The organism is Pseudomonas sp. Irchel s3h14, assembly GCF_900187425.1.
GTDB lineage: Bacteria > Pseudomonadota > Gammaproteobacteria > Pseudomonadales > Pseudomonadaceae > Aquipseudomonas.
Genome location: NZ_FYDJ01000012.1, coordinates 113,280 through 170,950, shown reverse-complemented (window position 1 = coordinate 170,950; position 57,671 = coordinate 113,280). Strand labels below are relative to the sequence as shown.

The window sequence follows — 57,671 nt, the reverse complement described above, 5'->3', positions numbered from 1 at the left end:
GTCAGACGGCGCCTACAAAAACGCCCCGGTCTTGCGACAGGGGCGTTTTGAGTGACCTGCAAAGTCAGGAGAAACCCTTGATCAACCGGCCCGGCGCAACAACCAGACCCCGGCCAAGGCACAAACACCCGCCGGAACAAGCACCGCAAACAGCGGCGAGAAACCGAAGACCAGGCTCGAAGGGCCGAGCAAATCCTGAACGATACGGAAGGTGAAGCCCACCAGCACGCCAGTGAACACTCGCTGACCGAGGGTCACCGAGCGCAATGGACCGAAGATGAAAGAAATCGCCATCAGTACCAGAGCGGCAGTGACCAGCGGCTGCAACACCTTGACCCAAAATGCCAGCCAGTAACGACCATTGCTCAGACCTTGGTCAGCCAGGTAGTGGATGTAACCCCACAGACCGCTGATCGACAGCGTGTCAGGCGACATGACCACCGTACTCAACAGCTGCGGACTCAAGGCGACATTCCAGCGCTCGACCGGGGTGGTGACCACTTCGGTGCTCTTTTCATGGAACAGCGTGGTGGTGACGTCGCTCAATTGCCAGTGATCCTGATCGAACTTCGCCCGTTTGGCGAAGCTGGAAGACAGCATATGACGCTCATTGTCGAAACGATAACGGGTGACGCCGTACAGCAGACCGTTGGGTTGCACCGAGTTGACGTGAATAAACTCATCACCCTGGCGATGCCACAAACCATGCTTGGCGCTCTGCGCATCACCGCCACCCTGAGCCAGGGAGCGATTGGCCTGAGCGGTGACTTCGGTGGCCGGCGCGACGTATTCGCCGATCAGCACACCCACCACCATCAGGATCAGCATTGGTTTCATGACCGCCCAGACGATTCGCCCGATCGATACGCCCGCAGCGCGCATGATGGTCAGCTCGCTGTGACTGGCCAGGCTGCCGAGGCCTATCAGGCAACCGATCAACGCCGCCATCGGCAACATGTCGTAAAGACGACGCGGCGCGGTCAGCAGGACATAACTCAACACGTCGACCAGGGTGTAGGTATCGCTGACATCACTCATTTCATCGATGAACGCGAACAGTGTGGCCAGACCGAGAATGATCCCCAGTACCGCCAGAATTGCCACGAACACGCTGCTACCAATGTAGCGATCGAGCTTATCCACGAGCCACCTCCAGCGCGCTACGGCGACTCGCCCGCTTCAACTGCAAGGGTTCCCAATAGAGCAAGCCCAGGCCGATGGCCAGGAAGATTGCATGCACCCACCACAACCCCAGAGCCGGCGGGATTTTGCCCTTTTCAAGGGCGCCGCGGGCGGCAATCAGGATGGACAGGTAAGCCATATATAGAAGAATCGCCGGCAGCAGCTTGAGGAAACGGCCCTGACGCGGATTGACCCGCGACAACGGCACCGCCATCAAGGTCACGATAAAGACCAGCAATGGCAGGGATAGACGCCATTGCAGTTCGGTGCGGGAGCGAATGTCATCGCTGCCGATCAGGGAACGGGTGGTCATCGCGTCACGGTCGGTCACTTCGTCGCTGACGTCCGGCTTGGGCAGCAATACGCCGTACTCCTCGTACTTGATCGCCCGGTAGTCGGCCTGCCCCGGATTGCCGTCATAGCGATAGCCATTGTCGAGAATCAGGTAACGGTTACCGTCTGGGCGAATTTCCTGACGCCCCCTCTCGGCCACCAGCACGGAAATCCCGCGATCCTTCTTATCGGATTCGACGTTCTTCTGCGAAATGAATACGCCACCGAGGTTGATGCGGTCATCCGACAGCGTTTCGGTGTAGGTCACCCGTGTTCCGTCGCGCAGCGCCTGGAAGCGACCCGGCTCGAGGGTGTCGAACTCGGTCAGGGCATCCTGCTTGTTCAACAGCAACTGGAACTGATTGGCACCTTGTGGCGCCAGGCTCAGGCTCAACCACGCCACCACCAGTGCGACCAGGGTGGCTGGGAAAAGGGTCATGGCAAACAGACGCTGCTGGCTCATGCCGGTGGCTGACAGCACGGTCATTTCACTTTCAAGGTACAAGCGACCGTAGGCCAGCAGGATCCCGAGAAACAGACCCAACGGCAGAATCAGTTGCAGGAAACCCGGCAGACGGAAGCCCATGATCAGGAATAGCGAGCCAGGATCCAGAAGGCCAGAGGCCGCCTGGGCGAGGTACTTGATGAAGCGACCGCTCATGATGATGACCAGCAGCACAGCGCTGACGGCGCTCAAGGTCAACAGGACTTCGCGGGATAGGTAACGGAAGACGATCAAACCAGACACTCCAGTGTTGTCAGGCTAAGGCGGCCAAACAAGCAAACGTATCAGACGGCCCGCAGGGCAGAGCCGCCGAAAAAGTTGGCGCATTATCCTGTGATTGGGTGCGCCTGTCACTGCGCATGCTCAAGCAGGCGGGTAAAGCGCTGAAGATCGTACGACCGAGGGTTGTCAGGCTCGGGGCACGAGGTTCAAACTGCGGCCTTTGTCGCGGGCCGTGACCTGCGTCTTTCTATTTATAAGCAAGCTCGCACACATGCCGTCGAGCTCTTGCGTGTTGACCATTAATTCAGGGACCCGGACATGGAACTGGTTGTAAAAAGCGTTAGCCCAGAAACGTTGAAAACCGCCACTCTGGTGGTCGCCGTCGGCGAAGGCCGCAAGCTCGGCGCCGTTGCCAAACAACTCGACGAACTGAGCGGTGGCGCCATCAGCGCTGTGCTCAAGCGCGGCGACCTGGCTGGCAAAGTCGGTCAGAGCCTGTTGCTGCACAGCCTGCCGAACCTCAAGGCCGAACGCGTGCTGCTGGTCGGCGTTGGCAAGGACGAAGAGCTGGGCGACCGCCCATTCCGCAAAATCATCGCCGGCATCCTCAATACCCTCAAAGGCCTCGGCGGCAGCGACGCAGCGCTGGCCCTGGACGAAGTCGTGGTCAAAGGCCGTGACAGCTATGGCAAGACCCGCCTGTTGGCCGAAACCCTGGTGGACGGCGAATACACGTTCGACCAGTTCAAAAGCCAGAAAGCCGAACCTCGCACCCTGAAGAAAATCACTTTGGTGACCATCAAGGCTGCACAGGCTGAAGTCGAGCGCGCCGTGGCCCACGCCACCGCCATCGCCAGCGGCATGGCGTTCACCCGCGACCTGGGCAACCTGCCGCCGAACATCTGCCACCCGACGTTCCTCGGTGAGCAAGCGAAGAACCTCGGCAAAGAATTCAAAAGCCTGAAAGTCGAAGTCCTTGATGAGAAGAAGATCAAGGACCTGGGCATGGGCTCGTTCTACGCCGTCGGCCAGGGCAGCGCCCAGCCACCGCGCCTGATCGTCATGCAATACAACGGCGGCAAGAAATCCGAGAAACCGTACGCACTGGTCGGCAAAGGCATCACCTTCGACACGGGTGGCATCAGCCTGAAACCGGGCGCCGGCATGGATGAAATGAAATACGACATGGGCGGCGCTGCCAGCGTATTCGGTACGCTGCGTGCCGTGCTCGAGCTGAAACTGCCGATCAACCTGGTGTGCATCCTGGCCTGCGCCGAGAACATGCCGAGCGGCAATGCTTCGCGCCCTGGCGACATCGTCACCACCATGAGCGGCCAGACTGTGGAAATCCTCAACACCGACGCCGAAGGCCGTCTGGTGCTGTGCGACGCCCTGACCTACTCCGAGCGCTTCAAGCCGCAAGCAGTGATCGACATCGCGACCCTGACCGGTGCTTGCGTCGTTGCGCTGGGCTCCCACACGTCGGGCCTGCTGGGCAACAACGACGAACTGATCGGCCAACTGCTGAGCGCCGGCCAATCGGCTGACGATCGCGCCTGGCAACTGCCGCTGTTCGATGAGTACCAGGAACAGCTGGACAGCCCGTTCGCCGACATCGCCAACATTGGTGGCCCGAAAGCCGGCACCATCACCGCTGCCTGCTTCCTGTCGCGCTTCACCAAGAACCTCAACTGGGCGCACCTGGACATCGCCGGCACGGCCTGGACCAGCGGCGGCAAGGACAAGGGCGCCACTGGCCGTCCGGTTCCATTGCTGACCCAATACCTGCTGGACCGCGCCAAAGCCTGAAACCGATGACCCTGGGCGGAGTCACTTCCGGGTGACGCCGCCCTTGGCTCAGGAACCGCAATGACCAAAGTCGACTTCTATATCCTGCCCAGCGCCGATCCTTCGGCGCGGCTGGACTTTGCCTGCAAGCTCACCGAAAAAGCCTGGCGCATGGGCCACCGCATCTACCTGCATTGCAGCGATGCCGCCCAGCGTGACGACCTCGATGCGCGCCTGTGGGCCTTCAAGGGCGAAAGCTTTTTGCCTCACGGCCCCGCTGAAAATGAGCCGGACGGTTTGATTGTGTTGGGCTTTGGTGATGACTGCGGTCCGCATCAGGACCTGTTGGTCAATCTCGCCCTGAAAGTCCCGGCATTCGCCAACAAGTTCGCCCGCGTGGCGGAAGTGGTGGTGGAAGATCCGACGATTCGTACGGCTGCGCGGGAGAGTTTCCGTTTCTACCGCGAACAGGGCTATCCTCTGCAAGATCACCGTTTACAGCGACTCTGAGCATTCCGATGGACACTCCAAAACCGCAGCAAAAGTCCGCGCATTTGCTGGATGACCTTGAGTCGATCCGCCAACTGCTCGGCGATGACAACCTGCAACCGCCCTTGCTCACCGACACGGTCGAGGAAGGTGACCAGGAACAGATTCCGATGCTGTTCGATACCGTCGGCGCCAGCCCGCCAATTCTCGAACCGGCGCCACCCGCCCCAGCTGCCCCAGCTGCCCAACCGGCACCCGCCGCCAGCAAGGGGCCCGACGACCTGCTGCACCTGGATGGCGAACTGCGCGCCGCCGCGCAATTGATCATGCAAGACGTGATCGACGACTTCGCCCCGCACATCGAAACCGAAATCAAACGCCGCCTCAGCGCGCGGATGGAACGTCTCCTCAGCCAATACGAATAACCCTAGCCTCCTGTGGGAGCGGGCTTGCTCGCGAAAGCGATGTATCAGCCAACATCAATGTTGAAGGTGATGGCCCCTTCGCGAGCAAGCCCGCTCCCACATTTGATCTGCGTCGTTTTTGATGATGCGCCCTGTCTGCACTCACTCGCCCTACGCCCCATGCCCCGCTATACTTGCCGGCTTTTCCTGAATAAATGCCAATAGGGTCCCGCCGCGCATGGATAAGACCTACCAGCCGCACGCCATTGAAACTTCCTGGTACAACACCTGGGAGTCAGAGAATTACTTCGCCCCGCAAGGCGCGGGCGAGTCCTACACCATCATGATCCCGCCGCCGAACGTCACCGGCAGCCTGCACATGGGTCACGGCTTCAACAACGCGATCATGGACGCCCTGATCCGTTTCCGCCGCATGCAGGGTCGTAACACCCTGTGGCAGCCGGGTACCGACCACGCCGGTATCGCCACGCAAATGCTGGTGGAGCGTCAACTCGAAGCTCAGGGCCAGAATCGTCACGACCTGGGCCGTGAGAAATTCCTCGAGAAAGTCTGGGAATGGAAGGATCAGTCCGGCGGCAACATCAGCCGTCAGATCCGCCGTCTCGGCTCGTCCGTGGATTGGGGCCGCGAGCGCTTCACCATGGACGACGGCCTATCGGAAGCCGTTAAAGAAGCCTTTGTGCGCCTGCACGAAGACGGCCTGATCTACCGCGGCAAGCGTCTGGTCAACTGGGACACCAAGTTGCACACGGCGATTTCCGACCTCGAAGTGGAAAACCACGACGAGAAAGGTTTCCTGTGGAACCTGAAATACCCGCTGGCCGACGGCGCCAAGACCGCTGAAGGCCAGGACTACCTGATCGTCGCGACCACTCGCCCGGAAACCATGCTCGGCGACGCCGCCGTAGCGGTTAACCCGAACGATGAACGCTACCAGGCCCTGATCGGCAAATTTGTCGAGCTGCCGCTGGTCGGCCGCCGCATCCCGATCATCGCCGACGATTACTGCGACCCTGAGTTCGGCACCGGCTGCGTGAAAATCACCCCGGCCCACGATTTCAACGACTACGAAGTCGGCAAGCGCCACAACCTGCCGCTGCTGAACATCTTCGACAAGAACGCCGCCGTATTGCCGGCCTGTCAGGTGTTTAACCTCGACGGCACCCTGAACGAAAGCATCGACGGCAAGATCCCGGCCGAATACGCCGGCCTCGACCGTTTCGAAGCGCGCAAGCAGATCGTTGCTGCGTTTGATGCTGCCGACCTGTTGGTCAGCGTCAACGACCACGCGCTGAAAGTGCCGAAAGGCGACCGCTCCGGCACCATCATCGAGCCGTGGCTGACCGACCAGTGGTACGTGTCGACCAAGCCATTGGCTGAGCCTGCCATCGCTGCTGTTGAAGATGGCCGTATCGCGTTCGTGCCAAAACAGTACGAAAACATGTACTTCTCGTGGATGCGCGACATCCAGGACTGGTGCATCAGCCGTCAGTTGTGGTGGGGCCACCGGATTCCGGCCTGGTACGACGAGTCGGGCAAGGTCTACGTCGGTCGCGACGAAGCCGAAGTACGTGCCAAGCACAACCTCGGCCCGGACGTGGCGCTGCAACAGGACAACGACGTTCTCGACACCTGGTTCAGTTCGGGTCTGTGGACATTCTCCACGCTCGGCTGGCCTGAGCAGACCGAATTCCTGAAGAAATTCCACTCCACCGACGTGCTGGTGACTGGCTTCGACATCATTTTCTTCTGGGTTGCCCGGATGATCATGCTCACCATGCACTTGGTGAAAAACGAAGACGGCACGCCGCAGGTTCCGTTCAAGACTGTTTATGTGCACGGTCTGGTGCGTGATGGCCAGGGCCAGAAGATGTCCAAGTCCAAGGGCAACGTCCTGGACCCGCTGGACATCATCGACGGCATCGAGCTCGAAGACCTGGTGCAGAAACGCACCTCGGGCATGATGCAGCCGAAACTGGCGAAGAAGATCGAGAAGCAGACCCGCGACGAGTTCGCCGACGGCATCGCCAGCTACGGCACCGACGCCCTGCGCTTCACCTTCTGCTCGCTGGCGTCCACCGGTCGCGACATCAAGTTCGACATGGGCCGCGTCGAGGGCTATCGCAACTTCTGCAACAAGATCTGGAACGCCGCGCGCTACGTGCTGGACAAGGGCGAAGACTGCGGTCAGAACGGCGAAGCTTACGAGCTGTCACTGGCGGATCGCTGGATCATTTCGCAGCTGCAACGCACCGAAGCCGAAGTGACCCGTCAACTCGATCAGTTCCGTTTCGACCTGGCTGCACAAGCCTTGTACGAGTTCATCTGGAACCAGTATTGCGACTGGTACCTGGAACTGTCCAAGCCTGTGCTGTGGGACGAAAACGCGCCGGTCGAACGTCAGCGCGGCACCCGCCGCACGCTGGTTCGGGTATTGGAAGTCGCGTTGCGTCTGGCGCATCCGTTCATGCCGTTCATCACCGAAGAAATCTGGCAGCGCATCGCGCCGCTGGCCGGTATCGAAGGCAAGACGATCATGCTGCAACCGTGGCCAGTGGCCAATGAAGAGCGCATCGATCCGGCCGCCGAGAACGATATCGAGTGGCTCAAGGAACTGATGCTCGGCACGCGCAACATCCGTGGCGAAATGAACATCGGTCCAGGCAAGCCGTTGAACCTGTTCCTGAAAAACGTCAGCGCCGAAGATCAGCGTCGTCTCACCGAGAACGAAGCCCTGCTGAAAAAGCTGGCTCGCCTCGAATCGATCACTGTATTGGCTGCCGGCGAAGAAGCTCCGCTGTCCGCCACCGCACTGGTTGGCGAGATGGAAGTGCTGGTGCCGATGGCCGGCCTGATCGACAAGGACGCCGAACTGGCGCGTCTGGACAAGGAAATCCTGCGTCTGCAGGGCGAAGTTCAGCGCGTGGGCGGCAAGCTGTCTAACGCCGGTTTCGTCGACAAGGCCCCGGCCGAAGTCATCGAGAAGGAACGCGCCAAACTGGCTGAAGCTGAACAGGCTTTGGGCAAGCTGGCCGAGCAGCATGCGCGGATTGCCAGCCTGTAACGGCAAATCGCAATGAAAACGGGAGGCCCGAAACGGCCTCCCTTTTTTGTGCCCGCCACTTTCTCCCAAACACCTCAAACCTAATGTGGGAGCGGGCTTGCTCGCGAAAGCGGAGTGTCAGCCAATATCCATGCTGAATGTTAAACCGTCTTCGCGAGCAAGCCCGCTCCCACATTGGCCCCTCATTGGTCATCAGATCGCAGGCAACACCGACCAAGTGTGGGACAATACCCGCCACTTTTAGCCATACCCGAATCGACCACGCCCATGAACGCCCCCCGCACACCAAGACCTGCGCGCAAAAAGCCTGATTCCGCGACCCCGGCCAAAGCCGTGGAGCCCCGTGAGAAGGCCAGCCTGCATCCGCGCAACCGCCATCAGGGTCGCTACGACTTCCCGGCGCTGATCAAAACCACGCCGGAACTGGCGAAGTTCGTGATCATCAATCCGTACGGCAAGGAAAGCATCGACTTCGCCAGCCCGGACGCAGTGCGGGTGTTCAACCGAGCGTTGCTCAAGTCGTTCTACGGCGTCGCCCATTGGGACATCCCGGCCGATTACCTCTGCCCTCCGGTTCCGGGCCGTGCCGATTACGTGCACTTCCTGGCCGACCTGCTGGCGAGCGTCAACGACGGCGAGATCCCTCGCGGCGCGCCGGTCAAGGTGCTCGATATCGGCATGGGCGCCAACTGCGTCTATCCGTTGATCGGCTACAGCGACTACCGCTGGCACTTCCTCGGCTCGGAAATCGACCCGACAGCTGTGGCCGCTGCCAAAGCCATCGTGCAGTCCAACGGGCTGAACAAAGCCATCCAGTTGCGCCAGCAAAGTAATCCCAAGCACATTCTGCTGGGCCTGCTCGAACCCGGCGAACGCTTTGACCTGACCATGTGCAACCCGCCGTTCCACGCCTCGATGGACGAAGCGACCAAGGGCAGCGAGCGTAAATGGCGTGCCCTGGGCCGCGCCGATCCAAAACGCAAACTGCCGGTGCTGAACTTTGGCGGTCAATCGGCTGAACTGTGGTGTGAAGGTGGCGAAGCGCGGTTTGTGACGCAATTGATCGCCGAGAGCGCGCACTTCCAACACAAAGTGCTTTGGTTCAGCACCCTGGTGTCGAAAGCCTCGAACCTGCCGGCGATCCAGACGGCGCTGAAAAAGGCCGGCGTACTGGAAAGCCAGGTTGTGGAAATGTCTCAGGGCCAGAAGCAAAGCCGCTTCGTCGCCTGGACCTTCCAGACCAAATCCGAGCAGCAGGTCTGGCGCGAACGTTGGGTTAAAAAAAGCTGAGTAACTGACCAACACAAATCAAATGTGGGAGCGGGCTTGCTCGCGAATGCGGTGTATCAGTACCATTTAAGTCGACTGACACACCGCATTCGCGAGCAAGCCCGCTCCCACACTGGTTTTGTGGTGTTTGTGGGCCAGTAATCAAATCGCAGGCACAAAAAAGCCGTGCCCGGATCACTCCGGAGCACGGCTTTTTTTAATGCGTCTTACTTGTTAACAGCGTCGGTCAGGCCTTTGGCCACAACCAGCTTGATAACTTTCTTGGCAGCGATTTCGATGGCAGCGCCAGTCGAAGGGTTGCGGCCGGTACGGGCAGGACGCTCAGTCACTTTCAGCTTGCCGATACCTGGCAGGGTGATTTCGCCGCCGTTTTCCAGCTGATCAGCAACGATTTGGCCCAGTTGGTCCAGAGCGTTACGCGCGGTAGTTTTTGGCGCGTCGATAGCTTCAGCGATGTCGGCGATCAGTTGGTCTTTAGTAAGAGCCATGTAATGTTCCTTCCCTATCAAATTCATATGGATTGCAGAGTGCAGTGTCAGCCATCGAGCCCGATCTTCTGGATCTGGCACCCTCGGCTATAACCACGACGAGTCGGGGTTATAGATACCGAAATCAGGGTTTGGTTCGACCTGACAAATGCTGAATGCACGCTTAACGCAGTGACTTCGCGTAAGACCGGGCAAAACTAGCACAGAGACGGGGAAATATCCGCCTCTAGCTACCCATTTGGTCAGCTTTATTGCTCTAAAACTGTAAAAAACAGCATAAGCGCCATCGGACACCTGCGAATTGCCCTTCGTGCCGCGCCAAAACCAGTGGTTGCGGTACACTTGGCACTTTTTGGGGGAGCACGCCCTCCTCTCTTCAATCAGCCGAGAAGCCCATGCCGATCCGTCATTGCATCGTCCACCTGATCGACAAAAAACCCGACGGCACGCCAGCAGTTCTCCACGCTCGCGATTCCGAACTGGCCGAGTCGAGCGCCATCGAGTACATGCTTGCCGACCTCAATGAGAGCTACAACGCCAAACAAGGCAAGGCTTGGGGTTTCTTCCATGCCGAGTCCGGAGCGCATCCGTTCAGCGGCTGGCTGAAGGAATACCTCGATGGCGGCAAGGATTTCACAGCGTTCAGCCGGGTGGCGGTGGAACATCTGCAAAAGCTGATGGAAGAATCGAACCTCTCTGTGGGCGGCCACGTGCTGTTTGCGCATTATCAGCAAGGCATGACCGACTACCTGGCGATCGCCCTGCTACACCACAGTGAAGGCGTTGCAGTGACCGATCAGCTGGACGTGACCCCGTCCCGACACCTGGATCTGGGCCAACTGCACCTGGCGGCGCGGATCAACGTGTCCGAGTGGCAGAACAACAAGCAGTCCAAGCAGTACATTTCGTTCATCAAAGGCAAGAACGGCAAAAAGGTTTCGGAGTATTTCCGCGACTTCATCGGCTGCCAGGAAGGCGTCGACGGCCCCGGCGAAACCCGCACCCTGCTCAAGGCCTTCAGTGACTTCGTCGAAAGCGAAGACCTGCCGGAAGAATCCGCCCGCGAGAAAACCAAAACCCTGGTGGATTACGCCAGCAGCCAGGCAAAACTGGGTGAACCCATGGGCCTGGAAGAACTCTCGGAGCTGATCGACGAAGAGCGCCCGAAAGCCTTCTACGACCACATCCGCAACAAGGACTACGGCCTGTCGCCGGAGATTCCGGCAGATAAGCGTACCCTCAACCAGTTCCGCCGCTTCACCGGTCGCGCCGAGGGCCTGTCCATCAGCTTCGAAGCGCACCTGCTGGGCTCAAAGATCGAATACGACGAAGAAGCCGGCACGCTGATCATCAAAGGTCTGCCGACCCAACTCACCGATCAGCTCAAGCGACGTAACTGATGCTCGGCGGCGTACTGAAAAAATTCCTGCTGATCCTGCTGGTGGTTGTGGTCTACCAGAACTGGGGCAAGATCGAGCGGGTGTTCCATCCGGCACAGGTGGTGTCAGAGCAGACTCAGGCCAAGGCCAACGTTGTGCTCTATGCCACCGAATGGTGTGGCTACTGCAAACTGACCCGGCGCTTTCTCGATCAGAAGGGCATTCCGTACAAGGAGTTCGATATCGAGAAGGATGCCGAGGCGCGCAAGGCCTACGAAGCGCTGGGTGGCGGCGGAATTCCGATCATCGATGTGAACGGGACGTTGATTCGCGGGTATGACCCGGATGAAATCCTGGCCGCACTGAAGTAAACACAAATCCCTGTAGGAGCATGGCTTGCCCGCGATGGCCGCGACTCGGTGTAACCGTCACACCGTGTAATCGTTCATCGCGGGCAAGCCATGCTCCTACAAAGGCGTGGGGCTCAGCGTTTTTCGATGCGGAACCCGAACCGCGGAAAGTGCACATGCACCACGCCGCCCCGCTCGTCTTCGCGACGCAGAATCAATTCTTCACTGCCTGCAAACAGCAATTCACCCGCCACCGGGTCAACGCCGTAATCGATGGCGGCAATGACCACCTGCTGGCCAGCCTCAAAACCATTCGGCTCGTCGAATTGCTCATCCGGCAATGCGGCCGGTGTGGCATTGCGCGCAACCTCCAGCGCCTCCTCGGAGCTCATCTCGCTGAACGCGCCATGACCGAAGCCCAACACGCGACCCAGCCACGCCGAAACCGCTGGATAAGCATCGACCAACGGTGAAGTGACGGGCGTAGCCTTGAGGAACCACAACGGATGGGCCAGGGCGAAGTCGGCAATCGACGGCTCGCCGAACAGGAAGTCGCCCTGCTCGCGCTGAAGCTGTTGTTCCAGACGCGCCATGATGGTCGGCCATTGATGCCGGGCCTGCTCTGCCGACAGCCGTGTGGCGCTGCCACCGCTGAACAACTCCGCGCGATCGGCAATGAACGCCTTGATCGCTTCCGGCGGCATATTGCCGAAGCGCACGGCAATCGATTCCGGTTGAAACACCAGGCTGACCGCGTGCTGGAACACCACCGAATCCGCCCATGCGGCGAACGTGGCGGCAATCATTTCCTGACCTTCCGGGAAGAACGCCGGCAAGGCTTTTTCCTGCTCCAGACGACGGGCGATCAGCGACGTGTCGCAATAGATATCCGCGCCAATCTGCAATACCGGCGTCTTGCGGTAGCCGCCGGTCAGCGCGGTCAGATCGGGTTTTGGCATCACCGGCGAGATCTTCACCGAGCGCCAGGACAGCCCCTTGAAGCCCAGCAGCAAGCGGGCCTTTTCGGCGAAAAGGGACGTCGGGTAATGATGAAGAATTAACTCTGACATGCTCGGCTCCGCCGCACGGATAGGGAATCCGCAGCTTAGCGCGCATTCCCTGAGCAGCCCAGCCATCTGCCTGATGGGCACTTATCAGTCAGATTGATAAGCCCGCAACAGCACTCGCCACCAGGCATTCCTTGGCGCTTTTCTTGAGTTTTTTGATCAGCCGTTCCTGCCGCAGCGCTTCGCTTTTGTCGCGGCAGGCTTCGGTGTAGACCAATGCCACGGCCGGGCTGGAGAGGAAAAAACGCGCGCCCTTGCCACTCTGGTGCGTGGCGAAGCGGCGCACGGGATCATCGCTGATCCCGCAGTAGAGCGAACCATTGGCCGCGCGAACGAGGTAGACGAACCAGGGTTTGCTGACTGGCAGCGCCGGTTCGGCGGTAATGACGGAAGATTCGCTCGGGGTGCTCACGTGACGATCAAGGCTTGAAAGGAAACAAGCCGCGATCTTATCAGCGACTGGCCTGGAATGCCTTCAGGCCCTTCAAGGCTTGCGCGTGCACGGCGTTTCTCACCACCGGCGTCCAGCCCAACAACAGCCCTTTGAAACCCAGCGCCTGTCGGGACCAGGCCCACAGATCGAAGCTGTCGTGATGCTCGCAAATCTTGCCATCGCGAAAAACAAACCGCGCCTGAATGTCGTTGACCACGGTGTTGCCGGTCTGGCTGAACAGATACGTTGCCACCCAATGGGCGCCACCCGTGCGCTCATCGCTGCGCACGTTATCGAACGTCAGGGAAAAATCCTTGGCCCGAGTGGTGAGCATCCGCCACATGTCGCCGGCATCGCGGCCACGCAGTTCGCCGAATGCCGGATCACTGAACACCACGTCGTCGGTATAGCAGGCGCTCATGGCCTCGGCATCCAGCCGCTGGAAGGCTTGGTAGAACTGGGTGATCAATGCGTTGTGGGCATCACTCATGGACAGGCTCCCTCTGGATGTGCAAATAGATGCGCAAAGTGGTTTCAAAAGATTGCCTGCACGATAGTCAACAAAGGCGCGGAACACTATCGGCATTCGTGAGCCGAATACCGACAGTGTGCGGGTGTCAGACCTTTTCGCTTTTGACCTGGACGTACAGCGAACGTCCGGCGCCCAGGCCGGCGATGATCGCTCCCAGGCCGATGATGCCGAAAATCCAGCCCAGGGCGTTCCAGCCGCCGGTCCAGTCATGCACGAGGCCGACCGCGAACGGGCCCATGGACGCCAGGGTGTAACCGAAGCCCTGGGCCATGCTCGACAGGTTCGCCGCGACATGAGCGTCCCGCGAACGCAGCACGATCAAGGTCAACGCCAGACTGAACGTACCGCCCTGCCCCAGCCCCAGCAGGATCGCCCAACCCCACAAGCCTTCGATCGGTGCGTAAAGACAACCGAACAAGCCGCCAAGGGTCAGCAGCATGACGATGACGATCGCCAGACGCTGATCCTTGCCACGCGTCGCCAGCCATGGCGCCGCCAGTGAACTCGCCAACTGAACGATGACCGAGCCTGACAGCACCAGGCCTGCCTGGGTCGGCGTCAGGCCGCGACCGATCAGGATCGACGGCAACCAGCCGAACACGATGTAGGCCAGAGAAGATTGCAGGCCCATGTAGAGCGTCACTTGCCAGGCCAGTGGATCACGCAGCAGACCGCGAACCCGATACGCGACGTTGTGCGCGCCGTGTTTCTGGCCGACTTGCGGCAACCAGAAAATCGCCGCGACCAATGCCGGAACCACCCAGAAGCCGAGGCCCAACGCCCAGCTCTTGTCGAAATGCTCGCTCAACGGCACGGTCGCCCCTGCTGCCATCGCCGCGCCCAGGCACAGGGCCATGGTGTAGACGCCGGTCATGGTGCCCGCGTGTTTCGCGAAGTCGCGTTTAACAATACCTGGCAGCAATACGCCGATCACACCAATGCTCGCGCCGGCCAGCACGCTTCCGGCAAACAGGCCGATCTCGCCGAACGAACTGCGCAGGATGATCCCGCCGGCCAACATCAAGAGAATGCCCAACACCACTCGCTCGGCACCGAAACGTCGTGCCAGCACGGGCGCCAGTGGTGCAAACAAGCCAAGGCACAGCACCGGCAACGTCGTCAGCAAACCGGCCTGGGCTGCCGACAAACCGAGGGTTTTCGAAACCTCACTGAGCATCGGCGCCATGCTCGACAGCGCCGGGCGCAGGTTCAGCGCCACCAGAATCAGGCCCAGCAACAACAGCCACGGGCGGCGCAGGATCGGGTGACTTTGCTGGACCTGTTCGTCATCCGCCTCGGCGTCGATCAGCAGCTCTTCGAGCTCCGCCGTGCGCTTGGCCTGGGGGATGCTGCTGTTGTTGACCTGCTGGCTGGACATGGGGTTCTCGGTTTCAAGGTTCATTGATCAACTGCCTCGACAGGGCTTTGGCCCGTTCCGGGTCACGTTGTTCGACGGCATCAAGCAGTGCGATATGAAGGTCGAACACCTCTTGGCGTCGGGGTGAAATGTTCAGGGTCTCGCGCAAATGCGCACCGACGACGCTGGAGAAATAGCGGTACAGCTCGCTGAGCGTCGGGTTGTGTGCGGCGTCAACCAGACGGCGGTGGAACACCAGATCGCAGGCGATATACGTGTCGAGATCGCCATGGTAGTGACTGCCACTGACGCCTAACGCCTCGCGCAATGCCACCAGGTCTTCGTCGGTGCGACGCAACGCGGCCAGGCCGATGGCCTCGACTTCCAGAATGTGCCGTGTTTCCCGGGCTTGTTCGTGGGAGCAGCGGGACAACGCCTTCAGGGTGTCGAGCGGATCGACCACCGCCCGCAAATAGCTGCCGTCGCCCTGACGGATTTCGATCAACCCGGAAAACGCCAATACGCGCATGGCTTCACGCACGGTGTTGCGGCTGATGCCCAGCTCGGCGGACAGCTCGGGCTCGGTGGGTAAACGCTGGCCGACCGTCCACACGCCTTCGGTGATGCGCAGGCGTAACTGGTCCAGTGCCTGGTCGACCAGGGACCGTTTAACTAGCGGAGAAATGTCTGACATAAGATTCGCCCTTTCATCCAATCATAGGATGAATTTTCTGACATGTTAGTCAGCTTCATGTAGGACGGCAACCGCCTACGGTCAGAGAGAGGGAATGGAGCGGGATTTTCGATTAGTCAAAATTACCCTTTAAGGGTAATTTCAGGGACAGGACTTACGGTTTCTTATGGAGAAGAACACACCCCATTACAATCTCTCGGTGATAAAGGCAGATGTCAGGCGGCTTGGCAAAGGCGCGTTTACCAAGACCGCACTGAAAAGCGGCATGGACCTCGGCTTCAGCATCAGGGAGATGCAAGAAGTCATTTTCGAATTGCACAGCAAGATGTTGTACAAATCGATGACCACCTATGACGATCATCGAATCTGGCAAGACGTCTACCACATCACTTCGCACGATCTGGAGATTTACATCAAGGTCACTTATTGCTCAGGCGGTGAACCTCCGGTGATCTCCTTCAAGGAGAAAAACCCATGATTACAAAACAATGCTTCAGCTGCGGCGCGCGCGAGGGAATGAGGCACTTCGAAGGTCGCGGCGAAACCTTGAGCGTCAAGGGAATGGAGCGCCGGGTCGATGACTTGTCTGGATGGGAGTGCCAGGCATGCGGGGAAGTGATATTCGACCCCGGTTGTGTGGAGCGCTATGCAGACGCAGGTGATGAACTGGTCATGGCCGGCAGACAAATGATCGGCAACGAGATGAAGCGCATCCGCCGCAAGCTGCATCTATCGCAAAAAGAAGCGGTGCTGCTGTTGTCCGGCGGCGGACACAATGCATTTTCGCGCTATGAGCGCGGCGAATTACTACCACCCAAGGCGCTGATGGTGCTGATGCGCTTGCTTGATCGCTACCCGCACTTGCTCGCGGATGCGAGAACCCTGGGTGAAGGAGCGGACTTGAGGGGTTTCAAGGATACGGTGCACAAGGAACATGAAACGCTCACCGTGTCCTGAGCATCAGAAGTACAAAAAACAAACCCGGCGCGAGGCCGGGTTTGTTTAACCAGTCATCCTGGCATCAATGCAGGATCTGGCTCAGGAACAGCTTGGTGCGCTCGTTCTGCGGATTATCGAAGAAGTCGTTAGGCGCAGCCTGCTCAACGATTTCCCCCTTGTCCATGAAGATCACACGGTTGGCCACGGTGCGGGCGAAGCCCATTTCGTGGGTCACGCAGAGCATGGTCATGCCGTCTTCAGCCAGGCCGATCATGGTGTCCAGCACCTCTTTCACCATTTCCGGGTCGAGTGCCGAGGTCGGTTCGTCGAACAGCATGATTTTCGGTTTCATGCACAGGGCACGGGCAATCGCCACACGCTGTTGCTGACCGCCGGACAGTTGCCCCGGGAATTTATGCGCCTGCTCCGGAATGCGGACGCGTTCCAGGTAATGCATGGCGATTTCTTCGGCCTTGCGCTTGGGCATCTTGCGCACCCACATCGGCGCCAGGGTGCAGTTCTGCAGGATGGTCAGGTGCGGGAACAGGTTGAAGTGCTGGAACACCATGCCGACTTCGCGGCGGACCGATTCGATCTGCTTGAGGTCGTTGGTCAGCTCCACGCCATCGACCACGATGCGGCCCTGCTGGTGTTCTTCCAGACGGTTGAGGCAACGGATGGTGGTGGATTTGCCGGAACCCGACGGGCCACACAGGACGATACGCTCGCCCTGTTTAACGTTCAGGTTGATGTCTTTCAACACGTGGAACTGGCCGTACCACTTGTTCACGCCCTGCATCTGAATAATGCCTTCAGGGCTCACAGGCTTTTTGATTGCTTCGCTCATTACAGAACTCCTAACGCTTGTGGCCAGTGTCGAGCTTGCGTTCCAGATGCATGGAATAGCGCGACATACCAAAACAGAAAATCCAGAACACCAGGGCCGCGAACACATAGCCTTCGGTGGCCATGCCCAACCATTTCGGGTCGGCGGCGGCTTGTTTGACGCTGTTGAGCAAGTCGAACAGGCCGATGATGATCACCAGGCTCGTGTCCTTGAACAGCGCAATGAAGGTGTTGACGATGCCAGGGATTACCAGCTTCAGGGCTTGCGGCAGAATTACCAGGCCCATGCTGCGCCAGTAACCGAGACCCATCGCTGCAGCCGCTTCGTACTGACCTTTGGGAATCGCTTGCAGACCGCCACGCACCACTTCGGCGACATAGGCCGACTGGAACAGGATCACGCCGATCAGTGCCCGCAACAGTTTGTCGAAGTTCATGCCTTCAGGCAGGAACAACGGCAGCATCACCGAGGACATGAACAGCACCGTGATCAACGGTACGCCGCGCCAGAATTCGATGAAGGTCACGCAGACCACGCGAATCGCCGGCATGTTCGAACGACGGCCCAGCGCCAGGACAATACCCAGCGGCAACGCACCGGCAATACCGACAGTGGCAATTACCAGGGTCAGCATCAGGCCGCCCCACTGGCTGGTCGCCACCTGAGTCAGGCCGAACACGCCGCCGTGCAGCAGGCACCAGGCAACAATCGGGTACAGCACCAGGAAGCTCAGGCCATACACCGCTTTATGGTGGAAGCGCGAGATGAACAACGGTGCCACGCCGATGACCGCCAGCCATACGGTCAGGTCAACGCGCCAGCGCAGGTCCACCGGGTAGTAGCCGTACATGAACTGGCCGAAGCGTTGCTGGATGAACACCCAGCAGGCGCCTTCCTTGGTGCAGTCAGCCTGGCTGGTGCCGACCCAGTTGGCATCGAGGATCGCCCATTCCAGAATCGGCGGGACCACCAGGTAAATAAGGTAGAACGCAAACAGGGTCAGCAAGGTGTTGAGCCAGCTGGAGAACATGTTCGCGCGCATCCACGCCACGACACCGATGCTTCTGCTCGGTGGAGGCATGTCAGGCTTGAAAGTATGAGTCGTCATGCGCTTTTCCTTACCGCTCGATCAGCGCAATGCGCTTGTTGTACCAGTTCATCAGCAGGGAAATGCTGATACTGATCGCCAGGTACACGCTCATGGTGATGGCAATCACCTCGATCGCCTGCCCGGTCTGGTTCAGCACCGTACCGGCAAACAACGAGACCATTTCCGGATAACCGATACCGGCCGCCAGCGAGGAGTTCTTCGCCAGGTTCAGGTATTGGCTGGTCAGCGGTGGAATGATCACGCGCAGGGCTTGCGGGATGATCACCTTGCGCAGGGTCGGACCGTTGCGCAAACCCAACGAGTGCGCCGCTTCCGTCTGGCCGTGGCTGACCGACTTGATGCCCGAACGCACGATCTCGGCGATGAACGCCGCGGTGTACACCGTCAGGGCCAAGGTCAGCGCCAGCAGTTCCGGGATCAGCACCCAGCCCCCGACGAAGTTGAAGCCTTGCAGCTTCGGCATTTCCCAGTGCACAGGCGCGCCGAAGATCAGCCCGCACAGCGCAGGGATGACCAGAAACAGCGCCAGGCTCGCCCAGAATTTGTGGAACGGGACACCGGTCGCTTCGAAGCGTTTGGTCGCCCAGCGGTTCATCAGCACGATGGCGACAATGGCCACGACAATGCTGACCACAAACGGCCAGAAACCATCCGCCGCCAACGCGGCCGGCATGTTCAGGCCACGGCTGCTGACGAAGAAGGTGTCACCGAAGTTATGGCTGTTGCGTGGCCCCGGCATGGTCAGGAACACCGCGAAGTACCAGAACAGGATTTGCAGCAGCGGCGGAATGTTACGGAAAACCTCTACATACACCGTCGCCAGCTTGGCAATGATCCAGTTCTTCGACAGCCGTGACACACCAACGATGAACCCGAGGATCGTCGCCAGGATCACGCCGATGAAGGTCACCAGCAGCGTGTTGAGCAGGCCGATGACAAACACCCGGGCATAGCTGTCCGATTCGGTGTAGTCGATCAGGTGTTGAGCGATGCCGAAACCGGCACTGCGCTCCAGAAAGTCGAAACCGGAGGTAATGCCCCGGTGTTGAAGGTTGGTCTGCGTATTGTCGAACAGATACCAGCCCATCGAGACCACCGCCACAATGGTGATGATCTGAAATAGCCACGCACGCACTTTTGGATCGCTGAGGCTGAGCCTCTGCTTTGGTGCGCCGATTGAATTTTGCATGAAGTGCCCCGCAAATAATGGAACAGAACATCACCCGGTGGTTGGCCCACCGGGTGATAGAACCATCAGCGCACTGGTGGTGCGTATTGAATGCCGCCGTTGTTCCACAGGCCGTTCAGCCCGCGGTCGATGGCCAGTGGAGTGCCTTTGCCGAGGTTTCTCTCGAACACTTCACCGTAGTTACCCACTTGCTTGACGATCTGCACGACCCAGTCTTTCTTCACTTTCAGGTCTTTGCCGTATTCACCGTCAGCGCCCAGCAGACGAGCGACGTCCGGGTTCTTGGTGGCTTTGGCTTCAGCTTCAACGTTTTTCTGGGTGATACCCATTTCTTCAGCGTTGAGCATCGCGAACAGAGTCCACTTGACGATGCTGAACCACTCTTCGTCGCCTTTACGCACGACCGGGCCCAGAGGCTCCTTGGAGATGGTTTCCGGCAGAACGACGTAGTCGGTCGGGGTCGCCAGCTTGCTGCGTTGTGCATAGAGCTGGGATTTGTCGGAGGTCAGCACGTCGCAACGACCGGATTCCAGCGACTTGGCGCTTTCATCGGAGGTGTCGAAGGTGATTGGGGTGTATTTCAGACCGTTACCGCGGAAGTAGTCGGAAACGTTCAGCTCGGTGGTGGTACCGGCTTGAATGCAGATGGTGGCGCCGTCGAGCTCTTTAGCGCTCTTCACGCCCAGCTTGTTGTTCACCAGGAAGCCGATGCCGTCGTAGTAAGTCACACCGGCAAACACCAGGCCCATGCCCGAATCGCGGGAGCTGGTCCAGGTGGTGTTACGCGACAGCACGTCGATTTCGCCGGACTGCAGCGCGGTGAAGCGCTCTTTGGCGTTCAACTGGCTGAATTTGACCTTGGTCGCGTCGCCGAATACGGCAGCGGCCACAGCGCGGCAGACATCAGCATCGATGCCGATGATCTTGCCAGTCGAGTCCGGTACCGAGAAGCCAGGCAGACCGTCACTGACGCCGCACTGTACGAAACCTTTCTTCTGCACTGCATCCAGGGTTGCACCCGCCTGAGCGAACCCACTGACACCGAGTACTGCGGCTGCAGTCACGATAGCCAGGGTGGATTTCAACATCTTCATTCAAACCTCCAGTTTTGCTCTTGTTGTGTCGGAGCTTGAGTCCAGTCGCACCCTTATGAGGCGTTGTTGACCCGTGTTGGCTTTTTTGGGGTCAACCGACGTAAGACCTGCGCTATGAGTCTAGTAGGAGAAAATCCACATCATGGACAACTCACTTCTCACCAATCGGCCGAACGGGCTGTAGCCCTTTCACGTTCGCGAAGCCCGTAGCGGCCACTGGCGAACATCCATCACCGGATTCTTTGCTATCCCACCGCCAGCAGTACACTGATAGTGTTACCGCAAGGCGCGAGATGGGTTGCACCGTTTCCCCATAGCAAACCCCGTACCAGACCGCTCGCCGAAGCGATTGCGCGACAGGTCAATAGCAAAACTTGTAGCCTTGCGACATCTTATTAACTGATCAACCAGACGTGCACTCGGGCCTTGCACCCAATGAGAGCGTCTGCACAAAATTGGAGCAACCATGACCGAGCCCTTGATTCTTCAGCCCGTCAAGCCCGCAGACGCCTGCGTTATCTGGCTGCACGGCCTGGGCGCCGATCGCTACGACTTCTTGCCGGTGGCCGAGGCGTTGCAGGAAAGCCTGCTGACCACCCGCTTCGTTCTCCCTCAGGCACCGACCTGCGCCGTGACCATCAATGGTGGTTACGAGATGCCGAGCTGGTACGACATATTGGCCATGAGCCCCGCGCGCGCGATCAACCGCGAGCAGCTGGAAGCGTCCGCGCAACGGGTCTTTGATTTGATCGAAGAGCAGAAGGCCAGCGGAATAGACGCCTCGCGCATCTTTCTTGCCGGTTTTTCCCAAGGTGGCGCGGTGGTATTGCACACAGCCTTTCTGAAATGGCAGGGGCCACTGGGTGGCGTACTTGCCCTCTCGACCTATGCACCGACCTTCAGCGATGAACTGGAGCTTTCCGCCAGCCAGCAACGCATTCCTGTGCTGTCTTTACACGGCCAGTACGATGACGTCGTTCAAAACTCCATGGGCCGCACCGCCTACGAGTATTTAAAGCAGCATGGTGTCACCGTGACATGGCAGGAATACCCAATGGGCCACGAAGTGTTACCCGAGGAAATTCGCGACATTGGTGTCTGGCTCGCCGAGCGCTTGCGTTAACTGTTTATGTGAAAAGCAGCCCATTGATCCATCCCACTACGCCGCGCCCGATTCTTGCATTACACTGGCCGGCGTATATTCCTTAACCAATCGATGAGATGACCGTGCTCAAAGCACTCAAGAAAATGTTCGGTAAAAGCGAGACTGAGCAGCTCGCGCCAGTCTCCAGCGCTCCGTCTCACCATCCCAGCCACCGCACCGACGGTAATCAGTCTGGCCGGACCGCAACCGTAGCGGTACCGAAGCACGAGCCGATGACCACACCGGCCGTCCAACCCGTTGAGGCTCAGGCCTCTGAAGAACCGAGCAGCGAAGCTGCGAAACCTGCCCGACCGCGTCGCGAACCGAAGCCAAAAGCACCGGTTATCCCCTGGAAACTCGAAGACTTCGCCGTCGAACCCCAGGAAGGCAAAACCCGATTCCACGATTTCAAACTCGCCCCCGAACTGATGCACGCCATCCAGGACCTGGGCTTCCCGTATTGCACGCCGATCCAGGCACAAGTCCTCGGCTTCACCCTGGCCGGCAAAGATGCCATTGGCCGCGCCCAGACCGGTACCGGCAAAACCGCAGCGTTCCTGATTTCGATCATCACCCAGTTGCTGGAAACTCCGCCGCCGAAAGAGCGTTATATGGGCGAGCCGCGGGCGCTGATCATTGCACCGACCCGTGAACTGGTGGTGCAGATTGCCAAGGACGCAGCCGACCTGACCAAATACACCGGCCTCAACGTCATGACGTTTGTCGGCGGCATGGACTTCGACAAACAGCTCAAGCACCTCGAAGCCCGTCACTGCGACATCCTCGTGGCCACACCGGGCCGCTTGCTAGACTTCAACCAGCGCGGCGACGTGCACCTGGACATGGTCGAAGTCATGGTCCTGGACGAAGCCGACCGGATGCTCGACATGGGTTTCATCCCACAAGTGCGTCAGATCATTCGCCAGACTCCGCCGAAGAACGAGCGTCAGACGCTGCTGTTCTCCGCGACGTTCACCGAAGACGTGATGAACCTGGCCAAGCAATGGACCACCGACCCGTCGATCGTCGAGATCGAGTCGCAGAACGTGGCCAGCGAAAACGTCGAACAACACATCTACGCCGTGGCCGGCGCCGACAAATACAAACTGCTCTACAACCTGGTCAACGACAACGGTTGGGAGCGGGTGATGGTGTTTGCCAACCGCAAGGATGAAGTGCGGCGCATCGAAGAACGCCTGGTGCGTGACGGCGTCAACGCCGCGCAGCTGTCCGGCGACGTGCCGCAGCACAAGCGCATCAAGACCCTGGAAGGTTTCCGCGAAGGCAAGATCCGCGTCCTGGTCGCCACCGATGTGGCCGGTCGCGGCATTCACATCGACGGCATCAGCCACGTGATCAACTTCACCCTGCCGGAAGTCCCGGACGATTACGTGCACCGTATCGGCCGCACCGGTCGTGCCGGCGCTGATGGCGTGTCCATCAGTTTTGCCGGTGAAGATGACTCCTACCAGCTACCGTCCATCGAGGCGCTGTTGGGTCGCAAGATCAGCTGTGAAACGCCACCGACGCATCTGCTGCGGGCGGTTGAGCGCAAGCGCCCGTAACGCGGGTCGCATTAAAAGAGGCGCAGCCGGAAACGGACTGCGCTTTTTTTTCGTCCGGACATTGATCGAGACAACTAAAAGTCCATAATGGACAAATTAGTTTACTTCCAGCTCCCGGAGCCGACCATGTCCAGTACGCCTTACGTGATCACCCAACCTCAGGCCCGCGAGCTGCTGGCGCAAGTCGACGTGCCGCAGATCCTGCGCAAACTGTTCCGCGACCTGGCCGCCGGGCAAGCTGTGCAACCGGCGCAGCAGCTAGTGGAGTTTCCACAGGGCGCTGGCGATTTCATCAACTACTTGGGCGTGCTGGCCGAAGACGGCGTTTACGGGGTCAAGACTTCGCCATACATCGTGCGTGAACAAGGCCCGCTGGTGACCGCCTGGACGCTGCTGATGTCGATGCAGACCGGTCAGCCGTTGCTGCTCTGCGATGCCGGTGAACTGACCACGGCACGCACCGCTGCAACCACAGCAGTGGCGGTCGACGCCCTCGCCCCGCTCAAGGCCCGACACCTGGCGATCATCGGCAGCGGCAAGGTCGCCCAGGCACACCTGCACTACGTCAAAGGCCTGCGCGACTGGCAGAGCATCAGCCTCTACTCACCGAGCCTGAGCGACAAGAATCCCGAGGTATTGGCGCAGCTCAAAAGCCTCGATCCACGCCTGACCATCGTCGACAGTCGTGAAGCGGTCGTGCAAGACGCCGATGTCATCATGCTCTGCACCTCTTCCGCAGGCCCGGTGATCGATCCCTCAAGTTTGAGCAAACCGGCACTGATCACCTCCATCAGTACCAACGCGCCACGTGCCCACGAAGTACCGCCGCAGAGCCTCAATGACATGCAAGTGTTCTGCGACTATCGTCTGACCACCCCAGGCTCGGCCGGCGAGATGCTGATTGCCGGTGAACAACATGGCTGGGACAAGGGCGCGATCATCGGCGACCTGCCCGATCTGCTCAGCGAAAAAGTCCAGCGCCCCGACTACGACCGTCATGTGTTCTTCCGCTCCATTGGCCTGGGCCTGGAAGACATCGCGCTGGCCAACGCTATCTACCGCCTACAGCACTAACACCAGCAAACCCTGTAGGAGCAAGGCTTGCCCGCGAAGAACGATAACGCGGTGTGCCTGACAGGCCGCGGCGTTCCTTTCGCGGGCAAGCCTCGCTCCTACAGAGGATCTCTACAATTTCGGCATTTACGCCCCATCAGGAGACGTTCATGAGCCAGGCAGACTTCATCATCATCGGCGGCGGGATTGCCGGCGCTTCCACCGGTTTCTGGCTGTCGCAGCACGCCCGAGTGATCGTGCTCGAACGCGAGTCCCATCCGGCTTACCACTCCACCGGACGTTCAGCCGCACTGTTCACCGCCGCCTACGGTACGCCTCAAGTTCGGGCGCTGACCCAAGCCAGTCGCGACTTCTTCGACGCGCCGCCGGCCGGTTTCTGCGAACACCCGCTGCTGACCCCGCGTGGCGAGATGACCGTGGACTTCACCGGCGACCCGGCCGAACTGAACAATCAATACCTGAGTGCCAAAGCCACGGTGCCGGAGATGCAGCTGCTCAGCGCCGACGAGGCCTGCGTGCACCTGCCGATTCTGCGCCGGGAAAAAGTCCATGGTGCGATTTATGACCCGACTGCCAGCGACATCGACACCGATGCCTTGCACCAGGGCTACCTGCGCGGTATCCGACGCAACAAAGGCGAAGTTCATACCGACAGCGAAGTCATGGGCCTGACCCGGGACGCCGAAGGTGTGTGGCATGTGCAAACCAGCGGTCAGACATTCAGCGCCCCGATCATCATCAACGCAGCAGGCGCCTGGGCCGACAAAATCGGTGAGCTCGCCGGTGCCAAACCACTGGGCCTGCAACCCAAGCGCCGTGCGGCGTTCATCTTCGCTGGCCCCGAGGGCGTGGACATCCACCATTGGCCAATGCTGGTCAGCCTCGACGAATCCTTCTACATGAAGCCCGACGCCGGAATGTTCCTCGGCTCGCCAGCCAACGCCGACCCGGTGGAACCGCACGACGTGCAGCCCGAAGAGTTGGACATCGCAATGGGCATCTACCAGATCGAAGAAGCCACCACCCTGACCATCCGCCGTCCGACCCGCACCTGGGCCGGCTTGCGCAGTTTCGTGAGCGACGGTGATTTGCTGTCCGGTTTCGATCCGCAGGTGCCGGGGTTATTCTGGGTAGCGGCACAAGGCGGTTATGGCATCCAGACCTCGCCGGCCATGGGCCAGGCCAGCGCTGCACTGGTACGCGGTGAAGCCCTGCCCGAGCAACTGACTCGCTTCGGTCTGAACACCCAGATGCTCTCCCCGTCGCGACTGGGCTGACATTCGGACGAAGGTGACGTGTCGACACGATTGCGGCAAACTTCCAGCGCCCTTTTTTGACGGGGCGCTGATGCTGTCTGGAGCTCCACTTTATGAACGCCCAAGAACAAGAACCAGCCGGTGATGACTCTGCGTTGAAGAGCTCGCCGCTGGACAACTTCCGTGCGATCGCCGATGCCATCGCCACATTGTTCTTTCCTCACGCCGAGGTGGTGCTGCACGATCTGCGCACGCAGAAGGTCGACTACATCGCCAACAACCTGTCCAAACGGGAAATCGGTGACGACTCGGCGCTGGAGGACATGCTCAGCGAAGAGATCAGCGAACGAAACATCGGGCCGTACGAAAAGCTCAACTGGGATGGCCAGAAGATTCGCAGCCTGAGCAGCGTGCTGCGCGACAGCGAAGGTCATCCGCTGGCGGTGCTGTGCATTAATCTGAATATTTCGTTGTTCGAAAATGCCAAGGCTGCACTGGATCTATTCCTGTCGCCGAGCAAGTTGATTCCGCAGCCGGACTCGCTGTTTCGCGATGACTGGCAGGAGCGGATCAACACTTTCCTCCACGCCTGGCTGCGCGAACGTCAGCTGAGCCTGAACCTGCTGACCCGTGACCATAAGCGCGAACTGGTGCTGGCACTGCACGCCGAAGGCGCCTTCAAAGGCAAAAGCGCCTCCAACTATGTGGCGAACGTGCTGAACATGGGGCGGGCAACGGTGTACAAACATTTGAAGGAATTGAAGGGCTGAAAGACCGATACACCTCCGTAGGAGCACGGCTTGCCGGCGATGGCGTCCTTGAGATCGCCATCGCCGGCAAGCCGTGCTCCTACAGGATCAGCGGTTACTCCAGCGCCGAAGCCGGCCCGAAGAACTCGTAACGGCTTTGCTTCTCCGGTACACCCAGCGCTTTCAGGTGACGCTTGACCGCCGCCATGAAGCCTTTAGGTCCGAGGAAGTAAGCGTCCAGGTCGCGCTGCTGCGGCAACCACTCGCCCAGTTGCTCCTGACTCAACAGGCCAACCTTGTGCGCCGCCGGGCTCACGCCATCATCTTCGTCGTAGCAATAGAAGCGTTTGAGTTGCGGATGACGCTCGGCCAAGCCATCGATCCAGTCGCGGAAAGCATGAACGCTACCGTTACGCGCGCAGTGGATAAAGTGTACCGGCCGTTCAGTCGCCAGCGCCGCTTCTAGCATCGCCAGCGTCGGAGTGATGCCGACGCCGCCGCTGATCAACACCAGCGGTTTATCGCTGTCGGTCAGGGTGAATTCGCCCGATGGCGGGAACAACTCAATTCTTGCGCCAACATGCAGTTGATCGTGCAGGTGGTTTGAGGCGCGGCCACCGGCTTCACGTTTAACGCTGATCCGGTACTGGCCCTTGTTGGCCAGGGCCGACAGTGAATAGTTACGACGAATCTCTTCGCCATCAAGAATCAGTTTCATGCCGATGTACTGGCCGGGGTCTGCTGCCAGAATCGGGCCTTTGTCCGCCGGTTCGAAGTAGAACGAGATGATTTCCGCACTCTCCTCGACCTTGGCCACCACGATGAATTCCCGCGCCCCGCGCCAGCCGCCCGGTGCCTGTTCCTTTTGATCGTAGATGCTGGTTTCGGCACCGATCAGGATGTCGGCCAATTGACCGTAAGCAGCCCCCCAGGCGGCCATCACTTCAGGTGTGGCGATCTCTTCGCCCAGCACTTCGGAGATGGCTCGCAGCAGGCAGGCGCCGACAATCGGGTAATGTTCCGGGAGAATTTGCAGGGCCACATGCTTGTTGATGATCTTGGCCACCAGGTCGCCCAACTGGTCGAGCTGGTCGATGTGCCGCGCATACATCAAGACACCGTTGGCCAGGGCGCGCGGCTGATCACCGCTGGCCTGGTGGGCCTGGTTGAACAGCGGGCGAACTTCCGGGTACTCGGACAGCATCATGCGGTAGAAATGAGTGATCAATGCTTCGCCACCGCTTTCCAGCAAGGGCACGGTGGATTTGACGATTGCACGGTCTTGAACGCTAAGCATAAGGCGACTCCTGATCTACTTGGATTGCTAACTGACTGCCTTGTACTTATCAGTTTTCGTGCCACAAAATAAAACCTTATAAATCAACATGTTAAATTCTTTATAGTCATATCGACACACACTGACTTATAGTCATACCGACTACATGGAGTCACTATGACTGCAAAAGCCTTGCTCACCACCCTGCTGCCACTGGTCGCCGACCTGTCCCGCGAACTCCCCGAAGGCGAGCGTTATCGGCGCTTGCTCGAAGCCATGCGCGCCCTGCTCCCGTGCGATGCTGCTGCCCTGCTGCGCCTGGATGGCGAATGGCTGGTGCCACTGGCCGTCGACGGGTTGAGTACCGACACCCTCGGCCGACGCTTCAAAGTCAGCGAACACCCGCGTTTCGAAGCGCTCCTCAGCAGCCACGGTCCGACCCGTTTCGCCGCCGACAGCGAATTGCCCGACCCTTACGACGGCCTGGTCGATGGCCTCGATGATCATCTGGAAGTCCACGACTGCATGGGTTGCCCGCTGTTTATCGACGAGCGTCCATGGGGTTTGCTGACCCTCGACGCACTCGATCCAGAGCGCTTCGAACCGATCGAACTGGACGCCCTGGAAGCCTTCGCCAGTCTCGCCGCCGCCACGGTCAACGCCGCTGAGCGCATCGAACGCCTGGCCAATCGTGTCGAAGACGAACATCAGCGTGCCGAGGTTTACCGACAAGCCAGCGGCCAGCAAAACCGCGAGATGATTGGCCAGAGCAAGGCCCACAAACGGCTGGTGGAAGAAATCAATCTGGTGGGAGGCAGCGATCTGACCGTGCTGATCACCGGCGAAACCGGGGTCGGCAAGGAACTGGTCGCCCAAGCCATCCACGCCGCATCGCCCCGGGCCGACAAGCCGATCATCAGCCTCAACTGCGCCGCGCTACCAGACACGCTGGTGGAGAGCGAATTGTTCGGCCACGTCCGCGGCGCCTTCACCGGCGCGATGAACGATCGGCGCGGCAAGTTTGAACTGGCCAATGGCGGCACGCTGTTTCTCGATGAAGTCGGTGAGCTGTCCCTGACCGTCCAGGCCAAATTGCTGCGAGTCCTGCAAAGCGGTCAGTTGCAGCGATTGGGCTCGGATAAAGAGCACCTGGTTGACGTACGTTTGATCGCCGCGACCAACCGCGACCTGGCCGAGGAAGTGCGCAGCGGCCGCTACCGTGCCGACTTCTATCACCGCCTGAGCGTTTATCCGTTGCTGGTGCCAGCACTGCGTGATCGTGGACGAGATGTGCTGCTGCTCAGCGGCTACTTCCTGGAGCAAAACCGCTCTCGCATGGGCCTCAACAGCCTGCGTCTGAACAGCGATGCGCAGGCTGCATTGCTGGCGTATGCATGGCCGGGCAATGTGCGGGAGCTGGAGCACTTGATTGGCCGCAGCGCCTTGAAGGCGCTGGGTAATTGCAAGGAACGGCCGAAGATTCTGAGTTTGAGCGCGGCGGATCTGGATTTGCCCAATGGCAGCGTTGAGCTTGCAACCGAGCCAGTCCCTGCCAGCCCTGCTGCTTTGGTCTCGGGAGACTTGCGGGCGGCGACCGAGGATTATCAGCGTCGACTGATCGACGCCTGTCTGGAACGGCACCATAACAATTGGGCGAGTGCGGCGCGTGAGCTAGGCTTGGATCGGGCGAATCTTGGGCGAATGGCCAAACGCCTGGGCATGAAGTAACACGATCCCCTGTAGCAGCTGCCGAAGGCTGCGTCCGAGGACGCAGTCCTCGCCAAAGTTACGACTGCTTCGCAGCCGGACGCAGCCTTCGGCAGCTGCTACAGGGATCGCACTGACCGGTCTGGCGACGGAATAACCCTAAAGCCTGCCCACAACAAGTCGATAACCCGGCATCGATAGCTGTTGGCGATCCTCGCGGTCGCCCATCACCTTTTTCCACAGAAGGTTTTTATGTCTTCAAACAAAGCCCGCGCAGATTCACTTTCGCTTCTGCTGTTTACCTTGCGCAGCGGCAAGCTGATGGCGATCAACCTGCTGAAAGTCAGTGAAATCATTCCCTGCCCGCCGCTGACCAAGCTGCCGGAGTCGCATCCCCACGTCAAAGGCATCGCCACCCTGCGCGGTGCCTCGTTGTCGGTGATCGACCTCAGCCGTGCCATCGGCGAACGGCCGCTGGAAGACCCGAACGGTGGCTGCCTGATCGTCACCGATGTCAGCCGCTCCAAGCAGGGTTTGCACGTTCAAGCGGTGAGCAAGATCGTCCACTGCCTGACCACCGACATCCGTCCGCCGCCCTTTGGCTCTGGCGGCGTGCGTTCGTACATCACAGGCGTAACCTCGGTCGACGGCACATTGGTACAGGTGCTGGACATCGAAAAAGTGATTCATGGCATAGCCCCGGCCCAGATCGAAACGGCCCCGACCGAACTGAGCATGGAAGACGCCGAAGTACTCGGCAACGCACGGATTCTGGTGGTCGATGACAGTCAGGTGGCGTTGCAGCAATCGGTGTACACCCTGCGCAACCTCGGCCTGCAATGCCACACCGCGCGCAGTGCCAAGGAAGCCATCGACTGCCTGCTGGACCTGCAAGGCACGGCCCAGCAGATCAACCTGATCGTCTCGGACATCGAAATGTCGGAGATGGACGGTTACGCATTTACTCGAACCCTGCGCGAAACCCCGGACTTTTCGCACCTTTATGTTCTGCTGCACACCTCTTTGGACAGTGCGATGAACAGCGAAAAGGCCCGTCTTGCCGGCGCGAACGCGGTGCTGACCAAGTTCTCCTCGCCAGAACTGACCAAATGCCTGATCGAAGCAGCCAAGGCTGTCGCTGAACAAGGTCATTGAGGCTTGAGCGAGGACTTCTGCTTTCTGATGCGGCGCAACCTCGCTGAAGTTGTGCCTGCGATCACTTGGCCTCAGGGAATCGTCCTCAGTGAATACCGCCCCGACCTGGCAGAAGCCGTTCATCGCTTGATGGAACTGGGTTATCAGCAAGGTGGCGGTCGCGTGCCGGCACTGGATGTCTGGCAACAGCGTTTTGAAACCGATCCTGAATATGATCCGAGCCTGTGCTTTATCGCTCTGGATGCCGAAGGTATCGTCGGCGTGTGCCAGTGCTGGACCAGCGCCTATATCAAAAACCTGGTGGTGCATCCACGGGCTCAGGGGCAAGGATCAGGACGCGCGTTGCTGCTACATGCTTTCAAGATATTTCAGCAGCGGCGCGAAGGATTTGTGGATCTGAAGGTGCTGGAAGACAACCTTCGGGCGCAGCGTTTGTATGAAAACGCCGGAATGCGTGTGATCCGCCGGGAACCGGTTCCGGCCTGACATACTCAGACTTGGTCAATACCTGCCCAAGGATGCCGAACATGAAAGCCTCGACCCTTACCCTCCTCTGCCTCGCCACCCTCGCCTCCCAGGCTCACGCCTCCAGCTCCGACGCCTGGGCGGCTTACGACAAAGCCGTGCTCGCCAGTTGCACCAAGGCCAGCGGTTTGACGAATGCCAAACCCGTGGGCAACGCCGCGCAGTTCGACGACCGGGTTGGCTACACCGCACTTATGTTGCAAGGCCAATACCCGCAAAAACACATGAAAGGCCAGCAAGACACCGAACTGTGTCTCTACAACAAGAAAAGCAAAACCGCTTACGTCACCGAATGGGACTCCATCCGCCCAACCGCCAAGGCGCAGTGACTGGCGCATAACTTGCTTCGATAGCGGCCTTTGCGGCGGCATTCTGTCGCCGTTTCATGTCCTTTTATGCGACTGGCCGTTCAATGAATACGACGTTTTCCTGCGTAGGTTGTGGCAAATGCTGCAACGACCACCACGTGCCCCTGACCCTGCCCGAAGCCCGGATGTGGGCGGCCGATGGCGGTCAGGTGATCGTGCTGGCAGAAGGTTTCCTGAGCAATGGCCTGGGCCTGCCCATGCAGCAACGCGAACACGCCGAACGCCGTTCGGTGAGGGTTCGAAGCGGCGCATCCGAGGCGTACATAGCCATCACCTTTGCCGCCTACAACGTCGGTCCTTGCCGGAATCTTGACGAAGACAACCTCTGCCGCATCTACGAACGCCGGCCGCTGGTGTGCCGCATCTACCCGATGGAAATCAATCCGCACATTCCCCTGAACACTGCCGTAAAGGAATGTCCGTCCGAGTCGTGGGAAAAGGGACCGGATCTGATAGTGGGTGGTGAATTGGTGGATCAGGAACTGGTCGGATTAATCCAGCGCTCCCGTCAGGCGGATCGCGATGACATTCGGACCAAGGATGCGATTTGCGCGCTGTTGGGGATTCGGACTACAGCGTTGAAGGGTGATGGGTTCACCGCTTATCTGCCGGACATGACCGCGTTTGCGAGGGTCATCGATCAGGTTGCGACGCAGCCTGTGGCCGGGCCAGGCGCTGACTGGTTGTTTCATGTGTCGGGCGAGGACATTGCCGGGCAAGTGCAGGCGGCCGGGGCGCACGTGGCGACGGATGCTCCCGAGAATTACGCGTTCATTTCGTTGCGGGCAGCCTGAGACGCAAGACTTCGGAACCACTGCGCAATCCCGTTGCGCAGTGATTCGTCATCAAGAGGGTTAGCTGGCCGTCACCGCCAGACATTCCACTTCTACCTGCGCGTTCTCGACCAACTTGCCGGCAAACGTCGTACGTGCGGGCAAACGATCCGCCGGAAAGAAACCGCGATACACAGCATTCATGGTGGAAAAATCCCTTATGTCGGCAAGGATGACCGTGCATTTGGCCACTTGAGCCAGGGACGAACCGTTGCGTTGCAGCGCGGTACGCAAGTTCTCCATGGCCTGGGTCGTCTGCGGGCCGATGCCACCCTTCACCAGTTCGCCATCAGCCCCGAGGCCGAGCATGCCGGAAAAGTAAATGGTCTCGCCGACCTGCACCGCATCGGAGAATGCCAGACCTTCCTCATTCGGAAAGTAGCGTGGTGAGTCTGGCGCTGCGGGCGGCAAATAACGCTGGGTAATCGCCTGGTACTGGCCATTTTGCTTAAGACGCTCAAGCGCCGCACTCAGGTTATCGCGCAGCAGGGTGTCGGTTTTTCGCACAGCCATGGCCACGCCACTGCCCAGCATAGGGTCCTTGAGCGCCGGACCGACAAAATCGAAACCTTGCCCCTGAGGCTGACTTAAAAGCGCCTGGGTAATTTCAATGGAGTCTTGCAGGGTTGCATCGATATCACCCGCCAGCAGGCTGTCGACCAATTGATTGTTGAGAGCGAAACTGCGAATCGTCACTCCGGCCGAAGCCCAACGGGACTTGGCGAACGCTTCGCGGCTGGTGCCTGTCAGGACGCCGACACGCTTGCCCTTGAGCGATTGCACATCCGGTTGAAGATTCGCCCCTTTGCGCGCCACCAGACGGCTGCTCAGGGGGTAAAGATTTTCAGTGAAATCGACCCGATCTCGACGTGCCGATGTTGCCGTCATCGGCATGATCACGTCGAAACGGTTGGCTTCAAGGGCATGAATATTGGTCGCGTAATCCTGATCAACCCAGACACAGCGGGATTTGAGTTCGGCACACAGTGCATTGCCCAACTCGATATTCAATCCGACCAGCTCACCCTTGTCGTTACGGCTCTCGAACGGCGGAACCAGCGCTTCGACACCGAAACGGATCTGTGGATCGGGCACAGACGACATGCAGCCAGTGGTCAGGGCCACCAGCGACAGTAGAGAGAGGGTTTTTACCAGGGACATTTCGGCGGCCTTCATCAAAAATTCATGGGCATGAATCTTCGACGAGTGGCCACCGACTTTCCCAGAGGACGAATCGCTCATCCTTGTGGGAACTATCTCAATGACAGTAGGAACAATTACCGGTCAACAAAACGCCTGACAGTCAGCGTTTACCCATTGAGCGACGAGTGCCAGGAGGCGCTGCACCGGGGGTCTTGGTATGGCCGTTCTTGGCGCCGTTCTTGTACCAGGGCTGGCTGGCGTTCTTCGCTGCGGCCAGGTCGCCCGGCTTGAACGGGAACTTGAACGCCGGGATCGCGGCCTTGGTTTCGCTGTCTGCGCTGGAGTCGACGCTGTCTGGCAGGTCTGCCTGGTCGTCGCTCAAAGCGTCGGCAACCGGCGGTTGTGTCGGGGAAGTCATGAAAGCTCCGGGTGATGCAATAGAGTCGGGCCCGGTCAGCGAGCCGCGAAAGGCGGCAGTATACCTGTGTCGGAAGCAGCAAGCTTCAAGCCGTAAGCGAGTCCGTCGGGTTTTGTGTCTTGGTCGGCTACCTGCCGCCAAGATCAAAAGATCGCAGCCTCCGGCAGCTACAAGGGATCGGCGTCGATCTGCAGAGGTCCAAACTGACAGTGCCGTCAGTTAGCAGTCACCTTCCTGACGGGCGAACAGGTTTATAAAGGAAGGTATAAACCTGAAAAAGCTCCAACCACCCAGCCCCGGCGCCCCACTCGCATGCGAATTCAGAAAAACTCCGCCCTGCTCGCAGCCCTTCTGATCGTTCTGGCAGCGCTGGGCCTGTGGTACGCCATCAAGCCCGCTACCACCAAACTGACCGCGCCCTCTGCGATCCCCGTTCGGGTAGTGAACGTCGTCGAAAAAGATGTCCCCCGCTACGTCAGCGGCATCGGCTCGGTGCTGTCGCTGCACAGCGTGGTAGTGCGTCCGCAAATCGACGGCATCCTCACCAAAATCCTGGTCAAGGAAGGCCAACTGGTGAACAAAGGTGACCTGCTCGCCACCATCGACGACCGCTCGATCCGCGCCAGCCTCGATCAGGCACGAGCGCAACTCGGCGAAAGCCAGGCGCAACTGCAAGTCGCGCAGGTCAACCTCAAACGCTACAAGCTATTGAGCGTGGACGACGGCGTTTCCAAACAGACTTATGACCAGCAACAGGCGTTGGTCAACCAACTCAAAGCCACCGCCCAAGGTAACCAGGCCTCGATCGACGCCGCACAGGTGCAGCTCTCCTACACACAGATTCGCTCTCCAGTCACTGGTCGCGTCGGTATTCGCACGGTGGACGAAGGCAACTTCCTGCGCATGACCGACGCTCAAGGCCTGTTCACGGTGACCCAGATCGACCCGATCGCCGTGGAGTTCTCCCTGCCACAGCACATGCTGCCGACCCTGCAGGGGCTGATCGGCGACCCACAACGTGCAAAAGTGAAGGCCTACATCGGCGCCGACACTGACGGCGAAACCGGCAATCTGCTCGGCGAAGGTCATTTGACCCTGATCGACAACCAGATCAACGCCAACACCGGGACCATTCGCGCCAAGGCTGAATTCGACAACCCCGGGCAGAAGCTCTGGCCGGGCCTGCTGGTCACGGTAAAGATTCAGACGGCGCTGGATAAGGATGCGCTGGTGGTGCCACCCACTGTCGTACAACGCGGGCTCGATCAACATTTCGTCTACCGGGTCAATGGCGACAAGGTCGAAGCCGTTCAGGTGCAGATGGTTTATCAAGGCAGCGGCCAGGACCTCATCAAAGGCGTGAAACCGGGCGATGTGCTGGTCAGCGACGGCCAGTCGCGGCTCAAACCTGGCTCGACCGTGCAGGTAGTGACCGACCCACCGCAAGTGGTGCAATCGGAGCCGAAACCATGAAGGGACATGGCTCGGTTTCCGCGTGGTGCATCGATCATCCGGTGGCGACGGTCCTGCTGACCTTTGCCTTGGTGTTGCTCGGGGTAATCGCTTTTCCGCGGCTGCCGATTGCACCACTGCCGGAAGCGGAATTCCCGACCATCCAGGTGGCTGCGCAACTGCCCGGCGCCAACCCCGAAACCATGGCCTCGTCGGTGGCCACGCCGCTTGAAGTGCAATTCAGTGCCATTCCCGGCATGACTCAGATGACCTCGAGCAGCGCCTTGGGCTCGACCATTCTGACCCTGCAATTCACCCTCGACAAAAGCATCGACACCGCCGCGCAGGAAGTCCAGGCCGCGATTAACACCGCCGCCGGCAAACTGCCCAAAGACATGCCAAACCTGCCGAACTGGAGGAAGGTCAACCCGGCCGACAGCCCGGTGCTGATCCTCAGCATCAACTCGCCGCAAATGCCCGGCACCGAGGTCAGTGACCTGGTGGAAACCCTGCTCGCCCGTCAGATCAGCCAGATCGACGGCGTAGGTAATATCAACATCACCGGTCAGCAACGTCCGGCGATCCGCGTGCAGGCCTCGGCGGACAAACTCGCCGCCATTGGCCTGACCCTGGCGGACATTCGCCTGGCGATCCAGCAGACCAGCCTCAACCTGGCCAAGGGTGCGCTGTACGGCGAGTCGAGCATTTCGACCTTGTCCACCAACGACCAATTGTTCCACCCCCAGGAATACGGTCAGCTGATTGTTTCCTACAAGGACGGCGCACCGGTTCATCTCAAGGATGTGGCCAAAGTCGTCAACGGTTCGGAAGACGCCTACATCCAGGCCTGGGCTGACGGTCAGCCGGGGGTGAACCTGGTGATTTTCCGGCAACCGGGGGCCAACATCGTCGAGACCGTCGACCGTATTCAAGCGGCCCTGCCGACGCTGGAGGCCATGCTGCCGGCATCGGTGCAGGTCAAAGTGTTGATCGACCGCACCCAGACCATCCGCGCTTCGTTGCATGAAGTGGAAGTCACCCTGCTGATCGCGATCCTGCTGGTGGTGGCGGTGATGGCGCTGTTCCTGCGGCAGTTGTCGGCGACCCTGATCGTGGCGTCGGTGCTCGGTGTGTCGCTGATCGCCAGTTTTGCTCTGATGTACATCATGGGCTTCAGTCTGAATAACCTGACACTGGTGGCGATCGTGGTGTCCGTCGGGTTTGTGGTGGACGATGCGATTGTGGTGGTGGAAAACATTCACCGCCACCTGGAGGCCGGCGACGGCATGCGCGAGGCGGCGATCAAGGGTGCCGGCGAGATCGGTTTTACCGTTGTCTCGATCAGCTTCTCGCTGGTGGCGGCGTTCATTCCGCTGTTGTTCATGGGCGGCGTGGTCGGGCGGCTGTTCAAGGAATTCGCCCTGACCGCCACCTCGACCATCATGATTTCCGTGGTGGTGTCCCTGACGCTGGCGCCGACCCTGGCGGCGTTGTTCATGCGCGCGCCGGTGCATCACGCCCACGGCAAACCGGGTTTTGGCGAACGCTTGCTGGCGCTGTACGAGAAAGGCCTGCGCCGCGCCCTCGCCCATCAGAAATTGATGATCGGTGTGTTCGGCCTGTCCCTCGGTCTGGCGGTCGCCGGGTACATTTTCATTCCGAAAGGTTTCTTCCCGGTACAGGACACCGGTTTCGTCCTCGGCACCACCGAAGCAGCCGCCGATATTTCCTACGGCGACATGGTGAAAAAACACCTGGCGATGGCCGAGATCGTCGCCGCCGACCCCGCTGTCGAGACGTTCTCACATTCGGTTGGCGTTTCGGGCAGCAACCAGACCATCGCCAACGGCCGCTTCTGGATCTCCCTGAAAAAACGCGGTGACCGCGATGTGTCCGCCAGCCAGTTCATCGACCGGATTCGCCCGCAACTGATGAAAGTCCCGGGCATCGTGCTGTATCTGCGTGCCGGGCAAGACATCAACCTCAGCTCCGGTCCGAGCCGCGCGCAGTACCAATACGTGCTCAAGAGCAACGACGGGGCACTCCTGAGCACCTGGACCCAGCGCCTGACGGAAAAACTGCGCGCCAACCCGGCGTTCCGTGACATTTCCAACGACCTGCAACTGGGTGGCAGCATCACCCACATCAGCATCGACCGCAGCGCCGCCGCGCGTTTCGGCCTGACCGCCAGCGATGTCGACGAAGCGTTGTACGACGCCTTCGGCCAGCGGCAGATCAATGAGTTCCAGACCCAGACCAACCAGTACAACGTGATTCTGGAACTGGACACCAAGCAGCGCGGCAAGGCCGAAAGCCTCAACTATTTTTACCTGCGCTCGCCGCTGAGCGGGGAAATGGTGCCGCTGTCGGCCCTGGCGAAATTCGATGCGCCAACCATCGGCCCGTTGTCCATCGCTCACGACGGGATGTTCCCGGCGGCCAACCTGTCGTTCAACCTCGCGCCCGGCGTCGCGTTGGGCGATGCGGTGATCATGCTCAACCAGGCCAAGACCGACATCGGCATGCCGACGGCCATCAGCGGTAATTTCCAGGGCGCGGCCCAGGCGTTCCAGAGTTCACTGGCCAGCCAGCCGTGGCTGATTCTGGCGGCGCTAGTGGCGGTGTACATCATTCTTGGCGTGCTCTACGAGAGCTTCGTGCACCCGCTGACGATCATCTCGACCCTGCCCTCAGCGGGGCTCGGGGCGGTGATCATGCTATGGATCTGCGGCCAGGACTTTTCGATCATGGCGCTGATCGGGCTGGTGTTGCTGATCGGGATCGTCAAGAAGAACGGCATTCTGATGATCGACTTCGCGCTGGACGCCCAACGCAACCGTGGTTTGCCTCCCGAAGAGGCGATCTATGAGGCGTGTATGACGCGGTTCCGGCCGATCATCATGACCACCCTCGCCGCCCTGCTCGGCGCCCTGCCGCTGATGCTCGGTTACGGCACCGGCGCCGAATTGCGCCAGCCCTTGGGAATCGCGGTGGTCGGCGGCTTGCTGGTGAGCCAGGCGCTGACGTTGTTCACCACTCCGGTCATATACTTGTGGCTTGAGCGGCTATTCCATAGGCCCAAACCAGAGCCATTGCCGGCACTGGCGACCACAGACTGAGGCGGGGTCATGCGCGTTCTGATTATCGAAGACGAAGAAAAAACCGCGGATTATCTGCACCGCGGCCTGACGGAACAGGGTTACACCGTGGACCTGGCGCGCGACGGCGTCGAAGGCCTGCACCTGGCGCTGGAAAGCGACTACGCGGTGATCGTCCTCGACGTCATGCTGCCGGGCCTCGACGGCTTCGGCGTACTGCGCGCGTTGCGTGCGCGCAAGCAAACCCCGGTGATCATGCTCACCGCCCGCGAGCGTGTGGAAGATCGCATCAAAGGCCTGCGCGACGGTGCCGACGATTACCTCGGCAAACCGTTTTCCTTTCTCGAACTGGTGGCACGCCTGCAAGCACTGACGCGTCGCAGCGGTGGTCACGAACCGGTGCAGGTGAGCATCGCCGACCTGTGGATAGATTTGATCAGCCGCAAAGCCACCCGCGCCGGCACGCGCCTGGACCTGACCGCCAAGGAGTTCTCGCTGCTGAGTGTACTGGCCCGCCGTCAGGGTGAAATCCTGTCGAAAACCGCCATCGCAGAAATGGTCTGGGACATCAATTTCGACAGCGATGCCAACGTCGTCGAAGTCGCGATCAAACGCTTGCGAGCAAAACTCGACGGGCCGTTCGAAGAGAAACTGCTGCACACGATTCGTGGCATGGGTTATGTGCTGGAGAGCCGTAGTGTCCAGTAATTCTATTGCGCTGCGCCTGAGCGGGATGTTCACGCTGGTGGCGCTTTTGGTGTTTTTGTTGATCGGCTGGGCGCTTTATCAACAGGTCGATAAAGGTCTGGGTTTGTTGCCCGAGGCTGAACTGGACGCGCGCTACAGCGTGCTCGAATCCACCGTCGGGCGTTACGGCACGCCCGAGCATTGGGTGAAGATCAACAACAAGCTCAAGCTGCTCGGAGAAGAAGACAAGCGCATCAGCTTCTGGATCATCAGCGGTGATCCGCACTATGAGTACGGCAACCTGACGCCGCAAATCCGCGCCTTTGCCGAAGGCCCGCTGGGCATGCGCGACATGCAATTGCCGGATCAGCCTTATCCACTGAAAGTGCTGGTCAGCCAATTCCCGGCCAAGGATCAACGCCCGCCGTTACGCTTCATGATCGGCATCGACACCGAGACGTTTCTGCAGACTCAACATCATCTGCTGATTGCCCTGATCAGCCTGGCGATCATCGGCGTGTTGCTGGCGTCGGCCCTCGGTTATTGGGTGGCGCGGATCGGCCTCAAACCGCTGATCAAATTGTCCCAGGAAGCCCAGCGGCTGGCCCCACCGCTGTTGTCCGGCCGCCTGCAATTGTCGCCGCTGCCGCCGGAACTGAATCAGTTCGTCAACTCGTTCAACTCGACACTGGAGCGGGTCGAACAGGCTTACTCGCGCCTTGAGTCGTTCAATGCGGACGTGGCCCATGAGCTGCGCTCGCCCCTGACCAACCTGATTGGCCAGACCCAGGTGGCGCTGACCCGCGGGCGATCCGCCGAACACTATTTTGAAGTGCTGCAATCGAACCTTGAAGAGCTTGAGCGACTGCGCTCGATCATCAATGACATGCTGTTCCTCGCCAGCGCGGACCAGGGCAGCAAAGCCACCAAACTGACCTCCACCTCGCTGGCTGACGAAGTGGCGACGACGCTGGAGTATCTGGATTTCATTCTTGAAGACGCGCAGGTTCAGGTGCAGGTCAGTGGTGACGCGCAGGTGCGGATCGAGATTGCTCATCTGCGCCGGGCGTTGATTAATCTGCTAAGCAATGCGGTTCAGCACACCGAGCCTGGGCAGGTGATTGAGGTACGGATCGAAGTTGAGGAGCATCAGGTCAGCATCGGGGTTGCGAACCCAGGGTCGCCGATTGCCAGCGAGCATTTGCCGAGGTTGTTTGAGCGTTTTTATCGGGTCGATGCGTCGCGCAGCAACAGTGGCAACAACCATGGGTTGGGGTTGGCGATCGTCAAGGCGATTGCACTGATGCACGGCGGGGATGTGTTTGTGCGCAGTGATCACGGTATGAATACCTTCGGTATCCACCTCCCCGTTTAGATTGATCGTTCCCACGCTCCGCGTGGGAATGCAGCCAGGGACGCTCCGCGTCCCATCCCAAGCCGAACGCAGAGCGTCCGTTGAGGCATTCCCACGCAGAGCGTGGGAACGATCAGCGCGCCACTGTTGCCTTAAGCGCAACAGTCCTTTCATGAATCCGCTCTTTTTCCACTCTCCAATCCCCCTTATCTTTGCCGCACCAAACAGCACTTGCCAAGCAAGAAGGTTTTAAAGATGTCCAACACTATGGGTATTGCCAGCGCTTTCGTTTTGTCCTCTTTGTTTCTGTCTCCGTTCGCCATCGCTGAAGAGTCGCAGACGTTCGTCGCGCAAAATTCCGCACGCGCTGCTGCATTCGAACAGTATCAGAGCGAAATGACGGCCAAGGCTCAGGAAGCTGCGCAAACCCCTCAAGCGTCCACCACTCAAGCCCAGCAACGGGTTGAGAAAGACAGCTGACTATTAAGTATCGCTCTGTTTCCCTCGACACTTTTCATCGGCTCTTTCCTTTGAAAAATTGTCTTCAAAGCCGCTGCTATCAGCGGCTTTTTTTCGTTGTGGTTTTAAACAGCTTCAGTTCGTCTTCCCTAACAAGAAACATCCGGAGTCTCAAAACAATGAGGCTCTTAGTTGACCCAAGGAGCTTTACCGCTAGTGCGTTTCCCTCTTAGATTCAGCCCGTTATTCATTGCAATCGCTGCAACGGTGGCGCCTGCTGCTCACGCCGCAGACGACTCAAACGCCGAAGGTTTTATTGAAGGCTCGAGCCTCAACCTCAACGCCCGTAACTACTACATGAACCGCAACCGCCTGCAGCAGACGGACGACAACATTGAATGGGGCCAGGGTTTCCTCGGCCTCTTCGAATCGGGTTACACCCAAGGCACCGTCGGTTTCGGTGTTGATGCCCACGCCATGCTCGGGCTCAAGCTCGACGGCGGTGGCGGCACTGATAATTCGAGCATCCTGCCGGTCAGCGATGGCAACGGCAAAGCACCTGGTTCGTTCTCGACGGCGGGCGGCACCCTGAAAATGCGTGCCTTCGATACCGAACTGAAGGCCGGTGACTTGTTCCTCACCAACCCGGTGATCGCCGGCGGCGAAACCCGCATGCTGCCCCAGACCTTTCGCGGCGTCAGCCTGACCAACCACAGTTTTGACGGCTGGATGATTGAAGGTGGTCAGGCAAGTTTCACCAAGCCTTACAACCAGAGTGGACACACCCGAATCGGCACGTCCTACGGCAGCCTGGCCGACGGCGACGAAAGCCGGCACCTGAACTGGGCCGGCGTGGCCTGGAGCGGTCTACCGGGGTTGACCAGCAGTCTCTATGCTTCCGAGCTCAAGGACATCTGGAACCAGTATTACTACGATCTGGACTACACCTACGCGCTGAATGATCTGGTCAGCCTCAACCCGGGTCTGCACGCCTATCACACGCAAGACACCGGCAATGCGCTGCTGGGCAACATCGACAACAACACGTACAGCCTGCATTTCACCGTCGGTGTGGGCAATCACAGCGTTACCGCCGCGTATCAGCGGGTCAACGGCAACACGCCGTTCGACTACATCAGCCAGGGTGACAGCGTCTACCTCGACAATTCCCAGCAGTATTCGGACTTCAACGGCCCGAACGAACGCTCATGGAAACTCAAGTACGCCTACGACTTTGTCGGGCTCGGCCTGCCCGGCCTGACCTCGGCGGTCTCTTACTCCAAGGGCGAGCTGGACCTGACCAAGGTTGACCCGGACAGCCCCGGTTATGCCTCGTGGTACAGCGCTGACGGCAAAAACGCCAGGCACTGGGAACGCGACATTGATCTCAAGTATGTGGTTCAGGGCGGCAAGGCCAAAAACCTCGCACTGCGCCTGCAATGGGCGACCAACCGTGGCGGCAACGGCTACGGCGCGCTGGATCAGGACACCGATGAATACCGGGTGATCGTCGACTACCCGCTCAATGTCTTCTAAGCTTCAATAAGCAAAAGGCCAGCATGTTTTGCTGGCCTTTTTTTTATCCGGGATTTATACAGGCGCTCCGAACGCAAACGGTTTCCGGGATTCTGCCCGAGTCTTGCAAAACACTTTCATAACGCCTCATTAGCAGAAGTCAGAACCATGAGTGTGAGCAGTGCAACATCTCACCATCCGATCCGGTCGACGCGATCGGAGCGGCTTCTGGTTCTCGGCAGTTTGTTGCTGGTGATTGCGATATTGAGCATCGTGGCGTTCCTGCTAATTCGCGAACGCGCCAATGCTGAACAGTCTGCCACTCGCGCAGCAACCAATATCGTGCAATTGATTGACGCCGACGTGCTGCGCAATGTCGAACTCTATGATGTGTCCCTGCAAGGTTTGATCGCTGCCTCCCAACGAGAAGACCTCAAGAGCGTTTCTCCAGCCATTCGCCATCTGGCCTATTTCGACCGCGCCACCGCCGCGCCGTACAAGGGCAACATTTTGTTGCTCGACAACAAGGGCGACGTGATCGCCGACTCGGCTTCGGTGGAGCCCAGGCAGGGCAACTATGCCGACCGCGAATACTTCCAGTCTCACGTGAACAACCCGGACCCGGGCATGTTCATCAGTCCCCCTTTCAGAGCCAGGGCACCCGAACAGGATTGGCGTATCAGTTTCAGCCGGCGGGTGAACGGCTCCCAAGGTGAGTTCCTGGGCGTAGCCGAAGCCGCCATGCGGTTGAGTTACTTCGATCAGTTGTTCAACAGTTTGAGCATCGGCCGCGACAGCACGGTCAATCTGATTAGCAAGGACGGGATTCTTCTGGCTCAGCAACCACGTCTGGCCGAAGAGCTGATCGGCAAGAACTTCAGTAACCGCCCCAATTTCCAGCGCATCGTCAAAGAAGGCAATGGCAGCTTCACCGGTGATTCAAGCCGCTATAAGGACAAACGTCTGTACACGTTCTCCAAGGTGGGCAACTTGCCGTTGATCGTCATCGTTGCACTGTCCAGTGATGAAGTGTTTGCGTCGTGGAAGCGCACGGCGGTGGTGGTCAGCGTTGCGACGGTTGCGCTGTGCATCAGCTTGCTCTGGCTGACTTGGCTGCTCAGCCGGGAACTGCGCCTGCGCCACAACGCTGAACAGGAGCTGGCGCAACTGGCGGCCACCGATGCCTTGACCGGCCTGGCCAACCGCCGAACGCTGGATCAGGTCCTGCGTCATGAGTGGTTCCGCGCTCAACGTTCCGGCCAGCCATTGTCGCTGCTGATGATTGATGCCGACCACTTCAAGGCGTTCAACGATCGTCATGGGCATCAGGGTGGCGATGATGCCTTGCGCTCGTTGGCCAAGGTGATCTCCGACAATGTGAGGCGACCAGCGGATCTGGTCGCCCGTTACGGCGGTGAGGAGTTTTCGGTCATTCTCGCGGAAACCGACAGCCAGGGTGCGCAACAGATTGCCGAACACATCCGAGCGACAGTGGAGCAATTGCCGCTGGTGGCAGGTGCCGAGTCGCCGATTACTGTCAGTATCGGTATCAGTACCTGGACCACCTCCGCCGAGATCAGTCTGGAACAGCTATTGTTTGCAGCGGACAAGGCGCTGTATCAGGCCAAGGAAGCGGGCAGGAATCGGGTGGTCGCAGGATGATCGTTCCCACGCTCTGCGTGGGAATGCCTCAACGGACGCTCCGCGTTCGGCTCTCGATGGGACGCAGAGCGTCCCGGGCTGCATTCCCACGCAGAGCGTGGGAACGATCATTCTGCAGGCATAAAAAAAGGCCACCCGAAGGTAGCCTTTAAAAAACTAGAGAGGTTTTTTACTTACACGGCCGCAACTGGACGCATGTAAGAGATCGGTGCAGTGCTGGCGTCTTCGAAAGTCACGACTTCCCAAGCATCTGTCTGCTCAATCAACTTGCGCAGCAGCTGGTTGTTCAATGCATGTCCGGACTTGAAGCCCTTGAACTCACCAATCAGGCTATTGCCCAGCAGGTAGAGGTCACCAATTGCATCGAGGATCTTGTGCTTCACGAATTCGTCTTCATAGCGAAGGCCGTCTTCGTTCAGTACACCATCCGCGTCGACCACAATAGCGTTTTCAACGCTGCCGCCGAGTGCGAGGTTGTGCTTGCGCAGGTACTCGATATCACTCATGAAACCAAAGGTACGGGCGCGGCTGACTTCTTTTACAAACGAAGTGCTGGAAAAATCCACGCTTGCACTTTGTGTGCGGTCACGGAAAACCGGGTGATCGAAATCGATCTCGAAGCTCACTTTGAAACCTTCGAAAGGGACGAAAGTGGCGCGCTTGTCGCCGTCTTCCACTGTCACTTCCCGCAGGATCCGGATGAACTTCTTGGCAGCGTCCTGTTCTTCCAGGCCGGCCGATTGGATCAGGAATACGAAAGGTCCAGCGCTACCATCCATGATCGGAACTTCAGACGCGGAGAGCTCGACGTAGGCGTTATCGATGCCCAGGCCAGCCATGGCCGAGAGCAAGTGCTCCACCGTATCCACTTTGGTGTCACCACTGACCAATGTGGTCGACATCGTGGTTTCACCAACGTTTTCCGCGCGGGCAGGAATCTGCACCACAGGGTCGAGATCGGCACGAACAAACACAATGCCGGTGTCGATAGGTGCGGGCTTGAGGGTCAGGTATACCTTCTCCCCGGAGTGCAGGCCTACACCTGTAGCACGGATAATATTTTTCAGTGTGCGTTGTTTAATCATGGCTTGGGCCGCTTCAGCGCAAATTGCGAACTGGTATCAACAAAGGCTGGCGATGATAGCAGACCAGACCTTTGCTGAACACCAATCACCTTCATAGCCCTGATACATTCCATTAATCGGCCTGACGACGCAGGAAAGCCGGGATGTCCAGGTAGTCCAGATCATCTTGCGGATTCATCTTCGCGGCAGTCGCAGCACCGGCCTGAGCCTGGTTGCGCATGACGGTCGGACGGTCCAGGTCACGATAGTTTACCGCTGGCGCTTCCTGACGCGAAGGCGCTTGTTGCTGCGGTTGCGAAGCCACGGACGTGTGCATGGTGTTGTCGATGACCTTCACAGGTTTCTCGATTTTCGCGCCCAGACCAGTAGCAACCACGGTCACGTGCAGCTCGTCGCGCATGTCCGGATCGATAACGGTACCGACCTTGACCATCGCGTGCTCGGAAGCGAAGGCTTCGATGATGCTACCCACGTCGGAGTACTCACCCAGGGACAGGTCAGGACCGGCGGTGATATTCACCAGGATGCCGCGTGCACCTTGCAGGTTCACGTCTTCCAGCAACGGGTTGCGAATGGCCGCTTCAGTGGCCTCACGTGCACGGTTCGGACCGCTGGCGCAGCCAGTGCCCATCATCGCCATGCCCATTTCGCTCATCACGGTCCGTACGTCGGCAAAGTCGACGTTGATCATGCCCGGACGCTTGATGATGTCGGAGATACCGCGAACGGCACCGGCCAGTACATCGTCGGCCTTGGCGAATGCGGACAGCAGGCTTGCGTCCTTGCCAAGGATGGTCAGCAGCTTCTCGTTGGGAATGGTGATCAACGAGTCGACGCTTTCAGACAGCAGACGGATACCTTCGTCGGCGATCTGCATGCGCTTGCGGCCTTCGAACGGGAACGGACGAGTCACCACCGCAACGGTGAGAATCCCCATTTCCTTGGCCACTTCAGCAATGATCGGCGCAGCACCGGTACCGGTACCACCGCCCATGCCAGTGGTGATGAACACCATATTGGTGCCCTGCAGGACTTCGGCAATGCGCTCACGATCTTCGAGAGCGGCCTGACGACCTACTTCAGGGTTGGCGCCAGCGCCGAGACCTTTGGTCACGCCGGTGCCCAGTTGCAGGATGGTCCGCGCGCCGATGGATTTCAGCGCTTGGGCATCAGTGTTGGCGCAGATGAATTCAACGCCTTCAATGTTGCTCTTGACCATGTGGTTGACGGCGTTGCCGCCGCCTCCGCCAACACCGATAACTTTAATAACCGGGCTTGCGGGGATGTTGTCTACGAGTTCGAACATTTTCCCTCTCCTTTCATTTCTCTAGTTTTTTCGCCTACTGCCTGTATCTACAACGGTGCTGCGGTAAATCTTTAGAAGTTGCCTTGCACCCAGCTCTTGAAGCGATCGAGCAAGGCGACTTTCGGTTCTTCATTGCTGTAGCTGTCGCGGCTGCTGATGCCCGAGAACGAAATCCCGTCGGACTGCTTCTGCAGGCCGTACATCAACAGGCCAACGCCGGTGGAATAAATCGGGTTACGCACCACATCGTCCAGGCCCTTGACGCCATGCGGCACGCCCAGGCGGACCGGCATGTGGAAGATTTCTTCGGCCAGTTCGACCGCGCCTTCCATCTTCGACGTACCACCGGTCAGCACGATGCCGGCCGGGATCAGGTCTTCGTAGCCGCTGCGACGCAGCTCGGCCTGGATCAGCGTGAACAGCTCGTCGTAACGCGGCTCGACCACTTCGGCCAGGGCCTGACGGGACAGCTCGCGCGGTGGACGGTCGCCAACGCTTGGAACCTTGATGGTTTCACCGGCACCGGCCAGTTTGGCCAGGGCGCAGGCGTAGCGAATCTTGATTTCTTCGGCGTACTGGGTTGGAGTGCGCAACGCCATGGCGATGTCGTTGGTCACCTGATCGCCCGCAATCGGGATCACCGCGGTGTGACGGATCGCGCCTTCGGTGAAGATCGCGATGTCGGTGGTGCCGCCACCGATGTCCACCAGGCACACGCCCAGCTCTTTCTCGTCGTCGGTCAGGACCGAGTAGGCCGAAGCCAGTTGCTCGAGAATGATGTCGTCGATTTCCAGGCCGCAGCGACGCACGCATTTTTCAATGTTCTGTGCGGCGTTGACGGCGCAGGTGACCACGTGAACCTTGGCTTCCAGACGTACGCCCGACATGCCCAGAGGCTCACGAACGCCTTCCTGGTTATCGATCACGTAATCCTGCGGCAGGGTGTGCAGCACGCGCTGGTCAGCCGGGATCGCTACAGCCTGGGCGGCGTCGAGAACGCGCTCGAGGTCGGCGGAACTGACTTCGCGATCACGAATCGCCACGATGCCGTGAGAGTTCAGGCTGCGGATATGATTGCCAGCCACGCCGACGAACGCCGAGTGAATGCGGCAACCAGCCATCAGCTGCGCCTCTTCGATCGCGCGCTGGATCGATTGCACGGTGGACTCAATGTTCACCACCACGCCTTTCTTCAGGCCACGGGACGGATGGGTACCGATCCCGACGATTTCCAGCGTGCCGTCGTCCGAGACCTCGCCGACCAGCGCCACCACCTTGGAGGTGCCGATATCGAGACCGACGATCATTTTGCCGCTTTGCACGTTTGCCATGGTCCTGCCTCTTCTTAATTCTTCGCGACAGCGGGTTGGGCTGTCGAGGGCGCTACAGGTTCCCGCCAGCCAACAGCGAGGCCGTTGGCGTAGCGCAGATCGATGCGCGCAATGTTCGTAATCTGTTCTTTAAGCGTCTTGTCATAGATGGCAATGAAGCGGCGCATCTTTTCCAGCAGGTTGCCGCGTCCCAGCAACAGTTCGATTCCCGGGCCCGCACTACCGGCGCCGGTGGTCAGGAACCAGCTGCCTCGATCACGCAACTCCAGGCGTGCAATCGAGAAGCCCAACGGCCTGAGCATCTGGCTCAGCACCTGGTATTGCTGCATCACTTGCTGTTGGGCCCGTTGTGGGCCGAACAGCTGTGGCAAGTGTTCGTAATTCGCCAGCTCACGCGGGGTGAACGCCTGACCCTGGTTGTTCAACAGCGACTCATCGCCCCAACGGGCCACCGGCAGTTGTTCTTCCAGGCGGATCACCACTTGATCCGGCCACACCCGACGCACTTCGGCGTGGGCAATCCATGGCATCGTTTCAAGCTCGGTGCGCATGCTCGCCAGGTCGATGGTGAAGAAGCTCGACGCCACGTACGGGGCGATCCGCTGCTGCACCGCTTGCTGACTGATGTAACTCAAGTCGCCCTGCACGTTGATCTTGGTGATCGGCCGGTCGGCGTACGGCAACAAACGCTGCGCGCCTTCGTAAGTACCGAAACCCAGTGCGACCAACAGCACCGGCCAGAACACGGATTTCAGAAAACCAAAATTGGCTTTCGGCAGGCGCGCAGACATCGGCTCTTTGGCCACCATTCGGCTGGCACCCCGCGGTACCGGCTTGCGGCCGGGCGGTGCGGAGGGCTGATGTCTCAGCTGTGCGCCTTGCATGCTCTTAACCTCGCGGCTCAATGCTTGCGGCCAGAATCGCCAGAACCAGTTGCTGGAAATCCAGACCGGCAGCACGAGCCGCCATCGGCACCAGACTGTGATCGGTCATGCCCGGCGCGGTGTTGACTTCCAGGAACCAGAACTGCCCGTCGGCGTCCTGCATCACGTCAGCCCTGCCCCAACCGGCGATACCCAGCGCCTCACAGGCTTTCGCCGTGAGGTCCATCAGTTCTTTTTCTTTGTTGCTGTCCAGGCCACACGGAATCCGGTACTGGGTATCGGAAGCCACGTACTTGGCGTCGTAGTCGTAGAAGCTGTGCGTCGTGCCCAGGGCGATCGGTGGCAACACCTGGTCACGCAGGGTGGCGATGGTGAACTCCGGACCTTGAATCCATTGCTCGACCAACACTTGCGAATCGTAGGTACTGGCCGCTTTCCACGCATCGATCAACTCCGACGCGGAGGTCACTTTGGCCATCCCGATACTTGAACCTTCATGGGCCGGTTTGACGATCAAAGGGAAGCCCAGTTCCGTCGCCGCCGAAATACAATCGGCCTCGGAGCTCAGCACGGCATGGCGTGGCGTCGGAATACCGAGGCTGTGCCAGACCTGTTTGGTGCGCAGCTTGTCCATGGCCAGAGCCGAGGCCAGAATGCCGCTGCCGGTGTACGGAATACCCAGGCATTCCAGCAGGCCCTGCATGCTGCCGTCTTCACCGCCACGACCGTGGAGAATGATGAAGGCGCGGTCGATTTTTTCGTTCAGCAGACGCTGCAAAAGATCGTCGCCCACGTCGAGACCAAACGCGTCCACACCGGCGCTTAGCAGCGCGTCGAGAACCGCGTTACCCGACTTGAGAGAAACCTCACGCTCGGCACTCTTGCCGCCGAAGAGCACGGCGACGCGGCCGAAATCTTTCGGCGCAATAGTGGAGACGAGGTTGGCGTAAGCAGCAGTCATTTCAACTTCCCCACACTCGGCGCAGCAACGGCGCCTGCGAACAACGGACTTTTCAACAGTTTTGGAGCAAGACCACCGATGTCACCGGCGCCCTGGCACAGCAGGATGTCGCCGGCACGCAGCAGCGGCTTGACGATGGGCGCGAGGTCAACACCGCGCTCGATGTAGATCGGGTCGAGCTGACCGCGCTGACGGATGCTGTTGCACAGCTTGCGGCTGTCGGCACCGGGGATCGGTTCTTCACCGGCCGGATAGACTTCCATCAGCAGCAGGACGTTGGCGTCGGCCAACACATTGACGAAATCGTCGTACAGGTCGCGGGTCCGGCTGTAACGGTGCGGCTGGTAGACCATCACCAGACGGCGTTCCGGCCAGCCACCGCGCACGGCCTTGATCACCGCGGCAACTTCGGTCGGGTGGTGACCGTAGTCGTCGACCAGCATCACACTGCCACCGTCTACCGGCAGTTCGCCGTAGACCTGGAAGCGTCGGCCGACCCCCTGGAACCCGGACAAACCCTGGACGATGGCTTCATCGCTGACGCCCTCGTCGGTGGCGATGCAGATGGTTGCCAGTGCGTTCAGCACGTTGTGGTTGCCCGGCATGTTCACCGAGACATCCAGCGGATCGCGATCAGGACGCAGCACGGTGAAGAAGGTCTGCATGCCCTGCTGACGCACATTGATTGCGCGTACATCGCAGTCGTCGCCGAAGCCGTAAGTGACGGTCGGACGCTTCACCTGCGGCAGGATTTCACGCACCACCGGATCGTCCAGGCACACCACCGCCAGACCGTAGAACGGCAGGTTGTGGAGGAACTCGACGAAGGTTTTCTTCAGCTTGTTGAAGTCACCGTCGTAGGTCGCCATGTGGTCGGCGTCGATGTTGGTGACCACGGCCACCAGCGGCTGCAAGTGCAGGAAGCTGGCGTCGCTTTCGTCGGCTTCGGCGATCAGGTAACGGCTGGTGCCAAGCTGAGCATTGGTGCCCGCGGCATTCAGACGGCCACCGATGACGAATGTAGGGTCCAGGCCACCGGCGGCAAACACCGAAGCGATCAGGCTGGTGGTGGTGGTTTTGCCATGGGTACCGGCGACGGCGATGCCGTGGCGGTAGCGCATCAGCTCAGCCAGCATTTCAGCGCGAGGCACCACCGGAATGCGGCGTTCCAGGGCGGTGGCGACTTCCGGGTTGGAGGTGTTCACGGCACTGGAGGTGACCAGTACATCGGCGTTCGCGGTGTTCTCGGCGCGGTGGCCGATAAAGATCTGGGCGCCGAAGGACTCGAGACGCTCGGTCACCGGCGAAGCTTTCAGGTCGGAACCGGACACTTCATAGCCCAGGTTCAGCAACACTTCGGCGATGCCGCACATGCCCACGCCGCCGATTCCGACGAAGTGGATGCGACGGATGCGGCGCATTTCCGGTTGCGGCATGGCTTTCTGATTCTCAACCATGGGCCACCTCCAGGCAGGTATCGACCACGTTACGGGTTGCATCGGGTTTGGCCAGGCGGCGTGCCGCGGTGGCCATGTCGGTCAGTCGTTGTGGTTGCATCAGGACCTCTGTCAGGCGTGCGGCAAGATCCGCTGCGCCAGTCGTTCTTTGCGGCATCAGGAAGGCAGCGCCTTCACGGGCCAAATAATCGGCGTTGCGGGTCTGGTGATCGTCGATCGCGTGGGGCAAAGGCACCAGCATCGAGGGCAGACCGGCGGCGGCCAGTTCACTGATGGTCAGCGCGCCTGCGCGGCACACCACCAGGTCGGCCCAGCCATAGGCTTGGGCCATGTCTTTGATGAAAGGCTGCACTTGCGCCTCGACGCCAGCCGCGCGATAGCGCTCTGCAGTCACTTCATCGTGGTTTTTGCCAGCCTGATGAAACACTTCCGGGCGCAGGTCGGGGGCGACTTGCGACAGGGCTTCAGGCAGCAACTTGTTCAACGGTTCTGCGCCCAGGCTTCCGCCCAGGATCAGCAAACGCGCCTTGCGACCGGCCAGGGCCTGTCGCGGTGTTTCGAGGAACAGCTCGGTGCGCACCGGGTTACCGGTGGTCCGACGGCTGCCCGACAGGGTAAAGGTGTCGGGGAACGCTTCACAGACTCGGGCGGCCAACGGCACCAGCAACCGATTGGCGGTACCGGCCACGGCGTTCTGCTCGTGAACGATCACCGGTACGCCGGCCAGTTTGGCTGCAACGCCACCAGGACCGGTCACATAACCACCAAAGCCGACGACACACACCGGCCGCAGCTGACGAATGATCGCCCGCGCCTGCCAGATCGACTTGAGCAACATGAACGGTGCCTTGAGCAGGGACAGCTTGCCCTTGCCACGCAGACCGCTGGCATTGATTCGATGCAGCTCGATACCGGCCACTGGAACCAGTTCGTTCTCGATGCCACGCGGGGTCCCGAGCCAATGCACGGTGTAACCACGGGCCTGGAATTCGCGAGCACACGCCAGCGCCGGGAACACGTGGCCACCGGTGCCGCCGGCCATGATCAATACGTTAGCGCCCATGGGTCGGCTCCTCAGCGAAGTCGCTCTCATGGAACTCCATCTCTTCGCTGCCCAAGTGGGTTCGACTTTCCCACTCGATGCGCAGCAACAAGCCGAGACAGGCACAGCAGATCACCAACGAGCTACCGCCATAACTGAGGAACGGCAGGGTCAGACCCTTGGTCGGCAGCAGGCCGACGTTCACCCCGATGTTGATCAGGAACTGACCAATCCACAGGAACGACAAGCCGTACGCGATGTAGGCGGCGAAAAATTGCTTGGCCTTCTCGGCCCAATAACCGATGTACATGCCACGGATACAAACAAAGACGAACAACGCTACCGTGCACAAAGAACCCACGGCACCCAGTTCTTCGGCCAGGACCGAGAACACGAAGTCGGTGTGGGCTTCTGGCAGGTAGAACTGTTTCTGCACGCTGTTGCCCAGGCCAACGCCCAGCCATTCGCCGCGACCAAAAGCGATCAACGCTTGAGACAACTGATAGCCGGCACCGAACTGGTCGGCCCACGGATCCGCGAAGTTGGTCAGGCGCGCCATTCGATACGGCTGCACTTGAATCAACAACACCACCGCCGCGACCGCCAGGACAACCATCAAGGAAAAACGGAACAGCCCGACTCCGCCGAGGAACAGCATCGCCGCCGCTGCGCCCATCATTACAACCGTGGCACCGAAGTCTGGCTCCATCAGCAATAGACCCGCCATTGGCAGCAGAACGATGAACGGCTTGAAGAAGCCCATCCAGCTTTCACGCACTTCTTTCTGGCGACGCACCAGATAACCGGCGAGGTAGATCACCACAAACACCTTGGCGATCTCGGAGGGCTGAACGTTGAAGAAACTGAAGCCGATCCAGCGCATCGAACCGTTCACTTCTCGGCCGATCCCCGGGATGATCACCATCACCAGCAAACCGAACGCACCAATCAGCATCAGCCAGCCCAGGCGTTGCCAGGTGGCGATCGGAATCATCATGGTGACGATGCAGGCACCCAGGCCCAGCACGATGTAGATAAGGTGGCGAATCATGTAATACAGGGCGCTGCCCGACTGCACAGCCGCCACTTCGGTCGAGGCCGATGCAATCATCACCAGCCCGAGGCCGATCAACGCCAGGCAGCCGGCGAGCATCGGGAAGTCGAGGTCGATGCCGCGCCCGGTGATGATCGGCGACGGATAGGGCTTGATGATGTTCATCAGGCTCATACCAGATCCTCCACAGCGCGGACGAACTGGTGACCACGGTCTTCGTAGTTCTTGAACATGTCGAAACTGGCGCAAGCAGGCGACAACAACACAGCGTCGCCTGTCTCTGCGATGGCGCGGCATTGCTCGACCGCTTCGATCAGCGAGTTGACGCGAATCAGTGGCACGGCATCGCCGATGGCCTGAGCGATCAGCTCGGAGTCACGGCCCATCAGCACCACGGCGCGGCAGTTGGCCGCCACCGGATCACGCAGGTCCTTGAACTCGGCACCCTTGCCGTCGCCACCGGCGATCAGCACGAGCTTGCCGTCGATGTCCGCGCCCAGACCTTCGATGGCAGCCAGTGCGGCGCCGACGTTGGTGGCTTTGGAATCGTTGTAGTAGCTCACGCCATTCAGGTCACGGACCCATTGGCAGCGATGCTCAAGCCCGGTAAAGGTACGCAGGCTCGAGAGCATGGCGTCGAACGGCAGGCCGACGGCGTGACCCAGCGCCAATGCCGCCAAGGCGTTGGACTGGTTGTGTGCGCCGCGAATTTTCAACTCGCGCACCGGCATCAGGTTCTGGAATTCAAAGGCCAGGTACTTCTCGCCGTCTTCTTCGCGGATACCGAACGCCTTGAAATCAGGCTTGCTCAAACCGAAGGTCCAGCATGGCTGACCTTCGCCAATCAGCGGACGGCTCAGAGCATCCTGACGGTTGACCACAAACTGCCTGGCACCCCGGAAGATCCGGTGCTTGGCCAGGTGATAGGCCGGCAGACCGCTGTAGCGGTCCATGTGGTCTTCGCTGACGTTGAGCACGGTCGCCACTTCGGCGTTGAGCTGATCGGTGGTTTCGAGCTGGAAGCTCGACAGTTCCATCACGTACAGCTCGACGTCGTCGCTGAGCAGGTCCAGCGCCGGCGTGCCGAGGTTGCCACCGACGGCGACGCGCTTGCCGGCCGCTGCGGCCATCTCGCCCACCAACGTGGTGACGGTGCTTTTCGCGTTGGAACCGCTGATGGCAACGATCGGCGCCTTCGCGTTACGCGCGAACAGCTCGATGTCACCGGACAATTTCACGCCACGGGCGGCGGCGGCCTGCAGGGCCGGGGTCGCCAGCGCCAGACCGGGGCTCACGTAGAGCTCGTCGGCGCGGCACAGGAATTCGACGTCCAGCTCGCCACAACGCACTTCCACGTGCGGATAGTCACGTTTGAGCGTGGCCAGTTCCGGTGGATTTTCCCGCGTATCGGCGACAGCAAACGACGTGCCCCGGTTCGCCAGGAAGCGAACCAGGGACATGCCGCTCTTGCCGAGGCCGACAACGATGCGGAAGTGGTCAGAAGCGATCAGAGACACTCGTTCTACCTCAGCTTCAGGGTGGCAAGGCCAACCAGCACGAGAATCACGGTGATGATCCAGAAACGGACGATCACGCGTGGCTCGGGCCAGCCCTTGAGTTCAAAGTGGTGGTGTATCGGTGCCATGCGGAACACACGGCGACCGGTGAGCTTAAAGGAAGCAACCTGGATGACGACTGACAGGGTCTCCATCACGAACACGCCGCCCATGATGAACAGGACGATTTCCTGACGGACGATCACCGCAATGGTGCCCAGTGCCGCGCCCAGCGCCAGTGCGCCGACGTCGCCCATGAACACCTGAGCCGGATACGTGTTGAACCAGAGGAACCCGAGGCCCGCGCCGATCAAGGCGCCGCAGAAAACGATCAACTCGCCTGCGCCCGGGACATACGGAATCAGCAGGTATTCAGCGAATTTCACGTTACCCGACAGGTAGCAGAAAATGCCCAACCCGCCGCCGACCATTACGGTGGGCATGATCGCCAGACCGTCGAGGCCGTCGGTCAGGTTGACCGCGTTGCTCGAGCCGACGATCACGAAGTAGGTCAGGACGACGAAGCCTATGCCCAGCGGAATGCTGTGGTCCTTGAGCATCGGCAGGATCAGGGTGGTTTCCACCGGCGTCGCTGCAGTCATATAAAGGAAGATCGCCGCGCCCAGGCCGAACACCGATTGCCAGAAGTACTTCCAGCGGCTCGGCAAGCCACGGGAGTTCTTCTCGATCACTTTGCGGTAGTCGTCGACCCAGCCGATGGCGCCGAACAGCAAAGTCACCAGCAGCACGGTCCACACGTAACGGTTGCTCAGGTCAGCCCAAAGCAACGTGCTGACGCCGATGGACGACAGGATCAGCGCGCCGCCCATGGTCGGGGTGCCGGATTTGGACAGGTGCGATTGCGGACCGTCGTTACGAACGGATTGACCGATCTGACGGTTCTGTAAAGTGCGGATCATCCACGGGCCATAGCACAGCGACAAAACCAACGCGGTCAGCACACCGAGAATCCCGCGCAGGGTCAGGTACTGAAAGACCGCGAAGCCTTTGTAGAACTGTTGCAGATACTCCGCTAGCAGCAGCAGCATTAATGTTTCTCCAGGCTGGTCCCGCACAAAGCGGCGACGATGTTTTCCATCGCAGCGCTGCGCGATCCCTTGATCAAAATGGTGGTGTTTGTGTCTTGCTCGGCGCCGAGGGCCTTGATCAGTTCAGCCTGAGTGCTGAAGTGAAAGGCCTGTGGACCGAAAGCGTTCACGGCGTGAGCCATCATTGGCCCGACAGCGTAAAGCGCGGAAACCTTGCCGCGGGCGTACTCGCCCACATCGCGGTGCCCCTGCTCCGCCCAATCGCCCAACTCGCCGATATCCCCGAGCACCAGAACGGTGCGACCGGAAAAGCCGGCGAGTATATCAACGGCGGCGCACATGGAGGTGGGGTTCGCGTTGTACGTGTCATCGATTACGCGCATGCCATTGCTGGCCAGTTGCGCGACGGTGCGGCCCTTGACCGGCTGCACCGCACCAAGGCCGGTGGCGATGCCGAACAGCGACACGCCCAGCGCATGGGCGGCAGCGGCGGCGGCCATGGCATTGGCGACGTTATGGGTGCCGAGCAAGTTCAGTTGAACGCGCTCCATACCTGCAGGAGTGTGCAGGTTGAACGCCGGGCAACCGCGAGCGTCGCGGTCCAGATCGCTGGCGTAGAAATCGGCGCTGACATTGCTCAAGGCGAAGGTCAGCACTTTGCGACCGGCAGCGCGGGTCTTCCAGATGTCGAACGCCTTGTCGTCAAGATTGAGAACGGCGACGCCATCGGCATCCAGCCCTTCAATAATCTCGCCCTTGGCTTCAACGATTTTTTCCGGCCCGCCGAACTCGCCGACGTGGGCGGTCCCTGCGTTGTTGAGCACGGCCACATGAGGCTTGGTCATGCCGACGGTGTAGGCAATTTCGCCGAGCCGCGAAGCACCCAGTTCGATCACCGCAGCGGTATGTTCCGGTGCGAGTTCGAGCAGGGTCAGCGGAACGCCGAGATCATTGTTCAGGTTGCCACGGGTCGCCAACACCGGACCGCGCGTGCGCAGGATGCTGGCGAGCATTTCCTTGACCGTGGTCTTGCCGCTGGAACCGGTGATGGCCGCAACGGGATGGGTGTAAGCCGCACGGTTCAACGCGCCGAGTTGCCCCAGCGCCTGACGAGTATCTTTCACCAGCAATTGCGGCAGTGTGCTGTCGGCGACTTCGCGCTCGACCAGCGCCGCTACGGCGCCTTTTGCGGCGACGTCATTCAGATAGTCATGACCATCGAAGCGCGGGCCGGTCAGGGCAATAAAGAGCTGGCCTGGTTTGATAGCGCGGCTGTCGATGCTGACGCCGTCGAAGCTGGCATCGGCAGTGACCAAGCGGGCATTCAGCGCGCCGGTCAGTTCGCTCAGTTTCAAGGCTTTAAGCATGGGCCACCTCCCACGCGGTCAAGGCGTGATCGGCCTCGACCAGATCAGAGAAAGCGTGACGCTGGCCGTTGATTTCCTGATAGTCCTCGTGACCTTTACCGGCCAGGACAATCACGTCATCCGCCGAAGCGTTGGCGATCAATTGGGCAATCGCCTGGCCACGGCCAGCGACGAAGGTGACTTTATCCACAGCGGTAAAACCGGCGCGGATGTCGTCGAAGATCACTGCTGGGTCTTCGGTGCGCGGGTTGTCATCGGTCACCAGCACGCCGTCTGCCAGACGCTCGACCACTTCAGCCATGAGCGGACGTTTGCCGCGATCGCGATCACCACCGCAACCGAACAGGCACAGCAAACGGCC

At 59.7% G+C, this 57,671-nt stretch carries 53 protein-coding genes (1 of these 53 only partly in view); 26 read left to right on the top strand and 27 right to left on the bottom strand.

The window, feature by feature from the left end; genetic code table 11:
* Positions 1-81 precede the first annotated feature (81 nt).
* Together lptG and lptF are read right to left on the bottom strand one after the other, a co-directional pair.
* Positions 82-1,143, bottom strand: coding sequence for an LPS export ABC transporter permease LptG (lptG, locus tag CKW16_RS21760; protein WP_095130559.1), 1,062 nt, complete (start codon positions 1,141-1,143; stop codon positions 82-84).
* The gene (gene lptF / locus CKW16_RS21755; RefSeq protein WP_095130558.1) at positions 1,136-2,254 is read right to left on the bottom strand and encodes an LPS export ABC transporter permease LptF; all 1,119 of its coding nucleotides are present in this window, start codon (positions 2,252-2,254) and stop codon (positions 1,136-1,138) included. The genes lptG and lptF overlap by 8 nt, the downstream gene beginning before the upstream one ends.
* 306 nt (positions 2,255-2,560) lie before the next feature.
* On the opposite strand from lptF, the gene CKW16_RS21750 reads away from it, so the two are divergent.
* From CKW16_RS21750 to rlmF, 5 genes are all read left to right on the top strand, one after another.
* On the top strand, positions 2,561-4,051 hold the full coding sequence (locus tag CKW16_RS21750; protein ID WP_095130555.1) for a leucyl aminopeptidase: 1,491 nt from the start codon (positions 2,561-2,563) through the stop codon (positions 4,049-4,051).
* A gap of 60 nt (positions 4,052-4,111) precedes the next feature.
* A complete protein-coding gene (locus CKW16_RS21745; protein ID WP_095130553.1) occupies positions 4,112-4,540 on the top strand; it encodes a DNA polymerase III subunit chi in 429 nt (142 codons plus the stop codon).
* Positions 4,541-4,548: 8 nt separating this feature from the next.
* On the top strand, positions 4,549-4,944 hold the full coding sequence (locus tag CKW16_RS21740) for a hypothetical protein (protein ID WP_056743585.1): 396 nt from the start codon (positions 4,549-4,551) through the stop codon (positions 4,942-4,944).
* A gap of 217 nt (positions 4,945-5,161) precedes the next feature.
* On the top strand, positions 5,162-8,008 hold the full coding sequence (locus CKW16_RS21735; RefSeq protein ID WP_095130551.1) for a valine--tRNA ligase: 2,847 nt from the start codon (positions 5,162-5,164) through the stop codon (positions 8,006-8,008).
* Positions 8,009-8,275: 267 nt separating this feature from the next.
* Positions 8,276-9,298 (top strand): 23S rRNA (adenine(1618)-N(6))-methyltransferase RlmF, encoded by a 1,023-nt coding sequence (rlmF, locus tag CKW16_RS21730; RefSeq protein ID WP_033056419.1) that lies wholly within the window; start codon positions 8,276-8,278, stop codon positions 9,296-9,298.
* 206 nt (positions 9,299-9,504) lie between these two features.
* Here the strand turns inward: rlmF and CKW16_RS21725 are convergent, their stop codons facing one another.
* Positions 9,505-9,786: an HU family DNA-binding protein gene (locus tag CKW16_RS21725; RefSeq protein WP_007905514.1), complete on the bottom strand. Its 282-nt coding sequence runs from the start codon at positions 9,784-9,786 to the stop codon at positions 9,505-9,507.
* Positions 9,787-10,181: 395 nt separating this feature from the next.
* On the opposite strand from CKW16_RS21725, the gene yejK reads away from it, so the two are divergent.
* Entirely contained in the window at positions 10,182-11,186 is a 1,005-nt protein-coding gene (yejK, locus tag CKW16_RS21720) for a nucleoid-associated protein YejK (protein ID WP_008147593.1), read from the top strand.
* Positions 11,186-11,536 (top strand): glutaredoxin family protein, encoded by a 351-nt coding sequence (locus CKW16_RS21715; RefSeq protein WP_095130550.1) that lies wholly within the window; start codon positions 11,186-11,188, stop codon positions 11,534-11,536. The genes yejK and CKW16_RS21715 overlap by 1 nt, the downstream gene beginning before the upstream one ends.
* A 113-nt stretch (positions 11,537-11,649) precedes the next feature.
* Here the strand turns inward: CKW16_RS21715 and CKW16_RS21710 are convergent, their stop codons facing one another.
* The 5 genes from CKW16_RS21710 to CKW16_RS21690 form a co-directional block, all read right to left on the bottom strand.
* Positions 11,650-12,585, bottom strand: a complete 936-nt coding sequence (locus CKW16_RS21710; protein WP_095130548.1) for a glutathione S-transferase family protein — start codon at positions 12,583-12,585, stop codon at positions 11,650-11,652.
* Positions 12,586-12,673: 88 nt separating this feature from the next.
* Complete coding sequence (locus CKW16_RS21705) at positions 12,674-12,994, bottom strand: GIY-YIG nuclease family protein (RefSeq protein ID WP_095130546.1); 321 nt, start codon at positions 12,992-12,994, stop codon at positions 12,674-12,676.
* A 40-nt stretch (positions 12,995-13,034) separates the two neighbouring features.
* Positions 13,035-13,505 (bottom strand): nuclear transport factor 2 family protein, encoded by a 471-nt coding sequence (locus tag CKW16_RS21700; RefSeq protein ID WP_095130544.1) that lies wholly within the window; start codon positions 13,503-13,505, stop codon positions 13,035-13,037.
* 127 nt (positions 13,506-13,632) lie between these two features.
* Positions 13,633-14,949 carry a CynX/NimT family MFS transporter gene (locus tag CKW16_RS21695; protein WP_095130542.1) on the bottom strand — a complete coding sequence of 439 codons (1,317 nt, stop codon included), beginning with the start codon at positions 14,947-14,949 and terminating at the stop codon, positions 13,633-13,635.
* A complete protein-coding gene (locus CKW16_RS21690) occupies positions 14,939-15,598 on the bottom strand; it encodes a FadR/GntR family transcriptional regulator (protein WP_046048223.1) in 660 nt (219 codons plus the stop codon). The genes CKW16_RS21695 and CKW16_RS21690 overlap by 11 nt, the downstream gene beginning before the upstream one ends.
* Positions 15,599-15,764: 166 nt before the next feature.
* Between CKW16_RS21690 and CKW16_RS21685 the strand changes: the two genes are divergently transcribed.
* Positions 15,765-16,076, top strand: coding sequence for a type II toxin-antitoxin system MqsR family toxin (locus tag CKW16_RS21685; protein WP_095130540.1), 312 nt, complete (start codon positions 15,765-15,767; stop codon positions 16,074-16,076).
* Positions 16,073-16,555, top strand: coding sequence for a type II toxin-antitoxin system MqsA family antitoxin (locus CKW16_RS21680; protein WP_095130538.1), 483 nt, complete (start codon positions 16,073-16,075; stop codon positions 16,553-16,555). The genes CKW16_RS21685 and CKW16_RS21680 overlap by 4 nt, the downstream gene beginning before the upstream one ends.
* Before the next feature lie 64 nt (positions 16,556-16,619).
* Here the strand turns inward: CKW16_RS21680 and CKW16_RS21675 are convergent, their stop codons facing one another.
* From CKW16_RS21675 to CKW16_RS21660, 4 genes are all read right to left on the bottom strand, one after another.
* Positions 16,620-17,384, bottom strand: coding sequence for an amino acid ABC transporter ATP-binding protein (locus tag CKW16_RS21675; RefSeq protein WP_008147575.1), 765 nt, complete (start codon positions 17,382-17,384; stop codon positions 16,620-16,622).
* A gap of 10 nt (positions 17,385-17,394) precedes the next feature.
* Positions 17,395-18,492 carry an amino acid ABC transporter permease gene (locus CKW16_RS21670; protein WP_095130536.1) on the bottom strand — a complete coding sequence of 366 codons (1,098 nt, stop codon included), beginning with the start codon at positions 18,490-18,492 and terminating at the stop codon, positions 17,395-17,397.
* A gap of 10 nt (positions 18,493-18,502) precedes the next feature.
* Positions 18,503-19,684 carry an amino acid ABC transporter permease gene (locus CKW16_RS21665; protein ID WP_095130534.1) on the bottom strand — a complete coding sequence of 394 codons (1,182 nt, stop codon included), beginning with the start codon at positions 19,682-19,684 and terminating at the stop codon, positions 18,503-18,505.
* A gap of 65 nt (positions 19,685-19,749) precedes the next feature.
* Positions 19,750-20,778, bottom strand: a complete 1,029-nt coding sequence (locus tag CKW16_RS21660) for an amino acid ABC transporter substrate-binding protein (RefSeq protein ID WP_095130532.1) — start codon at positions 20,776-20,778, stop codon at positions 19,750-19,752.
* Positions 20,779-21,244: 466 nt separating this feature from the next.
* On the opposite strand from CKW16_RS21660, the gene CKW16_RS21655 reads away from it, so the two are divergent.
* The 5 genes from CKW16_RS21655 (at position 21,245) to CKW16_RS21635 (ending at position 26,587) form a co-directional block, all read left to right on the top strand.
* Positions 21,245-21,901, top strand: a complete 657-nt coding sequence (locus CKW16_RS21655) for an alpha/beta hydrolase (protein ID WP_095130530.1) — start codon at positions 21,245-21,247, stop codon at positions 21,899-21,901.
* 98 nt (positions 21,902-21,999) lie between these two features.
* Positions 22,000-23,487 (top strand): ATP-dependent RNA helicase RhlB, encoded by a 1,488-nt coding sequence (gene rhlB, locus CKW16_RS21650; RefSeq protein ID WP_095130527.1) that lies wholly within the window; start codon positions 22,000-22,002, stop codon positions 23,485-23,487.
* A gap of 126 nt (positions 23,488-23,613) precedes the next feature.
* Positions 23,614-24,561, top strand: coding sequence for an ornithine cyclodeaminase family protein (locus CKW16_RS21645; protein WP_176471584.1), 948 nt, complete (start codon positions 23,614-23,616; stop codon positions 24,559-24,561).
* Positions 24,562-24,710: 149 nt separating this feature from the next.
* Complete coding sequence (locus CKW16_RS21640; RefSeq protein WP_095130523.1) at positions 24,711-25,838, top strand: FAD-binding oxidoreductase; 1,128 nt, start codon at positions 24,711-24,713, stop codon at positions 25,836-25,838.
* Between the two features lie 92 nt (positions 25,839-25,930).
* Positions 25,931-26,587 (top strand): transcriptional regulator, encoded by a 657-nt coding sequence (locus tag CKW16_RS21635; protein ID WP_095130521.1) that lies wholly within the window; start codon positions 25,931-25,933, stop codon positions 26,585-26,587.
* A 94-nt stretch (positions 26,588-26,681) separates the two neighbouring features.
* On the opposite strand, the gene hmpA is transcribed toward CKW16_RS21635, so the two are convergent.
* Positions 26,682-27,863 carry an NO-inducible flavohemoprotein gene (hmpA, locus tag CKW16_RS21630; protein WP_095130520.1) on the bottom strand — a complete coding sequence of 394 codons (1,182 nt, stop codon included), beginning with the start codon at positions 27,861-27,863 and terminating at the stop codon, positions 26,682-26,684.
* A 156-nt stretch (positions 27,864-28,019) separates the two neighbouring features.
* Here hmpA and norR point away from each other — a divergent pair, with 156 nt between their 5' ends.
* The 5 genes from norR (at position 28,020) to CKW16_RS21605 (ending at position 32,391) form a co-directional block, all read left to right on the top strand.
* Positions 28,020-29,570, top strand: a complete 1,551-nt coding sequence (gene norR / locus CKW16_RS21625; protein ID WP_095130518.1) for a nitric oxide reductase transcriptional regulator NorR — start codon at positions 28,020-28,022, stop codon at positions 29,568-29,570.
* A 231-nt stretch (positions 29,571-29,801) separates the two neighbouring features.
* Complete coding sequence (locus CKW16_RS21620) at positions 29,802-30,704, top strand: chemotaxis protein CheV (RefSeq protein ID WP_095130516.1); 903 nt, start codon at positions 29,802-29,804, stop codon at positions 30,702-30,704.
* Between the two features lie 27 nt (positions 30,705-30,731).
* Positions 30,732-31,190 (top strand): N-acetyltransferase, encoded by a 459-nt coding sequence (locus CKW16_RS21615; RefSeq protein WP_095130514.1) that lies wholly within the window; start codon positions 30,732-30,734, stop codon positions 31,188-31,190.
* Between the two features lie 41 nt (positions 31,191-31,231).
* A complete protein-coding gene (locus tag CKW16_RS21610) occupies positions 31,232-31,558 on the top strand; it encodes a hypothetical protein (RefSeq protein WP_095130512.1) in 327 nt (108 codons plus the stop codon).
* Positions 31,559-31,641: 83 nt separating this feature from the next.
* On the top strand, positions 31,642-32,391 hold the full coding sequence (locus CKW16_RS21605; protein ID WP_095130510.1) for a YkgJ family cysteine cluster protein: 750 nt from the start codon (positions 31,642-31,644) through the stop codon (positions 32,389-32,391).
* A 60-nt stretch (positions 32,392-32,451) separates the two neighbouring features.
* Here CKW16_RS21605 and CKW16_RS21600 read toward each other — a convergent pair whose 3' ends face one another.
* Positions 32,452-33,591: a transporter substrate-binding domain-containing protein gene (locus CKW16_RS21600; RefSeq protein WP_095130578.1), complete on the bottom strand. Its 1,140-nt coding sequence runs from the start codon at positions 33,589-33,591 to the stop codon at positions 32,452-32,454.
* Between the two features lie 142 nt (positions 33,592-33,733).
* The gene (locus tag CKW16_RS21595; protein WP_007943495.1) at positions 33,734-33,991 is read right to left on the bottom strand and encodes a hypothetical protein; all 258 of its coding nucleotides are present in this window, start codon (positions 33,989-33,991) and stop codon (positions 33,734-33,736) included.
* A 312-nt stretch (positions 33,992-34,303) separates the two neighbouring features.
* Here CKW16_RS21595 and CKW16_RS21590 point away from each other — a divergent pair, with 312 nt between their 5' ends.
* The 7 genes from CKW16_RS21590 to CKW16_RS21560 all read left to right on the top strand — a co-directional run bounded on the left by CKW16_RS21590 (position 34,304) and on the right by CKW16_RS21560 (position 44,218).
* Positions 34,304-35,464, top strand: a complete 1,161-nt coding sequence (locus CKW16_RS21590) for an efflux RND transporter periplasmic adaptor subunit (protein WP_095130508.1) — start codon at positions 34,304-34,306, stop codon at positions 35,462-35,464.
* Positions 35,461-38,562 carry a multidrug efflux RND transporter permease subunit gene (locus tag CKW16_RS21585; protein ID WP_095130506.1) on the top strand — a complete coding sequence of 1,034 codons (3,102 nt, stop codon included), beginning with the start codon at positions 35,461-35,463 and terminating at the stop codon, positions 38,560-38,562. The genes CKW16_RS21590 and CKW16_RS21585 overlap by 4 nt, the downstream gene beginning before the upstream one ends.
* 9 nt (positions 38,563-38,571) lie before the next feature.
* A complete protein-coding gene (locus tag CKW16_RS21580; RefSeq protein ID WP_095130504.1) occupies positions 38,572-39,249 on the top strand; it encodes a heavy metal response regulator transcription factor in 678 nt (225 codons plus the stop codon).
* Positions 39,239-40,603, top strand: a complete 1,365-nt coding sequence (locus CKW16_RS21575) for a heavy metal sensor histidine kinase (protein WP_095130502.1) — start codon at positions 39,239-39,241, stop codon at positions 40,601-40,603. The genes CKW16_RS21580 and CKW16_RS21575 overlap by 11 nt, the downstream gene beginning before the upstream one ends.
* Before the next feature lie 234 nt (positions 40,604-40,837).
* The gene (locus CKW16_RS21570; RefSeq protein ID WP_095130500.1) at positions 40,838-41,062 is read left to right on the top strand and encodes a hypothetical protein; all 225 of its coding nucleotides are present in this window, start codon (positions 40,838-40,840) and stop codon (positions 41,060-41,062) included.
* 195 nt (positions 41,063-41,257) lie between these two features.
* Positions 41,258-42,577: an OprD family porin gene (locus tag CKW16_RS21565; protein WP_095130498.1), complete on the top strand. Its 1,320-nt coding sequence runs from the start codon at positions 41,258-41,260 to the stop codon at positions 42,575-42,577.
* A 147-nt stretch (positions 42,578-42,724) separates the two neighbouring features.
* A complete protein-coding gene (locus tag CKW16_RS21560; protein ID WP_095130496.1) occupies positions 42,725-44,218 on the top strand; it encodes a sensor domain-containing diguanylate cyclase in 1,494 nt (497 codons plus the stop codon).
* Positions 44,219-44,391: 173 nt separating this feature from the next.
* Here the strand turns inward: CKW16_RS21560 and lpxC are convergent, their stop codons facing one another.
* From lpxC to CKW16_RS21500, 12 genes are all read right to left on the bottom strand, one after another.
* On the bottom strand, positions 44,392-45,303 hold the full coding sequence (gene lpxC / locus CKW16_RS21555; protein WP_095130494.1) for a UDP-3-O-acyl-N-acetylglucosamine deacetylase: 912 nt from the start codon (positions 45,301-45,303) through the stop codon (positions 44,392-44,394).
* 112 nt (positions 45,304-45,415) lie between these two features.
* Entirely contained in the window at positions 45,416-46,609 is a 1,194-nt protein-coding gene (gene ftsZ / locus CKW16_RS21550; protein ID WP_033061342.1) for a cell division protein FtsZ, read from the bottom strand.
* A gap of 71 nt (positions 46,610-46,680) precedes the next feature.
* A complete protein-coding gene (ftsA, locus tag CKW16_RS21545) occupies positions 46,681-47,940 on the bottom strand; it encodes a cell division protein FtsA (protein ID WP_033061341.1) in 1,260 nt (419 codons plus the stop codon).
* A gap of 14 nt (positions 47,941-47,954) precedes the next feature.
* Entirely contained in the window at positions 47,955-48,824 is an 870-nt protein-coding gene (locus CKW16_RS21540) for a cell division protein FtsQ/DivIB (RefSeq protein WP_095130492.1), read from the bottom strand.
* A 4-nt stretch (positions 48,825-48,828) separates the two neighbouring features.
* Positions 48,829-49,785: a D-alanine--D-alanine ligase gene (locus tag CKW16_RS21535; RefSeq protein WP_095130490.1), complete on the bottom strand. Its 957-nt coding sequence runs from the start codon at positions 49,783-49,785 to the stop codon at positions 48,829-48,831.
* Positions 49,782-51,242, bottom strand: coding sequence for a UDP-N-acetylmuramate--L-alanine ligase (gene murC / locus CKW16_RS21530; RefSeq protein ID WP_095130488.1), 1,461 nt, complete (start codon positions 51,240-51,242; stop codon positions 49,782-49,784). Before murC ends, CKW16_RS21535 begins: the two co-directional genes overlap by 4 nt.
* Positions 51,235-52,305, bottom strand: a complete 1,071-nt coding sequence (gene murG, locus CKW16_RS21525) for an undecaprenyldiphospho-muramoylpentapeptide beta-N-acetylglucosaminyltransferase (protein WP_056740918.1) — start codon at positions 52,303-52,305, stop codon at positions 51,235-51,237. The genes murC and murG overlap by 8 nt, the downstream gene beginning before the upstream one ends.
* On the bottom strand, positions 52,295-53,512 hold the full coding sequence (gene ftsW, locus CKW16_RS21520; protein ID WP_095130486.1) for a putative lipid II flippase FtsW: 1,218 nt from the start codon (positions 53,510-53,512) through the stop codon (positions 52,295-52,297). Before ftsW ends, murG begins: the two co-directional genes overlap by 11 nt.
* On the bottom strand, positions 53,509-54,855 hold the full coding sequence (murD, locus tag CKW16_RS21515) for a UDP-N-acetylmuramoyl-L-alanine--D-glutamate ligase (RefSeq protein ID WP_095130484.1): 1,347 nt from the start codon (positions 54,853-54,855) through the stop codon (positions 53,509-53,511). The genes ftsW and murD overlap by 4 nt, the downstream gene beginning before the upstream one ends.
* A 5-nt stretch (positions 54,856-54,860) precedes the next feature.
* Positions 54,861-55,943, bottom strand: coding sequence for a phospho-N-acetylmuramoyl-pentapeptide-transferase (gene mraY / locus CKW16_RS21510; RefSeq protein WP_095130482.1), 1,083 nt, complete (start codon positions 55,941-55,943; stop codon positions 54,861-54,863).
* Positions 55,943-57,310, bottom strand: coding sequence for a UDP-N-acetylmuramoyl-tripeptide--D-alanyl-D-alanine ligase (gene murF / locus CKW16_RS21505; protein WP_095130480.1), 1,368 nt, complete (start codon positions 57,308-57,310; stop codon positions 55,943-55,945). The genes mraY and murF overlap by 1 nt, the downstream gene beginning before the upstream one ends.
* Positions 57,303-57,671 carry the 3' end of a UDP-N-acetylmuramoyl-L-alanyl-D-glutamate--2,6-diaminopimelate ligase gene (locus CKW16_RS21500; protein ID WP_095130478.1) on the bottom strand. It continues 1,095 nt past the right edge of the window, so only the last 369 of its 1,464 coding nucleotides appear in the window; its start codon lies beyond the right edge, outside the window; its stop codon occupies positions 57,303-57,305. The genes murF and CKW16_RS21500 overlap by 8 nt, the downstream gene beginning before the upstream one ends.

Coding starts and splice junctions, on each gene's coding strand:
- CKW16_RS21750 (WP_095130555.1), top strand. CDS start 2,561: ATGGAACTGGTTGTAAAAAGCGTTAGCCCAGAAACGTTGAAAACCGCC.
- CKW16_RS21745 (WP_095130553.1), top strand. CDS start 4,112: ATGACCAAAGTCGACTTCTATATCCTGCCCAGCGCCGATCCTTCGGCG.
- CKW16_RS21740 (WP_056743585.1), top strand. CDS start 4,549: ATGGACACTCCAAAACCGCAGCAAAAGTCCGCGCATTTGCTGGATGAC.
- CKW16_RS21735 (WP_095130551.1), top strand. CDS start 5,162: ATGGATAAGACCTACCAGCCGCACGCCATTGAAACTTCCTGGTACAAC.
- rlmF (WP_033056419.1), top strand. CDS start 8,276: ATGAACGCCCCCCGCACACCAAGACCTGCGCGCAAAAAGCCTGATTCC.
- CKW16_RS21725 (WP_007905514.1), bottom strand. CDS start 9,786: ATGGCTCTTACTAAAGACCAACTGATCGCCGACATCGCTGAAGCTATC.
- yejK (WP_008147593.1), top strand. CDS start 10,182: ATGCCGATCCGTCATTGCATCGTCCACCTGATCGACAAAAAACCCGAC.
- CKW16_RS21715 (WP_095130550.1), top strand. CDS start 11,186: ATGCTCGGCGGCGTACTGAAAAAATTCCTGCTGATCCTGCTGGTGGTT.
- CKW16_RS21710 (WP_095130548.1), bottom strand. CDS start 12,585: ATGTCAGAGTTAATTCTTCATCATTACCCGACGTCCCTTTTCGCCGAA.
- CKW16_RS21700 (WP_095130544.1), bottom strand. CDS start 13,505: ATGAGTGATGCCCACAACGCATTGATCACCCAGTTCTACCAAGCCTTC.
- CKW16_RS21695 (WP_095130542.1), bottom strand. CDS start 14,949: ATGAACCTTGAAACCGAGAACCCCATGTCCAGCCAGCAGGTCAACAAC.
- CKW16_RS21690 (WP_046048223.1), bottom strand. CDS start 15,598: ATGTCAGACATTTCTCCGCTAGTTAAACGGTCCCTGGTCGACCAGGCA.
- CKW16_RS21685 (WP_095130540.1), top strand. CDS start 15,765: ATGGAGAAGAACACACCCCATTACAATCTCTCGGTGATAAAGGCAGAT.
- CKW16_RS21680 (WP_095130538.1), top strand. CDS start 16,073: ATGATTACAAAACAATGCTTCAGCTGCGGCGCGCGCGAGGGAATGAGG.
- CKW16_RS21675 (WP_008147575.1), bottom strand. CDS start 17,384: ATGAGCGAAGCAATCAAAAAGCCTGTGAGCCCTGAAGGCATTATTCAG.
- CKW16_RS21670 (WP_095130536.1), bottom strand. CDS start 18,492: ATGACGACTCATACTTTCAAGCCTGACATGCCTCCACCGAGCAGAAGC.
- CKW16_RS21665 (WP_095130534.1), bottom strand. CDS start 19,684: ATGCAAAATTCAATCGGCGCACCAAAGCAGAGGCTCAGCCTCAGCGAT.
- CKW16_RS21660 (WP_095130532.1), bottom strand. CDS start 20,778: ATGAAGATGTTGAAATCCACCCTGGCTATCGTGACTGCAGCCGCAGTA.
- CKW16_RS21655 (WP_095130530.1), top strand. CDS start 21,245: ATGACCGAGCCCTTGATTCTTCAGCCCGTCAAGCCCGCAGACGCCTGC.
- rhlB (WP_095130527.1), top strand. CDS start 22,000: ATGACCGTGCTCAAAGCACTCAAGAAAATGTTCGGTAAAAGCGAGACT.
- CKW16_RS21645 (WP_176471584.1), top strand. CDS start 23,614: ATGTCCAGTACGCCTTACGTGATCACCCAACCTCAGGCCCGCGAGCTG.
- CKW16_RS21640 (WP_095130523.1), top strand. CDS start 24,711: ATGAGCCAGGCAGACTTCATCATCATCGGCGGCGGGATTGCCGGCGCT.
- CKW16_RS21635 (WP_095130521.1), top strand. CDS start 25,931: ATGAACGCCCAAGAACAAGAACCAGCCGGTGATGACTCTGCGTTGAAG.
- hmpA (WP_095130520.1), bottom strand. CDS start 27,863: ATGCTTAGCGTTCAAGACCGTGCAATCGTCAAATCCACCGTGCCCTTG.
- norR (WP_095130518.1), top strand. CDS start 28,020: ATGACTGCAAAAGCCTTGCTCACCACCCTGCTGCCACTGGTCGCCGAC.
- CKW16_RS21620 (WP_095130516.1), top strand. CDS start 29,802: ATGTCTTCAAACAAAGCCCGCGCAGATTCACTTTCGCTTCTGCTGTTT.
- CKW16_RS21615 (WP_095130514.1), top strand. CDS start 30,732: ATGCGGCGCAACCTCGCTGAAGTTGTGCCTGCGATCACTTGGCCTCAG.
- CKW16_RS21610 (WP_095130512.1), top strand. CDS start 31,232: ATGAAAGCCTCGACCCTTACCCTCCTCTGCCTCGCCACCCTCGCCTCC.
- CKW16_RS21605 (WP_095130510.1), top strand. CDS start 31,642: ATGAATACGACGTTTTCCTGCGTAGGTTGTGGCAAATGCTGCAACGAC.
- CKW16_RS21600 (WP_095130578.1), bottom strand. CDS start 33,591: ATGTCCCTGGTAAAAACCCTCTCTCTACTGTCGCTGGTGGCCCTGACC.
- CKW16_RS21595 (WP_007943495.1), bottom strand. CDS start 33,991: ATGACTTCCCCGACACAACCGCCGGTTGCCGACGCTTTGAGCGACGAC.
- CKW16_RS21590 (WP_095130508.1), top strand. CDS start 34,304: ATGCGAATTCAGAAAAACTCCGCCCTGCTCGCAGCCCTTCTGATCGTT.
- CKW16_RS21585 (WP_095130506.1), top strand. CDS start 35,461: ATGAAGGGACATGGCTCGGTTTCCGCGTGGTGCATCGATCATCCGGTG.
- CKW16_RS21580 (WP_095130504.1), top strand. CDS start 38,572: ATGCGCGTTCTGATTATCGAAGACGAAGAAAAAACCGCGGATTATCTG.
- CKW16_RS21570 (WP_095130500.1), top strand. CDS start 40,838: ATGTCCAACACTATGGGTATTGCCAGCGCTTTCGTTTTGTCCTCTTTG.
- CKW16_RS21560 (WP_095130496.1), top strand. CDS start 42,725: ATGAGTGTGAGCAGTGCAACATCTCACCATCCGATCCGGTCGACGCGA.
- lpxC (WP_095130494.1), bottom strand. CDS start 45,303: ATGATTAAACAACGCACACTGAAAAATATTATCCGTGCTACAGGTGTA.
- ftsZ (WP_033061342.1), bottom strand. CDS start 46,609: ATGTTCGAACTCGTAGACAACATCCCCGCAAGCCCGGTTATTAAAGTT.
- ftsA (WP_033061341.1), bottom strand. CDS start 47,940: ATGGCAAACGTGCAAAGCGGCAAAATGATCGTCGGTCTCGATATCGGC.
- CKW16_RS21540 (WP_095130492.1), bottom strand. CDS start 48,824: ATGCAAGGCGCACAGCTGAGACATCAGCCCTCCGCACCGCCCGGCCGC.
- CKW16_RS21535 (WP_095130490.1), bottom strand. CDS start 49,785: ATGACTGCTGCTTACGCCAACCTCGTCTCCACTATTGCGCCGAAAGAT.
- murC (WP_095130488.1), bottom strand. CDS start 51,242: ATGGTTGAGAATCAGAAAGCCATGCCGCAACCGGAAATGCGCCGCATC.
- murG (WP_056740918.1), bottom strand. CDS start 52,305: ATGGGCGCTAACGTATTGATCATGGCCGGCGGCACCGGTGGCCACGTG.
- ftsW (WP_095130486.1), bottom strand. CDS start 53,512: ATGAGCCTGATGAACATCATCAAGCCCTATCCGTCGCCGATCATCACC.
- mraY (WP_095130482.1), bottom strand. CDS start 55,943: ATGCTGCTGCTGCTAGCGGAGTATCTGCAACAGTTCTACAAAGGCTTC.
- murF (WP_095130480.1), bottom strand. CDS start 57,310: ATGCTTAAAGCCTTGAAACTGAGCGAACTGACCGGCGCGCTGAATGCC.